Origin of the sequence: Marinobacter sp. CP1, assembly GCF_001266795.1 — a bacterium.
GTDB classification, from domain to species: domain Bacteria; phylum Pseudomonadota; class Gammaproteobacteria; order Pseudomonadales; family Oleiphilaceae; genus Marinobacter; species Marinobacter flavimaris.
The window spans coordinates 2740582-2798252 of record NZ_CP011929.1 but is presented as its reverse complement, the minus strand read 5'-3'; the positions used below and the strand labels follow the sequence as shown (position 1 = coordinate 2798252).

General features: G+C 58.6%; 52 protein-coding genes and 1 tRNA gene (2 of these 53 only partly in view). 33 read left to right on the top strand and 20 right to left on the bottom strand.

The annotated features are described in order from the left end of the window. On the bottom strand, positions 1-623 hold the 5' portion of the coding sequence (locus tag ACP86_RS12895; protein WP_014575940.1) for a DUF6776 family protein. 118 nt of this gene lie to the left of the window's left edge; the window shows 623 of its 741 coding nt (coding positions 1-623); the start codon lies at positions 621-623; its stop codon lies off the left edge, out of view. A 16-nt stretch (positions 624-639) separates the two neighbouring features. Continuing rightward, positions 640-1677 (bottom strand): N-acetyl-gamma-glutamyl-phosphate reductase, encoded by a 1038-nt coding sequence (argC, locus tag ACP86_RS12890; RefSeq protein WP_053115532.1) that lies wholly within the window; start codon positions 1675-1677, stop codon positions 640-642. A gap of 154 nt (positions 1678-1831) precedes the next feature. Here argC and ACP86_RS12885 point away from each other — a divergent pair, with 154 nt between their 5' ends. The 6 genes from ACP86_RS12885 (at position 1832) to ACP86_RS12860 (ending at position 8034) form a co-directional block, all read left to right on the top strand. After that, positions 1832-3607: a chloride channel protein gene (locus ACP86_RS12885; RefSeq protein WP_053114277.1), complete on the top strand. Its 1776-nt coding sequence runs from the start codon at positions 1832-1834 to the stop codon at positions 3605-3607. A 3-nt stretch (positions 3608-3610) separates the two neighbouring features. Next, positions 3611-4033 carry a protoporphyrinogen oxidase HemJ gene (hemJ, locus tag ACP86_RS12880; protein WP_008173152.1) on the top strand — a complete coding sequence of 141 codons (423 nt, stop codon included), beginning with the start codon at positions 3611-3613 and terminating at the stop codon, positions 4031-4033. Between the two features lie 41 nt (positions 4034-4074). Next, positions 4075-4833: a bifunctional hydroxymethylpyrimidine kinase/phosphomethylpyrimidine kinase gene (thiD, locus tag ACP86_RS12875; RefSeq protein ID WP_081449807.1), complete on the top strand. Its 759-nt coding sequence runs from the start codon at positions 4075-4077 to the stop codon at positions 4831-4833. After that, entirely contained in the window at positions 4830-5489 is a 660-nt protein-coding gene (thiE, locus tag ACP86_RS12870) for a thiamine phosphate synthase (protein WP_053114275.1), read from the top strand. The genes thiD and thiE overlap by 4 nt, the downstream gene beginning before the upstream one ends. 15 nt (positions 5490-5504) lie before the next feature. After that, a complete protein-coding gene (gene hemL / locus ACP86_RS12865; protein WP_053114272.1) occupies positions 5505-6785 on the top strand; it encodes a glutamate-1-semialdehyde 2,1-aminomutase in 1281 nt (426 codons plus the stop codon). Between the two features lie 328 nt (positions 6786-7113). After that, complete coding sequence (locus ACP86_RS12860) at positions 7114-8034, top strand: lipase family alpha/beta hydrolase (RefSeq protein WP_053114270.1); 921 nt, start codon at positions 7114-7116, stop codon at positions 8032-8034. 34 nt (positions 8035-8068) lie between these two features. Here ACP86_RS12860 and ACP86_RS12855 read toward each other — a convergent pair whose 3' ends face one another. The 4 genes from ACP86_RS12855 to ACP86_RS12840 are packed head-to-tail and all read right to left on the bottom strand — an operon-like array spanning position 8069 to position 11106. Further along, a complete protein-coding gene (locus ACP86_RS12855) occupies positions 8069-9391 on the bottom strand; it encodes a tetratricopeptide repeat protein (RefSeq protein ID WP_053114267.1) in 1323 nt (440 codons plus the stop codon). A gap of 53 nt (positions 9392-9444) precedes the next feature. After that, positions 9445-9819 carry a hypothetical protein gene (locus tag ACP86_RS12850; RefSeq protein WP_008173159.1) on the bottom strand — a complete coding sequence of 125 codons (375 nt, stop codon included), beginning with the start codon at positions 9817-9819 and terminating at the stop codon, positions 9445-9447. Next, positions 9816-10508 carry an anti-sigma factor family protein gene (locus ACP86_RS12845; protein WP_053114265.1) on the bottom strand — a complete coding sequence of 231 codons (693 nt, stop codon included), beginning with the start codon at positions 10506-10508 and terminating at the stop codon, positions 9816-9818. The genes ACP86_RS12850 and ACP86_RS12845 overlap by 4 nt, the downstream gene beginning before the upstream one ends. Before the next feature lie 10 nt (positions 10509-10518). Next, positions 10519-11106: an RNA polymerase sigma factor gene (locus ACP86_RS12840; RefSeq protein ID WP_075267649.1), complete on the bottom strand. Its 588-nt coding sequence runs from the start codon at positions 11104-11106 to the stop codon at positions 10519-10521. 223 nt (positions 11107-11329) lie between these two features. Here ACP86_RS12840 and ACP86_RS12835 point away from each other — a divergent pair, with 223 nt between their 5' ends. Then, positions 11330-12250 (top strand): DUF4382 domain-containing protein, encoded by a 921-nt coding sequence (locus ACP86_RS12835; RefSeq protein ID WP_053114262.1) that lies wholly within the window; start codon positions 11330-11332, stop codon positions 12248-12250. A gap of 45 nt (positions 12251-12295) precedes the next feature. On the opposite strand, the gene ACP86_RS12830 is transcribed toward ACP86_RS12835, so the two are convergent. After that, positions 12296-12877 carry a tetratricopeptide repeat protein gene (locus tag ACP86_RS12830; protein WP_053114260.1) on the bottom strand — a complete coding sequence of 194 codons (582 nt, stop codon included), beginning with the start codon at positions 12875-12877 and terminating at the stop codon, positions 12296-12298. Beyond that, complete coding sequence (mrcB, locus tag ACP86_RS12825; RefSeq protein ID WP_053115531.1) at positions 12874-15204, bottom strand: penicillin-binding protein 1B; 2331 nt, start codon at positions 15202-15204, stop codon at positions 12874-12876. The genes ACP86_RS12830 and mrcB overlap by 4 nt, the downstream gene beginning before the upstream one ends. A 157-nt stretch (positions 15205-15361) precedes the next feature. On the opposite strand from mrcB, the gene ACP86_RS12820 reads away from it, so the two are divergent. Genes ACP86_RS12820 through ACP86_RS12810 form a run of 3 tightly spaced genes read left to right on the top strand, consistent with a single transcriptional unit; the run spans position 15362 to position 17689 of the window. Beyond that, the gene (locus tag ACP86_RS12820) at positions 15362-16912 is read left to right on the top strand and encodes an AAA family ATPase (RefSeq protein ID WP_413771721.1); all 1551 of its coding nucleotides are present in this window, start codon (positions 15362-15364) and stop codon (positions 16910-16912) included. A gap of 40 nt (positions 16913-16952) precedes the next feature. After that, positions 16953-17321: a pentapeptide repeat-containing protein gene (locus ACP86_RS12815; RefSeq protein WP_014575923.1), complete on the top strand. Its 369-nt coding sequence runs from the start codon at positions 16953-16955 to the stop codon at positions 17319-17321. Beyond that, positions 17318-17689 (top strand): Rieske (2Fe-2S) protein, encoded by a 372-nt coding sequence (locus ACP86_RS12810; RefSeq protein WP_053114252.1) that lies wholly within the window; start codon positions 17318-17320, stop codon positions 17687-17689. The genes ACP86_RS12815 and ACP86_RS12810 overlap by 4 nt, the downstream gene beginning before the upstream one ends. Here the strand turns inward: ACP86_RS12810 and sfsA are convergent. Next, positions 17673-18404, bottom strand: a complete 732-nt coding sequence (gene sfsA, locus ACP86_RS12805; protein WP_053114250.1) for a DNA/RNA nuclease SfsA — start codon at positions 18402-18404, stop codon at positions 17673-17675. The two genes, ACP86_RS12810 and sfsA, sit on opposite strands and share 17 nt — an antisense overlap. A 179-nt stretch (positions 18405-18583) precedes the next feature. Here sfsA and dksA point away from each other — a divergent pair, with 179 nt between their 5' ends. The 11 genes from dksA (at position 18584) to pgi (ending at position 30465) form a co-directional block, all read left to right on the top strand. After that, entirely contained in the window at positions 18584-19024 is a 441-nt protein-coding gene (gene dksA, locus ACP86_RS12800; protein ID WP_008173182.1) for an RNA polymerase-binding protein DksA, read from the top strand. 61 nt (positions 19025-19085) lie between these two features. Beyond that, positions 19086-19958: a tRNA glutamyl-Q(34) synthetase GluQRS gene (gene gluQRS / locus ACP86_RS12795; protein WP_008173183.1), complete on the top strand. Its 873-nt coding sequence runs from the start codon at positions 19086-19088 to the stop codon at positions 19956-19958. Positions 19959-20008: 50 nt separating this feature from the next. After that, entirely contained in the window at positions 20009-20185 is a 177-nt protein-coding gene (locus tag ACP86_RS23000; protein ID WP_008173184.1) for a hypothetical protein, read from the top strand. After that, positions 20175-23138: an ATP-binding protein gene (locus ACP86_RS12785; protein ID WP_014575918.1), complete on the top strand. Its 2964-nt coding sequence runs from the start codon at positions 20175-20177 to the stop codon at positions 23136-23138. The genes ACP86_RS23000 and ACP86_RS12785 overlap by 11 nt, the downstream gene beginning before the upstream one ends. A 7-nt stretch (positions 23139-23145) precedes the next feature. Beyond that, positions 23146-24549, top strand: a complete 1404-nt coding sequence (locus tag ACP86_RS12780; protein WP_008169641.1) for a sigma-54-dependent transcriptional regulator — start codon at positions 23146-23148, stop codon at positions 24547-24549. A gap of 469 nt (positions 24550-25018) precedes the next feature. Then, positions 25019-25228, top strand: coding sequence for a hypothetical protein (locus ACP86_RS12775; protein WP_008169646.1), 210 nt, complete (start codon positions 25019-25021; stop codon positions 25226-25228). Then, the gene (gene pcnB / locus ACP86_RS12770; protein WP_053114249.1) at positions 25221-26585 is read left to right on the top strand and encodes a polynucleotide adenylyltransferase PcnB; all 1365 of its coding nucleotides are present in this window, start codon (positions 25221-25223) and stop codon (positions 26583-26585) included. The genes ACP86_RS12775 and pcnB overlap by 8 nt, the downstream gene beginning before the upstream one ends. After that, entirely contained in the window at positions 26585-27082 is a 498-nt protein-coding gene (gene folK / locus ACP86_RS12765; protein WP_053114247.1) for a 2-amino-4-hydroxy-6-hydroxymethyldihydropteridine diphosphokinase, read from the top strand. Before pcnB ends, folK (ACP86_RS12765) begins: the two co-directional genes overlap by 1 nt. A 59-nt stretch (positions 27083-27141) precedes the next feature. Further along, positions 27142-27936, top strand: a complete 795-nt coding sequence (gene panB / locus ACP86_RS12760) for a 3-methyl-2-oxobutanoate hydroxymethyltransferase (protein ID WP_008169652.1) — start codon at positions 27142-27144, stop codon at positions 27934-27936. Continuing rightward, positions 27933-28781: a pantoate--beta-alanine ligase gene (gene panC, locus ACP86_RS12755; RefSeq protein ID WP_053114245.1), complete on the top strand. Its 849-nt coding sequence runs from the start codon at positions 27933-27935 to the stop codon at positions 28779-28781. Before panB ends, panC begins: the two co-directional genes overlap by 4 nt. Positions 28782-28803: 22 nt before the next feature. Further along, positions 28804-30465, top strand: a complete 1662-nt coding sequence (pgi, locus tag ACP86_RS12750; protein ID WP_053114243.1) for a glucose-6-phosphate isomerase — start codon at positions 28804-28806, stop codon at positions 30463-30465. On the opposite strand, the gene folK (ACP86_RS12745) is transcribed toward pgi, so the two are convergent. Next, entirely contained in the window at positions 30448-30972 is a 525-nt protein-coding gene (gene folK / locus ACP86_RS12745) for a 2-amino-4-hydroxy-6-hydroxymethyldihydropteridine diphosphokinase (RefSeq protein WP_053114241.1), read from the bottom strand. The two genes, pgi and folK (ACP86_RS12745), sit on opposite strands and share 18 nt — an antisense overlap. Next, positions 30972-31346, bottom strand: coding sequence for a dihydroneopterin aldolase (gene folB / locus ACP86_RS12740; RefSeq protein ID WP_053114240.1), 375 nt, complete (start codon positions 31344-31346; stop codon positions 30972-30974). Before folB ends, folK (ACP86_RS12745) begins: the two co-directional genes overlap by 1 nt. A 140-nt stretch (positions 31347-31486) precedes the next feature. On the opposite strand from folB, the gene plsY reads away from it, so the two are divergent. After that, positions 31487-32077: a glycerol-3-phosphate 1-O-acyltransferase PlsY gene (gene plsY, locus ACP86_RS12735; protein WP_053115530.1), complete on the top strand. Its 591-nt coding sequence runs from the start codon at positions 31487-31489 to the stop codon at positions 32075-32077. Here the strand turns inward: plsY and tsaD are convergent, their stop codons facing one another. Continuing rightward, a complete protein-coding gene (tsaD, locus tag ACP86_RS12730) occupies positions 32078-33136 on the bottom strand; it encodes a tRNA (adenosine(37)-N6)-threonylcarbamoyltransferase complex transferase subunit TsaD (RefSeq protein ID WP_053115529.1) in 1059 nt (352 codons plus the stop codon). It lies immediately after the preceding gene. 238 nt (positions 33137-33374) lie between these two features. Between tsaD and rpsU the strand changes: the two genes are divergently transcribed. The 9 genes from rpsU to ACP86_RS12685 all read left to right on the top strand — a co-directional run bounded on the left by rpsU (position 33375) and on the right by ACP86_RS12685 (position 46391). Further along, positions 33375-33590, top strand: coding sequence for a 30S ribosomal protein S21 (rpsU, locus tag ACP86_RS12725; RefSeq protein ID WP_007153483.1), 216 nt, complete (start codon positions 33375-33377; stop codon positions 33588-33590). A gap of 149 nt (positions 33591-33739) precedes the next feature. Beyond that, positions 33740-35467, top strand: coding sequence for a DNA primase (gene dnaG, locus ACP86_RS12720; RefSeq protein ID WP_053114238.1), 1728 nt, complete (start codon positions 33740-33742; stop codon positions 35465-35467). 133 nt (positions 35468-35600) lie between these two features. Continuing rightward, entirely contained in the window at positions 35601-37448 is a 1848-nt protein-coding gene (rpoD, locus tag ACP86_RS12715) for an RNA polymerase sigma factor RpoD (protein ID WP_053114236.1), read from the top strand. A gap of 96 nt (positions 37449-37544) precedes the next feature. Continuing rightward, positions 37545-37621: transfer RNA gene (locus tag ACP86_RS12710), tRNA-Ile, on the top strand. Between the two features lie 306 nt (positions 37622-37927). After that, positions 37928-38584 carry a PEP-CTERM sorting domain-containing protein gene (locus ACP86_RS12705; RefSeq protein ID WP_053114234.1) on the top strand — a complete coding sequence of 219 codons (657 nt, stop codon included), beginning with the start codon at positions 37928-37930 and terminating at the stop codon, positions 38582-38584. A gap of 294 nt (positions 38585-38878) precedes the next feature. Then, on the top strand, positions 38879-40216 hold the full coding sequence (gene aupA, locus ACP86_RS12700; protein ID WP_053114232.1) for an alkane uptake protein AupA: 1338 nt from the start codon (positions 38879-38881) through the stop codon (positions 40214-40216). A 12-nt stretch (positions 40217-40228) separates the two neighbouring features. Next, positions 40229-43456, top strand: a complete 3228-nt coding sequence (locus ACP86_RS12695) for an Ig-like domain-containing protein (RefSeq protein ID WP_053114230.1) — start codon at positions 40229-40231, stop codon at positions 43454-43456. A 159-nt stretch (positions 43457-43615) separates the two neighbouring features. Continuing rightward, positions 43616-45910, top strand: a complete 2295-nt coding sequence (locus ACP86_RS12690; protein WP_053114228.1) for a molybdopterin-dependent oxidoreductase — start codon at positions 43616-43618, stop codon at positions 45908-45910. A 19-nt stretch (positions 45911-45929) separates the two neighbouring features. Next, positions 45930-46391 (top strand): DUF2489 domain-containing protein, encoded by a 462-nt coding sequence (locus ACP86_RS12685; protein WP_053114227.1) that lies wholly within the window; start codon positions 45930-45932, stop codon positions 46389-46391. A 336-nt stretch (positions 46392-46727) separates the two neighbouring features. Here ACP86_RS12685 and ACP86_RS12680 read toward each other — a convergent pair whose 3' ends face one another. From ACP86_RS12680 to ACP86_RS12670, 3 genes are all read right to left on the bottom strand, one after another. Further along, positions 46728-48092 carry an HDOD domain-containing protein gene (locus tag ACP86_RS12680; protein ID WP_008169582.1) on the bottom strand — a complete coding sequence of 455 codons (1365 nt, stop codon included), beginning with the start codon at positions 48090-48092 and terminating at the stop codon, positions 46728-46730. Positions 48093-48243: 151 nt separating this feature from the next. Further along, complete coding sequence (gene recG, locus ACP86_RS12675) at positions 48244-50319, bottom strand: ATP-dependent DNA helicase RecG (protein ID WP_053114225.1); 2076 nt, start codon at positions 50317-50319, stop codon at positions 48244-48246. A gap of 8 nt (positions 50320-50327) precedes the next feature. Continuing rightward, positions 50328-51287, bottom strand: coding sequence for a hydrogen peroxide-inducible genes activator (locus tag ACP86_RS12670; protein ID WP_053114223.1), 960 nt, complete (start codon positions 51285-51287; stop codon positions 50328-50330). 76 nt (positions 51288-51363) lie between these two features. Here ACP86_RS12670 and ACP86_RS12665 point away from each other — a divergent pair, with 76 nt between their 5' ends. Next, a complete protein-coding gene (locus ACP86_RS12665) occupies positions 51364-52230 on the top strand; it encodes an NAD-dependent epimerase/dehydratase family protein (RefSeq protein ID WP_014575901.1) in 867 nt (288 codons plus the stop codon). 61 nt (positions 52231-52291) lie between these two features. On the opposite strand, the gene ACP86_RS12660 is transcribed toward ACP86_RS12665, so the two are convergent. The 4 genes from ACP86_RS12660 to gmk all read right to left on the bottom strand — a co-directional run bounded on the left by ACP86_RS12660 (position 52292) and on the right by gmk (position 56003). After that, complete coding sequence (locus ACP86_RS12660; RefSeq protein WP_008169589.1) at positions 52292-52678, bottom strand: RidA family protein; 387 nt, start codon at positions 52676-52678, stop codon at positions 52292-52294. Between the two features lie 78 nt (positions 52679-52756). Further along, a complete protein-coding gene (locus tag ACP86_RS12655; RefSeq protein WP_053114221.1) occupies positions 52757-54898 on the bottom strand; it encodes a RelA/SpoT family protein in 2142 nt (713 codons plus the stop codon). 173 nt (positions 54899-55071) lie between these two features. Continuing rightward, positions 55072-55284, bottom strand: a complete 213-nt coding sequence (gene rpoZ / locus ACP86_RS12650) for a DNA-directed RNA polymerase subunit omega (protein WP_008169593.1) — start codon at positions 55282-55284, stop codon at positions 55072-55074. Between the two features lie 86 nt (positions 55285-55370). After that, positions 55371-56003 carry a guanylate kinase gene (gene gmk, locus ACP86_RS12645; RefSeq protein WP_008169596.1) on the bottom strand — a complete coding sequence of 211 codons (633 nt, stop codon included), beginning with the start codon at positions 56001-56003 and terminating at the stop codon, positions 55371-55373. Positions 56004-56151: 148 nt separating this feature from the next. On the opposite strand from gmk, the gene ACP86_RS12640 reads away from it, so the two are divergent. Continuing rightward, complete coding sequence (locus tag ACP86_RS12640) at positions 56152-56973, top strand: RluA family pseudouridine synthase (RefSeq protein ID WP_053114219.1); 822 nt, start codon at positions 56152-56154, stop codon at positions 56971-56973. Positions 56974-56994: 21 nt separating this feature from the next. Here the strand turns inward: ACP86_RS12640 and ACP86_RS12635 are convergent, their stop codons facing one another. Further along, positions 56995-57671: the 3' portion of a YicC/YloC family endoribonuclease gene (locus ACP86_RS12635; protein ID WP_053114218.1), read on the bottom strand. It continues 190 nt past the right edge of the window; only the last 677 of its 867 coding nucleotides appear in the window; its start codon lies beyond the right edge, outside the window; it ends in the stop codon at positions 56995-56997.

Here is a 57671-nt window from a genome sequence, read left to right as displayed (position 1 = left end):
GAGCCTTCGACATCCTGAAAGTACCGGAAACGGAATTTCACACCGAGATCGGCTATGTCCTCCGAGAGATCACGCAAGGCGATGACCTCTTTTTCCTCATCCCGCAAACCAATGACATTGACTGCCACCACACCGGAAATGTAGCTCTTGTTGTTGCCGACCTGGGTCAGCACCAACTTGAAGTCATAACTGTCCTGATTGCGAGCCCGAACCAGTGAAAAGCTGTCTACCTGAAGCCCCTTGCTGGTTTCCGACGGAGCCATGATGTTTTTATAGAAAGTCAGGTCCGATTGCAGTGACACAATGCGGGTTTCCAGATCCACAATGGTTTTTCGCGCCTGGTTCAGGGCCTGCTCGTCAATCGCCTGCCCACGCTCAAGATTGATCAGCTGCTGCCGGGCCTTGCGATAATCATCCCTGAGCTTCTCGACCTCGTTTTCCAGCACCTGGTTCGACTCCTCGGCACTGGAAAAACGGAACCCGCCCTGGGCGAGCCCGGCGGCATACCCCACGACCGCAGCTACCACGGTAAAAACCAGAAGGATGGCGGTTCTGCGCAGGCGATAACCCGGTCGATGCCGGATGACCACATACTCTTCAGCCGGCTTTCGCTGTTCGCTCACAATCTTCCCTTGGGTATCAAGGCAAAAGCGCCGGGGCCTCAAGCCCCATGGTTTCTTTCAGGCCAAACATGATGTTCATATTCTGGACCGCCTGCCCGGCTGCACCTTTCACCAGGTTATCAATGACGGAAGAAACAATAACAATGTTGCTCTGTTCCTGCCTGTGCAGTGCCATGCGACACTGGTTCGCCCCACGCACGCTCCGGGTTTCCGGATGGCTGCCGAAAGGCATCACATCGACAAAAGGCTCGTCATCGAAACGCTGCTCGAACAGGGCCTGGAGCCGATCAAAGTCCGCCGGATTCCTCAGCTCGGCGTAGAGCGTCGCCTCGATGCCGCGGATCATCGGAATCAGGTGGGGCACGAACGTCACACCCACATCCCCGCCAGCAGCACCGCACAAACCCTGGCGGATTTCCGGCAGATGACGGTGCCCCGAGGCGCCGTAGGCCTTGAAGCTTTCACCGATCTCCCCGTGGAGCATGCCGATCTTGCCCTGCCTGCCCGCGCCGCTGGCGCCGGATTTGGCATCGGCGATCAGGCGCTTTGGATCCACCAGTCCCTGCTCCAGCAACGGGAGGAATCCCAGCTGAACTGCAGTCGGATAGCAACCCGGATTGGCCACCAGTTGAGCAGTGCGGATTTCATCACGCACCACTTCCGGCAAACCGTAAACCGCCTTCTCCGCCCACTCCGGGCTCTCATGGGCCATGCCATACCAGTTGGCCCAGACATCCAGATCTTTAAGACGGAAATCGGCGGACAGATCCACTACACGCACGCCGGCGGACATCAGTTCCGGCACCATCCTCATGGCCACGCCATGGGGCGTGGCGAAGAACACCAGATCGCAGGCCCCAAGCACATTGACGTCCGGCTCTGAGAACGCGAGGTCATAATGGCCTCGCAAATTGGGGTACATCTCCGCAACCGGCATACCCGCCTCGGAACGGGAGGTAATGCAACTGACCGAAACTTCAGGGTGAACCGCAAGAATTCTCAGCAGTTCCACACCGGTGTAGCCGGTGCCACCAACGATGCCTACTTTAATCACCATTTTCTCCAGCGACGTCGTATCAGAATTAAGAGCTTTAACGTCGTAGTCTACCATGATAAACCAATGACTTATTGCAGCCCTCAGGGCGACCGTTACAATGTTGTCAGAATCCTTCTGGCAGTCCATTCAAATCCACCGGAACTCTGGCCTCATGCAGAAAATCTGGCACCAGATTACCGAGCATCTGATTCCTGTTTTCCGGCGCCGACTCTCCGGTGTTGATGCTTTGCCGCAACTGGCCGTGCTTGGCCTGCTGTCCGGTTTGATAACCGGGGGCGTGATCCTGCTTTTTCGGCTGGCTATCGAATGGCCGCTTGAGCATTTCCTGCCCGGGGATGGCTCCGAATCCTTCGAACAACTGGACCTGATTACCCGCGGGCTCCTGCCCCTGGCTGGCGCCCTCAGTCTGGGGCTTTTGATGCATCGTCTGGCCACCCATGACCGCAAGGTCGGGATTGTGCATGTGATGGAGCGCCTGAACTACCACCAGGGCTACATTTCCATGCGCAGCGCGATCGTGCAGTTCATCTCGGGCGTTGCCACCGTGGTCAGTGGTCAGTCGGCGGGTCGTGAGGGGCCTGCCGTGCACCTGGGAGCGGCTTTTTCCAGCCTGATGGGCCAGTGGATGCGGCTTCCGAACAACAGCATCCGGACACTGGTGGCCTGCGGTTGTGCGGCCGCCATTTCAGCCTCTTTCAACACGCCGATCTCCGGCGTCATCTTCGCCATGGAAGTGGTGATGATGGAATACACCATTGCCGGTTTTACACCGATCATCCTGGCCTCTGTCAGTGCTGCCATCGTTACCCAGGCGGTCTATGGCACAGAGCCGGCCTTTAACGTGCCGGCGCTGACCATGAACTCGCTAACGGAAATCCCCTGGATACTCGCCATAGCGGTGATTATCGGCATTTCGGCCGCGCTGTTTATCCAGCTGGTTGACACTATGGGCAAGCATCACCATCGCCCCGTTCTGTTGCGCATCACGTTTGCGGGTCTTCTGATGGTGCCATTCGCCATTTTTATTCCGGAAACCATGGGTATCGGTTACGACACCGTCAACGAAACCATCAACGGCGAACTCGGGTTCTGGCTCCTGCTCGGAGCCGGCGCCGCCAAACTGGTGATTACATCGCTCTCCATCGGGCTGGGCATGCCAAGTGGCGTGATCGGCCCCACCCTGTTTATGGGGGCAACCCTGGGCGGCGCCATGGGGCTGATTGGCGCCCAGATCATGCCGGAGCAGGCTTCCTCTGTTGGCTTCTACGCCATGCTCGGCATGGGAGCCATGATGGGCGCCGTACTGCAGGCGCCACTCGCCGCCCTGATGGCATTGATGGAGCTCACGCGTAACCCCAACATCATCCTCCCGGGCATGCTGATCATCACCACCTCGAGCCTGGTGACCAGCGAGGCGTTCGGGAAGAGGTCACTGTTCCTGACCATTCTCAAGAACCAGGGGCTTAGCTATCAGAATTCCCCGGTGATTCAGGCGCTGCGGCGGGTATCGGTTGGCGCAATCATGGATCGCAGTATATTGCGCACCGAACGGCACCTGACAGTGGAAGAAGCGCGGAAAGTACTGAAATCCGAGCCGAAGTGGCTGGTGGTTGAGGGCAGCAGCGGGCCGACCGCCCTGTTGCCGGCCGTGGATCTCGCCCGATATCTGGAGGACACCGAAAAGCTGGTGTCCGAGGAAGAGATCGAACCGCCGGAGTCCATTGACCTGATGGACATACCTGCGAACCGTCGCGACGTGGCCCCCGTGCAATACCAGGCCACCCTGGAGGAGGCATTAAACGAGTTCGATGCAACCAATGCCGAGGCCCTCTACGTACAACGTCACGTCGCGCCAATGATCCAGCGGGTATACGGCGTGGTGCTGAAAGCCGATATCGAGAGTTACTACCAATACCGACGGAGCTGACGAATGCTGTGGGTGAAAGCCTTCCATATTATTTCACTGGTGTGCTGGTTCGCCGGCATTTTCTATCTGCCCAGACTGTTCGTCTACCACGCTGCCTGCGAGGACGAGCCCGGTCGTGAGCGCTTCAAGATCATGGAACGCAAGCTTTACCGGGGGATTACCACCCCTTCAATGGTCGCCACCGTCGTCTTCGGTGTCTGGCTGATCAGTTACAATGCCTCCGGCTATTTCAGCCAGGGCTGGATGCATGCCAAGCTGTTTCTGGTGGCCATTCTGATCGTTTACCATTTCTATTGCGGGCACCTTGTAAAGGTCTTCCGGGACGACCGGAACACCAGAAGCCACGTATTCTACCGGTGGTTCAACGAACTGCCGGTGCTGATTCTTCTGGCCGTTGTAATTCTGGCTGTTGTCAAACCGTTTTGAGGAGCTGAGTCATCAAACGCTATACCCGACCACAGGTTCTGATTCTTTCCGGGCTTGATCCGTCCGGCGGCGCCGGCATTCAGGCCGACATCCAGGCCGTCACCTCCCTTGGCTGCCATCCCTTGCCGGTTCTTACCTGCCTCACCGTGCAGGACACCCGTAACGTGTATGGCGCCGAGCCCGTATCGGCAGACCTGATCCGAAAACAACTCCAGTGTCTCGCCGATGATTCCCCGATTCATGCCATCAAAACCGGTGCTCTGGGCAATGCTGCGGTGGTGGATGTGCTCGTGGATTTCATCCGTGAACATCCGGGCATTCCCGTGATTACCGACCCGGTGATCAAGGCCGCAGGCGGCGGTGATCTGGCCGACGACGAACTGGTCAGTGCCATGAAGGAGAAGCTCTTTCCCGTGGCCGAAATGATCACACCCAATGGCGTCGAACTGGCCATGCTCGGCAACAGTGAAGACGCCGATCAGGCCGCCGACAATCTGCTGAAGGGCGGCTGCGAATCCGTGCTGGCCACTGGTGGACACGGCACCGGCATTCACATTATTAACACGCTCTATAACCACGCCCCGGAGCCCATGCGCTGGGAAATTGAACGAATCGGTGGTGAGTACCATGGCACCGGCTGCACCCTGGCAGCGGCCATTTCTGCCGGCAGAGCCTCCGGGCTGTCGCCCCGAGCCGCCATTTCCCAGGCCCAGAACTACGTTCATCGCGCCATACTCCACGCCCTGGAAGTCGGTAAAGGCCAGCCGGTGCCGGATCGAGGTATTCTGTGGGAGCGATGAGTAAAGGGCTGCGCCCGGGGCTCTACGCCATTACCGACAGCGTACTGACACCACCCGAAACACTGTTCGAATCGGTTGAGGCTGCGCTTCGGGGCGGCGCGGTCATGGTACAATACCGCGAAAAGAGCGCGCCGATGGCTGAACGGATTTCCCAGGCGGTCAGTTTGCAGGCTGTATGCCGAAATGCGGGCGTTCCGTTGCTGATCAATGACGATCCCGATCTCGCAAAACGGGTCGGGGCTGCCGGCGTACACATGGGTCAGACGGACGGCTCAGTGGCAGCGGCCCGCCGCCTTCTCGGTGATGAGGCCATAATCGGCATAACCTGTCACGCCGATCTCGCACTTGCACAATCTGCTCTGGGGGCGGGCGCGGACTATCTGGCGTTCGGGCGATTTTATACGTCGTCGACCAAACCCGGCGCCCCCGCAGCGCCTCCCGGTGTTCTGACCGACGCAAAGCGTTTCGGCCTCCCGATCACCGCCATCGGCGGGGTAACCACAGACAACAGCGAACCTCTTATCCGTGCCGGGGCCGACATGCTCGCCGTGGTAGGCGGCCTTTTTGGCGGCGACACACATGACATTGAGATGCGAGCCAAAGCGTTTAAGCGCCTGTTCGCAAGCCATCACCCACTTTTTTCACTTCCGGAATAACAGGAGCCCAGATCCATGACGCACTCCGAAACCCTGTTCGAGCAGGCCCAGAAATACATCCCCGGTGGCGTGAATTCTCCGGTCCGGGCCTTTCGAGGCGTTGGCGGCACGCCGATCTTCTTCAAGCACGCCCAGGGCGCCTATCTTTACGACGAAGACGATCAGCGCTACATCGATTACATCGGTTCCTGGGGCCCCATGATTCTTGGCCACGGTGACCAACGCATCAAAGACGCCCTGCATGCGCAGGTTGATCTGGGCGTTGGCTATGGTGCGCCGACCGCCCTCGAAACCGAGATGGCCAAGAAGGTGTGCGAACTCGTGCCATCCATCGAACTGGTCCGCATGGTGAATTCAGGTACCGAGGCCACCATGAGCACTGTCCGCCTGGCGAGGGGCTACACCGGTCGCGACAAGATCGTGAAGTTCGAGGGCTGCTACCACGGCCACGTGGATTCACTGTTGGTCAAAGCAGGCTCCGGCGCCCTCACCCTGGGCGTGCCGAATTCCCCGGGCATCCCCGCCAGCCTGGCTGAGCACACCATCACGCTGACCTACAACGACATGGACAGCGTTCGCGAATGCTTCCGGGAGATGGGCGACCAGATCGCCGCGATTATCGTAGAGCCGGTCGCTGGCAATATGAACTGCATTCCACCGGTCCCCGGCTTCCTCGAGGGGTTGCGGGAAGTGTGCGACGAGCACGGCACCGTGCTGATCTTCGACGAAGTAATGACCGGGTTCCGGGTTTCCCTCGGCGGTGCTCAGGGGCTGTATGGCGTAACCCCGGACCTCACCGCACTGGGCAAGGTGATTGGTGGCGGGCTTCCGGTCGGCGCCTTTGGCGGCAAACGGGAAATCATGGAACACATCTCACCATTGGGACCGGTTTACCAGGCAGGCACCCTGAGCGGTAACCCCCTGGCCATGTGCGCCGGCCTGACGACACTGAACGCAATCTCCGAGCCCGGTTTCCACGACCGGCTGACCGAGAAAACCAATGCCGTTCGCGACGGCCTGAAAGAAGCCGCTGATGCCACTGGCATCCCGTTGACGGTCCAGAGTGCCGGGGCCATGTTCGGATTCTTCTTTACCGAGGAAAGCTCTGTTACCCGCTTTGAACAGGTGATGGGCTGTGATGTCGAACGCTTCAAGAAGTTCTTCCAGGGCATGCTTAAAGAAGGCGTATATCTGGCACCATCCGCCTTTGAGGCTGGCTTTACGACAGCGGCACTGTCCGAACAGGACATCGCCGATACGGTAGCGGCGGCCAAAAAGGTCATGGCCACGCTCTGATATTTCCGCTGTCCCCATCGCTGCCCCGCAGGTCGGAACATGTCCTGCGGGGCCACCGATGTGATGGGCATCACAGTTCCACGGCGAACACACCTGCCTGGCCTCTTGTGCCGTTGACTTACCATCCAACCTGATCAAATGTTGATCTAATCTCTACCGAGATGCTCTGACGGCACCAAATCTAACAAACACAAAAATCAAGTCAGCGCACGGAAGCACTCGGTCTGCTTACAGGCAGATGCAGTACGAGCAGGAAGTCTCTGGAGCAACCCGTTAGGTTGAGCCGCAGTTTGAATAACAAACACAACATCAAACTGTAGGAACGACAATGAAACTCTGGATCCAAGCAATGGCCCTGGCCCTGACTGTGGCCTGGTCGGCCCCCTCCGCCGCCTGGTGGTGGGACTCTACCCCTTCAAACTATACGGATACTCGCTACCCGGTTGTGCTGGTGCATGGCATGTTCGGCTTTGATTCCATTGCCGGCGTGGACTACTGGTACGGCGTCGCCGAGGATCTCCGCAAATACGGCGCTGATGTCTACACCACTCAGGTGCCCGCCCTGGATAGCACCATTGCTCGCGGTGAAGCGCTTCTGCCGCAGGTACAGGCGATCGCCGCGGTGCATGGCAAGGTCAATCTGATTGGCCACAGCCACGGGGGCCCCACGGCCCGTTACATCGCCAGGGTGCGGCCGGATCTGGTCGCCTCAGTGACGTCCGTCGGCTCGCCCCATAAAGGCTCGCCGGTCGCCGACCTTATCTACGGCTCCCCTGCCGAAAGCCTGGCGGCCAGTCTGGGGAATGCATTGGGTGGGCTTATCGATCTGCTGTCCGGTGGCGGTTATAACCAGGACCTGCGGTCAAGCCTGGAATCCCTCACCACCCAAGGCAGCGCCGAATTCAACAACTTCGCCCCTGCCGGGATTCCAACCACTTCTTGCGGTGAAGGTGCCTACTCGGCAAATGGCGTCCGCTTCTACTCCTGGGGTGGCACCGGTGTTCTGACCAACGTACTGGATCCGTCCGACGCGTTGTTGGGCACAACCAGCCTCGCCTTCGGCTTCAGCCAGAACGACGGTCTGGTAGGCCGCTGCAGCAGCCGGTTTGGCAAGGTTATCCGGGATAATTACTTCATGAACCATCTGGATGAAGTGAATCAGGCGTTGGGCCTGCACAGCCTCTTCGAAACTGATCCAAAAGCGGTTTTCAAGCAACACGCCAACCGCCTGAGAAACGCAGGACTGTAACGGGTAGCCGGCCTTCTGGCTTTGACTTGCAGAGCTAGAAGGCCCCTTCCAGGGTGAACATCAGCGTCTGGCGCTGATAGTCATACTGCGACAGACTGCTTCTGTTATCCCGAACCAGCCACTCCCCCCGGACCAGCCAACGGCTGTCCAGGGACTTCTCCACCAGCAACCCGATCTCGAGGCGGTTATCTGTTCTGCGACCGCTCTCGCCTTCCCCGGACACCAACTGATGGACGTCCCGGTATCGACTGTGGCGAACAGAGCCCGTTGTTCCGAACACGATATCTGGCCGCCACCGGTAGCGACCGGCAAACTCCAGTGTGTGGTGGGTAGGTGAGACACTGATAAACTCACTGGTTGTTTGCAGATCCCGCCGGTCATTGATTTCCAGTGAGTAGTCGCCGTCCAATCGCCAGGGTCCCAGGTACTTCCGCGCATGAACGCGTGCCCGATACCACTGTCCGTCATAGGCCTCGAAGCCTGAACCACCATTCACGGTAGCCGCCGCCAGGGCGATTCCACACTGATCCGGGGCTACGGGTAGCGAACACGCACGCCAACGATAAAACCCCTCGATGCCGTATCGCGTTTCAAGGGATTCGCTGCCAAACCAGGACTTCACCAACGACACCAGAGCGCCGCGTTCACCTGCAGCGAGGGTCTCAGACCAGGCCAGTCGTCCCTGCAACACCTGAGTGTCGTATTCGTCATCGGACGGATGTTCCCGGGAATAGGCGGCAGCATCGAGGGCAAGCCGTGAGCGGGTACCGACTGGCCGCTCGTAGGTTCCGGCAGCCAGCGCTTCGAGGAACACCCCACCTTCACTCGACGCCGTATCCTCGGGCAGGCCGGCAATATTGGAATCGTAACCGCCAGAGATACCCAGATAGCCGCGAATAGAGGGCTGGCGGGCCAACCGGGGCGATCCACCATCCAGTTTATTCAGTTGCGCCCGGGCCAGTGTCCGGATTTTATCCGGAGCGCTCTCGGCCGAGGCCTGCTCGAACCAGCGACGGGCTTCGGCAGACTCCTCCGTGGCAAGCGCGACCAGACCGAGGTTATAACGCGCCAGGGCACTATTGGAGCCGTCGAGCAAGGAACGGAAGGCAGATTCAGCGGCGCCGTAATCGCCCAGCTGGTAGCAAACAACACCGAGGTTATAGAAAAGCGAAGGAGATCTCAGGCCAGCATCAACGGCTCTCTGAAAGCGCTGTTTCGCGGCGTTCAGGTCTCCTGCTTCAAAGGCTTCAACGCCGGCACGGAAATCCCCCATGCCGGCTTCCGTTTCAGCCGCCTGAAGAATCACCATAGGCATTAACAACAGGATCAGGGACAGGGCGCGCCAAAATACCAGCAAACAGGTTTCTCCGGATTAATCCACGCGGGGCAGGACCGGTTATGTATCCGGTTTCAGCGATCCAGCCCTGGTGCATCCGGCAGCTCTGGGCGTTCCGGCCGCTCCGGCAACTCAGGCTTACCCTTGATCAGCTCCCGGGATTGCCTGGCTTTTTCGGACATGGACTCACCAAACTCGCGCCCCCTTTCTCGGGCTTCACTCGCCGCATCCAGCCCGCGAGAGCCAGACTCACCCGGATTCCCGGGTTTTCCGATAGCGCGGGGCAACTCGATTTCCCGCACTACCGAATCGGTGAGTTCTGCGTCGTCAGTCACCATGCGCATGGTAACATCCAGATCATCATTAGCCAGTGTTGTCGCCGGGACCCAAAACCCCAACATCAGCAATCCGACCAACCTGGCGCTCAATACGAACCTGCAACCTGTCATGATTCGGGATCCTCGACCGGGCGTTGTGGGTATTCGGGAATCGGGGCCCGAAAGGTTTTCTGGCGCTCTCCGGTGTCCAGTCGGGCCACCAGTTCTCCAGAACCAGGGAATAGTAACTTCAATGGCAACGACAGTACGTTCTCACCCGCATCAAGGCTAACCTGCCAGCTAAGCTCTCGCTGACCCGGCCAGGAGGCCACCTCCACATTGGGCGGCAGCTCCAGAGTCAGCGTGACATCTTCCAGAGCTTCACCGGAGTGGAAGGCAAGACGCACGAGTTTTTCAACCGGTTCGGCAATTCCGATTGCCGGTTCTTCACTCGCACTTTCCGATAGCGCAACGGCAGGGTCTGCAATGTCAGCAACACCACCCGGCTGCAAAAAGACACCCAGACCAATGCCCAGCGCGAGTGCTGCCGCAATGGCGCCACCCAGCGCCCCGTGGCTCCATCCGGCCGTCGGATTGACTGCACCTCGGGCCGAAGACAAGACACGATTGTGGAAATCAGGGGAAGGTGCCGGAACGCTGAACTGTTCCTGCAACGCCCGGTTCAGAGCACGCTCAGAAGCAAGCCAATCACTGCACGTCGGGCAGGCAGCAATATGCTCCTGCACTCGATCCAGGGCGGGGGCGGAAAGCTCATTGTTGATGTAGGCGGGTAGATCCACCCGGATTTCATTGCAGGACATTGTCTTCACCTCACTCCCCCACACGTCCGGCCGGCTCGGTTGGTTCCAGCTCCCGCTGCAATTTCTTTCGCAGGGCGGCCCGACACCTGTGCAATCGCGATTTCACGGTTCCCAACGGGATGTCCAGCACCTCCGCGATGTCTTCCTGGCGCCAGCCGTCCACATCATGAAGCAACAAAAGAGTTCGCTGATCGGGCGTCAGAGTCATCATGACCCGATCCAACGCCGGCCCAAGGCGCGACTGCTCCAGCTGCAGGTCCGGGCCAACACTGTCGGATTCGAGGCTGTCCAGCCAATCGGCCTGGCTTTCACTGCCGACCAGCTCCGTCAACGGGCGGTCACTCTGTCGGTTCTTACGCCGCACCTGATCAATAAACTGCCTGTAGAGCACCCGATTCAGCCAGGGCCTCAGCTGGTCAACGCTTTCCAGCTCATCAAGCTTTGGGAACAGCTTGACCACGACATCCTGAACCAGATCCTCAGCATCCTGTTGCTGCCCCGCCAGACGGTAAGCAAACCGGTACATCGCATCCAGATGGGGCCGCACCAGAGCGTCAAAACGCCGGGACTTGGAAGGCTTGAAAAAAGAGAGTGCCAAAGCCGTTGTTTACCTGAGTGGGTTTGTGCCAGCGGCGCAGTCTATATCAAATGGCCGGACTGATGCATTTGCCAGTGTCTCAGAATGTTCTGCCAGTTGGCCCGACCTCATTAAGACACGTTAACAAAAAGTCGGGAACTATGCTGCCCGGGTACTCGTGATAGTGGTGTTACGTGGCGTTTCAACTCGCTACAAATCTACCGAATAAACCTTGGAGGTTTATATGAAACGTTCGATCCGCCTTTTCACCGTATCCGCTCTGGCTGCCGGCATTGCTGCGTGTGGCGGGGGTAGTGACGGCACAGGTGCGACTGATTCTACAGGCACGGTTAACGTAGGCTTAACCGATGCGCCCGTCGATAGCGCGCAAGAAGTGAACATAGAGGTCGAGGCATTGGTACTGCAACACTCCAATGGTGAACGAAGCCGGTTCGAGTTCGACATGGCAGAGCCTGTGAACTTGTTGACCCTTACCGGTGGAACAGTAATGTCTCTGTTGGCCGATGAAGAGGTAGCTGCGGGCGATTATTCCTGGATGCGCCTGGAGCTCGGCGATGGAAATACCATTGTTATCGACGGCGGAGAATACGTCCTGACAACTCCCTCAGCGCGAGGCGTCCAAACTAGCGGATTTATCGTGCCTGCAGGCGGTGAGATAAACCTGACCATCGACTTCGACGTCAGGAAATCTATTGTAAATCCCCAGAACAATCCTGACGTCTACCGACTGAAACCGGTGATTCGTCTGGTCGACAACTCTGAAGTAGGCACCATCGCAGGCACAGTCTCTGGAGAAGTTATCGCAAATCAATGCAGTGAAGAGAACGCGGGCTCAGTCGAGACTTTCAATGGCAGCGTCTACATTCACGAGGGCTTCGATGTTACGCCTGATGACATCGGCAGCGACCAAGAGCCCCTAGTTGCCGTGCCGGTCAACTACGAGAACGACCAGTATGTTTACACTGCGGCATTCATACCTGAGGGTGAATACACTGTCTCATATACTTGTGACAATGATGAGATCGAAACTGCAGAAGGCGAACCATCCGATGACGAGCTCACGTTCATCATTGGCGACAGTCAGGTTGAGGTAGTCAGCGGCGAGACTTCTACAGTCAAGTTCGAAGCATCAACTCCGGAATGACAAGCCGAAAAAGAGGGGCTGATGCCCCTCTTTTTATAACCAAATTTATAACGCCGCAGCCCTCGCTTCCGCCTGATCCGCACCCGCCACATTACCTCGAGCCCGGCGAATATCCGCCAGCAACAGCCAGCCGGCTCTCTGCAGCCGAATATCACTTCCCGCCAGGGACAACCCCTTCAGGGTGAACTGCTCCGCTGAGCCCAACTTATTACCCGCCACATAGGCCTCGGACAACTTGAAATACACCTCCGCAGATCGGGGGGCGATCCGCTGTGCGCGCTCGAGGCGTGCGATAGCGCCAGAGATGTTACCTTGGGCCAACAGCTGATCGGCCTCACGTACCAGGCTGAGCGCCGCCGGTGAGAGCCCATCCCCGGTTTCCCGATAGCTAGGGGAGCTGGACCGGGCCGGTTCCCGGGTTTCCGGAGCCACCTCTGGCTGTTCGCTCTTGCGCCACACGGGGGCTTCGCTTTCTTCGCTATCAGTACTGGTTCTGGGTGGTTCCGGCGCCTTGGCCGGCTCACTGCCGATCGGCACGTAGATTCCGCCTCCTGGCCCGGAAGCACAACCGGCCACGGACAGCAGCGTGGCGATCAGGGCAGTCCTTAACGAAAGTCGGTCAATCATTGAAACAGTCCTTCAAACCAACCCCGGATTCGACGTTCCAGAGTTCCGGAGCATGAAATTGTCTGCGTGGGTTCACTACCAGCAATGTAGGGCAGCAGACGGGCATTGTCGCAGTATTCGTCTGTGAGTGCCTGCTGCTCCGAATTCACCCAGTGATAACTGACCCCGTCGGGTACCACCGGCGAGAAGCCGTGCTGGGGAACCTGCGCCATAAACCTCGACCACACCGGCAGAGCGCCACTGGCCCCGGTCAGTGAAGTTGGCCCGTTATCATCCCGCCCAACCCAGGCCACCGCAAGCAGGTCGCCACTGAACCCGGCAAACCAGGAGTCCCGACCATCATCGGTGGTGCCGGTCTTGCCGGCAAGACTGAGCTCTTCAGGCACCGTGTAATAGGCAGAGCGTCCTGTCCCCTCCTGCATGGTTTCCTGCATGGCGTATTGCACCAGGTGCACGGCGGCGGGATCGGCCACTTGCTCAACTTCAAGACTGTAACGGGATAGCGCCTCACCGCCGGCGTCCGTGACTTCACGGATCGTGCGCAGCGGCGTATTGAAGCCGGATGTCGCCAGCCCCTGGTAGATCTGCGCCACGGTCACCGGGCTCATGGAAACCGAGCCCAGAAGCATCGACGGGTAACGGGAAATCGGGGTATCGACGCCGAACGCTGTCAGCGTCTCCTGCACCCGATCCACTCCGATATCCAGCCCGACACGCACGGCAGGCAGGTTGTAAGAGCGGGACAGGGCCTTGTGCAGGGGTACTTCGCCCCGCTCCTCGCCATCGTAGTTCTTGGGCTGCCAGCGTTTGCCATCGTCGAATTCCAGGGTAAAGCTCTTATCCAGCACCGGTGTGGTCAGGGTATACCTCTCCGGCTCCTGCAACGCCGACAGATAGATAAACGGCTTGATCAACGACCCGATGGGACGGTTGGCATCCAGTGCCCGGTTGAACCCGGCAAATTGCGGATCGCGGCCACCCACAAGTGCCAGCACTTCCCCGGAATCCTTCGCCGTTACCACCAGAGTCGCTTCCAGCGCCTCGGCATTCTGCCCGCCGCCCAGCCTCGGGAGGGTATAGGTTACCGCATACTCTGCCGCGTACTGGATCGCCGGGTTCAGGGTCGTGAAAATCCGCAAACCTTCACTGCGCAGATCCTCTTCCTTGTAATCGCGGGCCAGGTGCCTTCTGACCAGATCAATGTAGGCGGGGTAGCGATTCTCGGAATACGAGGGGCGCTCACTGACGCCCAGCTGCAACCCCCGGGCCCTGGCCGCGCGGCCGGGTTCAATCAGGCCGGCCTGTTCCATTTCAGAAATCACCAGATTTCGCCGCTCTGTTGCACGCTCCGGATGACGGCGCGGATTGTAGTAGCTGGGGCCTTTTACCATGCCCACCAGCAACGCAATCTGATGCACATCCAGATCCTTCAGGGATTCGCCAAAATAGAACTGGCTGGCCAGGCCGAAACCATGAATGCTACGAGTGCCGGCCTGCCCGAGGTAAACCTCGTTCAGGTAGGTTTCCAGGATGTCGTCTTTTTCATAGTGCAACTCCAGCAGCACCGACATCAGGGCTTCGTTGGCCTTTCTCACCAGTGTCTGCTCGCGCGTGAGGAAGAAGTTCTTCACCAACTGCTGGGTCAGCGTGCTGCCACCCTGAACGATTCGCCCGGCCTGGATGTTGGCCAGCATGGCCCGGCCAATAGAAAGTGGCGCGATGCCGAAATGGTCGTAGAAGTTACGATCCTCCACCGCCATCAGAGTGGTGGGCAACAGGGCCGGCACTTCATCCAGCTGAACCAGCACCCGGTCCTCCTTGTGCGCCGGGTAGATGCCGCCAATCTGCGCCGGCTCAAGCCGCACAATCGGGGCATTATCGCCTTCAATCACCGAAAAGCCCTGAACCCGATCGCCAGATATCATCAGTGAGATCCTGCGCCTGGGTTCATCGCCGTCCGGGAAGGAAAAGCCCCGGGTACTGATCACAAAGCGATTGCCCGTGCGCTGGTAACTGCCGGATTTCCTGCCGTCACCCTTACGGAAACCGGAGAGGCTCAGTTCCCTCTCCAGGGCACCGGCACTGACGCTGGCGCCATCGAAAAGCTCCAGAGGGCGCGCGTAAACCCGGGACGGAACCTCGAAACGCCGGCCCTCGAAACGGGAGGTCACCACGGCATCGAGGTAAACCATCCAGCCAGCCAGCAAAACGAGACCGATGGCACATAACCGGAACATAAAACGCCAGAACCACGGCCGGCGACCGTTGTTGGAGGAACGTCTGGAGGGCTTTCGCCTCGGGCTGGAAGATGCTTTGGATTTTTTCATGCCGCGATTATAACGAAGGGAGCGGTGAGGAAGGCAGGCCATCCGTGTGTTATTTCTGTAATCTGCCCGTTATGATAGAGCAAGAAAAATCAATGGGTTCAGGGAACGCGAGGAGAGCACGGTGAGTGAGACATCCCCAGGCAATCTGATTCTGGCCATGCAGAATCCATACCTGTACGACCATCCTGTCGATGGTTTGCAGGTTATCGAAACTCACATCTCACAGGTGATCCTGACCGGTGACTACGCCTACAAGATCAAGAAGCCCATGGATTTCGGCTTCCTGAACTTCTCCACCCTCGATCGCCGAAAGCATTTCTGCGAGGAGGAGCTCAGGCTCAATCGGCGACTGGCCAACAAACTGTATCTGGAGGTGGTACCCATCACCGGCACGCCCGACAACCCCATCCTCGGTGGGGAGGGAGAAGCCTTCGAATACGCCATCAAGATGCGTCAGTTCGGCCAGGAGCATCTCTTCGATCGCCTGCAGGAACAGGGAAAGCTGACGCCCGAACCACTCACGGACCTGGCCCGTCAGGTCGCGGCCTTCCATGAGCAGCTACCGCCTGTGCCGGACGACAAGCCGCTTGGCACTCCGGAAGCCGTATTCGCCGCCATGCAGGAGAACTTCGACCAGATCCGTCCGATGATTGACGATTCGGATCTGCTTATGCAGCTGGACAACCTCCAGGCCTGGACCGAATCCACCTTCGAGCGCCACCGGGAGCTGATTGCCCTTCGCCGCGCCAGCGGTATGGTCCGGGAGTGCCACGGCGACCTGCATCTGGCGAACATCACCCGCTTCGAGGGCGAGGTCACCGTTTTCGACTGCATCGAATTCAACGAGCCCTTCCGATGGATCGACGTGATCAACGATCTCGCGTTCCTGTTGATGGATCTGGAGTCCCGTGGGGAAAGCGCCCTTGCCAATCAGGTGCTCAATACGTACCTGGAATACCGCGACGACTTCGAAGCCCTGCCCTTGTTGCCGCTTTATAAGGCATACCGGGCTATGGTGCGCGCCAAGATAGCCCTGTTTACCATGGGGAACCCGGGGCTCACCGATGCTGAAAAAGCCGACCTGATGCAGCGCTATCGAGCCTACGCCCAGCTGGCCGAGGATTACGGCACTATTCCGAATCACTATCTGCTGGCAACCACCGGGCTGTCCGCCAGCGGCAAGACCTGCGTCAGCGCCGCCATGGCCAATGAACTGGGGCTGATACGCCTGCGCTCCGATGTCGAGCGCAAGCGCCTGCACGGACTGGCCCCACTCGACAGCTCCCGCTCACCGACCGGCGGCAATCTTTACACCGAGGAAGCGACAGAGAAAACCTATCAGCGGCTGGCGGAGCTTGCCAGTCACGTTCTGGCAGCCGGTTTCCCGGTGATTGTGGACGCCGCCAGCCTGAAACAGAAAGAGCGGGCCCTGCTGGCATCGATAGCCGAAGATCAGGGTGTGCCCTTTGCCCTGATCCATTGCGAGGCGCCGGAAGATCTGCGCCGGGAGTGGATCCGCAATCGCAAGGGCGATGCCTCCGAGGCAACCGAGGAATTGCTGGACGCCCAGCAAACCTGGTTTGAACCGTTAACCGCGGAGGAGAAGAGCCACACCATCCACCTTCACACTGACCAGGAGCATGTGGCAGAGGCGGTGGCCGACCGGATCCGCCAACATCTGGGTATCCCCGGCGGCAAGGCCGACTAAGAACAACAACTGGCTCCCACTGGCGAGCGCGAGGTTCGATATGGACGATAAAAGCGAACACGAAGTACATCAGATCAGCCACCCGCTCTACGATATTCTTCGTAGCGAGGACATGCAGGCGTTCAATGCTGAAAAGGCAAAGCTTGCAGAGTTACCCAGTTTCGCCCATGGCGATTTCCGGGGTCTGGATCTCAGGGGAATGGATGCCAAGGGGCTGGATTTCCGCCACGCCTACTTCCGGGGCGCCGACCTGCGAGGTGTCGACTTCTCGAAATCCCGAATGGAAGGCTCCAGTATTGCCAGCGCCAAGATTTCCGGCTGCTATTTTCCGCATCGCCTGGACGCCGATGAGATCGTCATGTCCCTGAATCACGGGACCCGCATGCGATACACGATCTTGCCGAAATGAGCAGCGTCCCGCATACCTGGCAGCCCGTCTGTCCGGCCTCCGAGCTGACACCGGGCCAATTCGTGGAATTCCGGCTCCGGGAAAAGGCCCGGGAGCCGGCAGGCATGCCGCTGACCGGGTTCCTGTTTCTGGACGGTGGCACGCCCCGCGCCTACCTGAACATCTGCCCGCATCTGGGCGTTGAACTGAACTGGATGCCCGGCCGGTTCATGGATTCCGACAACCTGTTTATCCAGTGTTCCACCCACGGCGCCCTGTTCAAGCCCTCAGACGGCGAATGCATTGCCGGGCCCTGCCAGGGCGATGCGCTCACCCAGCTGGACCTGCGGGAGCGGGACGGCCAGATTGAGGTCAGACTTCCAGAATAACGGGCACCGATTCGGTCAGGGTCAACACACCTGTTGGCGTGCCGTCGCTCTCGCTCAGATCGGCACGATAGGCGATCACTTCCACGCCAGAATCGCAGGCCTCCCGCAGTAACTCACCGTATTTTCGATCAATATGGTCCGCCGGGCGAACGGTTTGAATACCGGTGTGATTCACCACGAAAAACAGCACCGCGCGATCGCCCTGCTCAACCTGGGCAATCAGCTCCCGCAGATGCTTCTGGCCGCGCTCGGTCACCGCATCGGGGAAAAAACCCTGAGCATCTTCCGCCAGCGTGACATTCTTGACCTCCACCCAGGCATCGGCCGCGGTGTCATGGCCGGAAAGCAGCAGGTCGATCCGGCTCTTCTCCGAACCGTACTTAACCTCGGCGCGGCACTCGGAATAGCCGGCCAGCTCCACCACGGTGCCGGCCTGCACGGCCGCCCGGGCCTGGCTGTTCGGCCGGGCGGTGTTCACGCAGGCCAGTTGCCCGGGCGAGGTTTCCACCAACTCCCAGGTGTACTGGAGTTTGCGCTTGGGGTTATCGCTATGGCTAAGCCAGACTCGCGCGTCCTCCGGCTGACAGCCCAGCATGGAGCCGGTGTTCGGACAATGGGCCGTAATTTCTGAACCATCCGGCAGACGCACGTCTGCCAGAAAGCGTTTGTAGCGGCGGATAAGCCGGCCTTCAACCAGCGGTTCTGGAAACTTCATGTGATCTCCGTACAAAAGTCGATGTCACAAGGCTGGCACCCCCGTGACTAATCTGCTATTTTCCGCAAATTCCCGTTTCAGGACGAATGCTTCATCCAGGGTACAACCGCGCAGCCACGGGGGCTCACGCGGAGGGAAGCAAACCGTTCTTGTGAAGTACAAACAAGAGGCCGGGTTCAATGGCAACTACTGCAGAACAACCACGCGAACGTTTTACCAACTTCACCCCCTATGAAATGAAGAAGGGTGAAGAGTACATGAGTGCGGAAATGCTCCAGCACTTCAAAGATCTGCTGCTGCAATGGAAGCAGGAGCTGATGGAAGAAGTCGACCGCACCATGCACCACATGCAGGAAGACGCCGCAAATTACGCGGATCCCAGCGATCGCGCAACCCAGGAGGAAGAATTCAGCCTGGAGCTGCGTACCCGCGACCGCGAGCGGAAGCTGATCAAGAAGATTGACCAGACCATCGACCGCATCGACAAAGACGACTATGGCTTCTGCGATCAGTGTGGCGTGGAAATCGGTATCCGCCGTCTGGAAGCTCGACCAACAGCCACCCTGTGCATCGACTGCAAGACACTGGCCGAGATTCGCGAACGCCAGACCGGCATCTGAGCCTACTACGCAACAGCTGCCGGTTGGGGCTCTTCCCAGCCCCGCCGGCTGACTGACCGCCATGAACAACCCTCACTACCGGGGCCGGTTTGCGCCCTCTCCGACAGGCCCGCTGCACTTTGGCTCCCTCGTTACCGCACTTGCCAGCTTTCTGGAAGCCCGCAGCCAGGGCGGCCAGTGGTTTATCCGCATTGAAGACCTGGATCCTCTGAGAGAGCCGCCGGAGGCGACCGGCCAGATCATTGCCAGCCTTGACGCCCACGGGCTGTTTCCCGACGAGCCGGTACGCTTTCAATCCAGACGTCACGACGCCTATCAGCACGCCGTTAACCGGCTGCTTGAAAGCGGCTACGCGTATCGTTGCCAGTGCTCGCGCAAGGAATTGCAGGCCAATGAGGGGCGCCACCCGAACCAGTGCCGCACTCGCACAGAAATCGACGGTGACCGGCCATTCGCAATCCGCTTTGCCCTCGAAGACGAAGACTGCCACTGGCAGGACCAGCTGCTGGGACCCCAGCACCAGACGGTGCAAGCAGAGCTTGACGATCCGGTCATCCTCCGCAAGGAGGGGTTCTACGCCTATCAAATGGCGGTGGTGGTCGATGACATTGATCAGGGCATCACGGACGTGGTGCGTGGTTCGGATCTGCTGGACATGACGGCGCAGCAGCAACAGATTTATCGTGCCCTGGGTGCTCTTCCTCCACGCTGGCTTCACATCCCGGTCATACTCAACGCGCAGGGTCAGAAGCTGAGCAAGCAGACCCATGCGCCAGCTCTTGATGATGACAAGCCTGTCGACAACCTGTTCATGGCGCTCGTTGCTCTTGGTCAGAACCCGCCTGCCAACCTTGCCAGCGGTTCGCTGGATTCGCTGCTGGAGTGGGGCCGGAGTAACTGGCGACGGGGCGCCATCCACCTGACATCCCGGTGAGGGACATGGTATAAAGCCCTTCTCACACCTCAGCGCGGATAGCATGCCTGATGTATATCTACCGTCTGGTCTTCCTGTTGGTACTGGCCATCTATATCTTTTCTCCCAACATCCTTGACTGGTGGACTTCGCCGGGAAACGTCTGGTATAGCCCCTACCTTATCTGGGCCGGGCTGATCGCCATCGGTTTCTGGCTTGAATGGCGGCGGGACCCCAATGAGTTTTAGTCCCTCCGGCCTGCTGCTCGCCAGCCTCCTGTATCTGATTCTGCTGTTCGGCATCGCCTGGTTTACCGAAAAAGGCATGGTCCCCCGGCGCTGGGTTCGCCACCCCCTGGTTTATGTGCTCAGTCTGGGTGTCTATGCCGGCATATGGGCGGTCTACGGCGCGGTTGGTATGGCCGCCGAATCCGGCTACGGCTTTCTGGCTTACTATCTCGGCATCAGCGGCGCTTTCCTGCTGGCGCCTGTGCTTCTGAACCCGGTCATGAGGATCGGACGCGCCTATCAGCTCACGTCCCTCGCCGATCTGTTTGCCTACCGCTACCGAAGCCAGTGGGCTGGCACCCTGGTCACCCTCTGCTCCGGCGGGGCCATTCTGGCCTTGCTGAGCATGCAGATACAGGCCGTCGCCACCTCTGCCAGCATTCTTGCGCCGGACACATCGCCTGCGGTAATCAGCGTGATGTTCAGCTTGATCGTGGTGCTTTTCGCCATGCTATTCGGGGCAAGGCGCGACCAGAACTCGGAAAACCATCAGGGACTGGTGCTGGCCATTGCTTTTGATTCGCTGGTGAAACTTGTGGCATTGCTGGTGCTCGGGGGCGTCATTCTCTTCGGGGTCTTTGACGGCATGAGCGGACTGGAAAGCTGGCTGGACAACCGGACGTCGCCAGCCACAACCATGACCCTGAGCATTGACGACGGCAGTTGGCGGGCACTGATGCTGATGTCCTTTGCTGCTGCTCTGGTACTGCCACACATGTACCACATGACCTTCAGCGAAAACCCCTCGCCCAAGGCCCTGGCAAAAGCCAGCTGGGGCCTGCCACTCTATCTGTTGCTGCTCGGCCTGCCGGTGCCCCTGATTCTCTGGGGAGGCCAGGAGCTGGCGGTGACCACAGGGCCCGGATTCTTTGCCATCGGGGCAGCCCAGGCCATGGAAAGCCCGGCACTGACACTGCTGATGTACATTGCCGGCCTGTCAGCGGCCAGCGGCCTGATGATCGTCAGCACCCTGGCACTGGCGGGCATGGCGTTGAACCACGTGGTGTTGCCCCTGAAAACCCCGAAAGACCAGGGCGATATCTACCGGTGGCTGCAGTGGATCAAGCGCCTGCTCATCGCCGTGATCATTTTCCTGGCGCTGCTGTTTCATGAAGTTGTCGGCAAAAACCTCGACCTGTCCATTCTCGGCGCCATTTCCCTCTCCGGCACTTTGCAACTGCTGCCCGGCGCCCTGGGCGTGATTTACTGGCCCGAGGGCAATCGCCGCGGCCTGATCGCCGGCCTTGTTGTCGGGCTGGCCATCTGGGTGGTGACGCTCGTGCTGCCATTCTCGCACACGGCCAATCTGCTGGCCTGGCTGGATGCGCCACTGATACCGGACTACAGCAACTGGCATATCTTCACGTTCGTAAGCCTGACTGCCAACATTACCGTGTTTGCGCTGATTTCCATCCTCAGCACCAGCACCAGTGAGGAGAACAGCGCAGCCCAAGCCTGCTCACTGGGCGCACTGTCCCGTCCGCAACGCCGTGAATTGCTGGCCACGTCCTCCAGTGACTTTGTGAGACAGTTAGCGGAGCCGCTGGGCTACGGTGTGGCGCGGCGAGAAGTGGAGCGGGCACTGGGCCAGTTGAAACTGCCCAATGTGGAGTATCGGCCGTACCAGCTCAGGCGACTGCGCGACCAGGTGGAAATAAACCTGTCTGGCCTGCTCGGCCCCTCCGTGGCCCGGGACATGGTCAAGCGCCATCTCGGCTTCAAGCCCATGGCCCAGGGCGGCACTGCCCAGGACATCCGCTATGTAGAACGCGCCCTCGGCGACTACCAGAACCGATTGACCGGCCTGGCCGGCGAGCTGGACAACCTGCGCCGGCATTACCGCCAGACCCTTCAGAACCTGCCGATTCCTGCCTGCTCCGTGGGCGAGGACGGTGAAATCCTGATGTGGAACCACGCCATGGAGGCGCTCACCGGCATCACCGCCGATGACGTGGTCGGTGCCAGGCTGATGGCACTGCCCGAGCACTGGCACCTGCTGCTTGATGACTTCAACCGTGGCCCGGACCTGCATCGCTACAAGCATCGCCTGGACCTGCGTGGCAAACCCCACTGGCTGAACCTCCACAAAGCGGCCCTGAGCGGACCGGACCACACCGAAGGTGGCAGCATTATCCTGGTCGAGGACCAGACCGAAACGCGGCTGCTTGAGGACGAACTGATGCACAGCGAACGGCTGGCATCGGTGGGAAGACTCGCCGCCGGTGTCGCCCACGAGATCGGGAACCCGGTCACCGGTATCTCATCCCTGGCCCAGAACCTGAAACTGGAAACCGACAACCCGGACATCCTGGACACCGCTGACCAGATCCAGCAGCAGACCCGGCGCATCTCTACCATTTTGCAGTCGCTGATGAACTTTGCCCGCACCGGCAATCATGCCCAGGCCAACCGGTACGAGCCGGTAGCGATTCATCGCTGTGTGGAAGAATCAATCAACCTGCTGTCGCTCAGCGACAAGGGCCTGGGCATTCACTATGTCAACGACTGCCCGCCCTCTTTGCAGGTGCTGGGAGATGAGCAGCGTCTGGTCCAGGTATTCGTCAACCTGCTGGCGAACGCCCGCGATGCCTCACCGGAAGGCGGTACCATCCGGGTCAGTGGAAAGGGCGATGGCTACTCCGCTATCATCGAGGTGGTTGATGAGGGCTCCGGTATTCCCGGGGATCAACTCGATCATATCTTCGAGCCGTTTTACACCACCAAGGCCCCCAACAAGGGAACCGGTCTTGGCCTGTCGCTGGTGTACAGCATTATTGAAGAGCACTATGGCAACGTTCAGGTGGAAAGCCCGGCTAATGCCGACACCGGCCGCGGAACCTGCGTGAGGCTGAGATTGCCAGCCTACGAACCGGAAACCGGCACTATTGCCATCAGCCAGAACCAAAGGTCTTGAGACTGTTATGCCTCGCATTCTGATCGTGGAAGACGAAGACATTATTCGCTCGGCAGTGCGCAAACTGTTGTTGCATGCCGGCTATGAGGTCGCCGATGCGGCCTCCGTTGAGGAAGCCGAACAGAACCACGAACCCGATCAGTTCGATCTGATCATTTCCGACCTGCGTCTGCCAGGCGCTGCGGGCACCGAACTGATCAATCGCGCACCCAACACGCCGGTGCTGATCATGACCAGCTATGCCAGCCTGAGATCAGCGGTGGACTCCATGAAAATGGGCGCCGTTGAGTACATCGCCAAACCGTTTGATCACGATGAAATGCTGGCCGCGGTCGAAAACATTCTGGCCCGGAAACCCGCCGGCCGGAACTCGGGTGACGACTCGGCACCAGCCCTGGAAACGCCGGAAAGCAGCGATCCTGCCAACATCATGTTCGGCCAGTGTGAGCCAATGCAGCGGGTGTTCACGCTGATCCGTAAAGTAGCACCGACAGAAACCACTGTCCTGATCCAGGGCGAATCAGGAACCGGCAAGGAGTTGGCGGCCCGCGCCCTGCACCTGCTCAGCCCGCGCGCTGCCAAGCCGCTGATCTCGGTCAACTGCGCGGCCATCCCCGAAAGCCTGATTGAATCGGAACTGTTCGGCCATGAAAAGGGCGCTTTCACCGGCGCGGTATCGGCCAGGACCGGCCTGATCGAGGCCGCCGATGGCGGCAGCCTGTTTCTGGACGAAATCGGCGAACTGCCGGCCGAAGCCCAGGCACGCCTGCTACGGGTTCTGCAAGAGAGCGAGATCCGGAAAGTCGGCTCCACCCAGAGCCGTACCGTCAACGTGCGGATGATTGCCGCCACCCACCGAAACCTCAAGGCCATGACGCGTACCGGGGAATTCCGGGAAGACCTCTACTACCGGTTGAACGTCATGCAGATCCGTATCCCGCCGCTGCGTGAGCGCCAGAGCGATATTCTGGGACTGGCCCGCCGCTTCCTGAAACGCCAGGGCGAGAGAATGGGCAAGCCCGATCTCAATCTAAGCCCCGAGGCGATGCGCGCCCTCGAACGCCATCGCTGGCCGGGAAACGTACGGGAACTGGAGAACGCCATTGAGCGCGCAACCATCCTGTGTGACGGCGACGTGATCACGCCCTCATTGCTGGACCTGGACAGCGAAGGCAGCGACGAATACATCCCCGAGACTCTCGTGGACGGCAACAACGAGCAGACACATACCCGGGAGGTGGACGCGTCCAACGATCTCTCCCTCGAAGATTACTTCCAGCATTTTGTTCTCGAGAACCAGGACCGCATGAGCGAGACAGAATTGGCCCAGAAACTGGGCATCAGCCGAAAATCGCTCTGGGAACGTCGCCAGCGTCTCGGCATACCCCGGAAAAAATCCTCTGGCAACTGAGTCCGGCATAGTATGAACCCGGGCTCAGTTGTTACCTCATGTTCCTGTCGGTAACACTCCTCACGAAAGTAACGTGACCTCAGTAACACTTAGGTTGAATACGGGGTAACACTTATGACCTACAAAATCGTAAGGCCCTGTTAATAAAAGAAATTCAAAAACTGGCACATGGACTGCAACCTATTTGGCGCACAACAACAAAAACAAGAGTGACAAAGCAGCGCCAACAACAAGAACAAAAAGCTGCAGGATGCGTTCGGTAACAAAAACAACAACAGAACGTAAGCGAACTGAGTGTTTTGGGTACTTTGCTTTTTAGTGGTCCCACGGCACGTGCGAGTTGTAGATGTAGAGAAGAATCACCTTCCAGGTGACGCTGCAGCTACCCAAGGCCCGCTCGATGTCTCTGACCGCTCTGTGTATTCAAAGCTTTCCGTTTGCACTGCTGAGATGCCCCTGAAGTGGGGATATGCAGTGGGGTACAAAAACCAAGAAAAATCCCGGCAAAAACAAAAACAATGCAGATCGTCAACGCTTTGAGGGCGGATTCGTGAAAACGGATCCGCCTTTTGATTATCTGGGCTCCGAAACGGTAATCCACGGCAAACGTGTGCAAATCCTGCTCAAACCGTTAAACTCTCGGTTTTTGCTCATCGCAACCACGGATTTCAATGCCTAAACGACTTGTCGACAAACTCCGTTCCTTCATGCCCGGCAACGGAAAAAAGAAAGCCCGCACCTACCAGCGACGGGAAATCCCCAGGGACCAGCACAACGTCTCCCGCTCGGTTATCAGCGAACCCGCCAAGAAAGTTCTGCATCGCCTGAACAAATCAGGCTATGAAGCATACCTCGTGGGCGGCGGCGTAAGAGACATCCTGCTGGGCGGCAAGCCCAAGGATTTCGACATCGCGACCAATGCCACCCCCGAGGAAGTGCACGACCTGTTCCGGAACTCCCGGTTGATCGGACGGCGATTCCGGATTGTCCACGTGGTGTTTGGCCGCGAGGTCATCGAGGTGACCACGTTCAGGGGCAACGCTGCCGAAGCAGACACCGACACCGATGATGACGATCGCCGGACCAGTGAACACGGCCTGCTTCTGCGTGACAACGTATACGGCAACCAGGAAGAAGACGCCCTGCGTCGCGACTTCACCGTCAATGCGCTTTACTACTGCATCCGCGACTTTACCGTAATCGACTTTGCCAACGGGATCGAGGATCTGCGCAACCGCCAGCTGCGACTGATTGGCGATCCCGAGACGCGGTACCGGGAAGACCCCGTGCGCATGCTTCGCGCTATCCGTTTTGCCGCCAAACTCGGCTTTGACATCGAACCGGAGACCGAGGCCCCGATCGGGGAACTGGCCCCACTGTTAACCCATATTCCGCCGGCCCGCCTGTTTGATGAAGTGCTCAAACTGTTTTCCGCAGGCCATGGCGAAGCCACTTACGACCTGCTGACCCGTTACAATCTGCTGGAGCCTCTGTTCCCGGAGACGGTCAGGGCCATTGAGTCGGGTGAGCCGGACGAGCTGATCCGCCAGGCCCTGAGAAACACGGATGCCCGGATTGCCCAGGGCAAATCGGTCACGCCCTATTTCCTGTTTGCCGCCATGCTTTGGCCGGCACTTCAGGCAGAGTGGCATCGCAGGCAGGACAACGGTGACCCGGTCCAGCCCGCATTGCACGGCGCCATTGGAAAGGTGATTGGCCGTCAGGTGCAGGCAACCTCGATTCCGAAACGATTCTCTGGCCCGATGAAGGAGATCTGGGAACTTCAGATGCGACTGCCCCGACGCCAGGGCAAGCGGGCCTTTGCCACCATGACTCATCCACGGTTCCGGGCCGCTTACGATTTCCTGCTGGTTCGCGAGGCGTCTGGTGAGATTGAGCCCGGGCTTGGCCAATGGTGGACCGAGTTCCAGCAGGAAGATGAACGGGGCCAGGAGCGAATGCTCTCACAACTGAGCACCGACGCCCCCAAGAAGCGGCGGCGCCGCCGCAAACCGGTCAAACGCCCAGCCCAGTAATGATGACAGACGTCTTTATCGGTCTTGGCAGCAACCTGAAAGACCCTGCAGCCCAGTTGGCCCGGGCGGTCTCCGCCCTGGCCAACCTGCCGGAGACGGTACTGGTGGCCCAATCGCCCTTTTATGCCAGCCGCCCGGTCGGCCCCCAGGACCAGCCCGACTTCGTCAACGGCGCGGTATGGCTCAGAACCTCCCTGCTACCACACCAACTGCTTGATGAACTGCAGAACGTCGAACAACAGCACGGCCGGGAGAGACTTCGCCACTGGGGACCCCGAACGCTTGATCTGGACATACTGATCTTCGGCGATCAGATGTTGGACGACGAGCGCCTCACCGTACCTCATCGGGAACTGCGGAACCGGGACTTTGCGCTCCAGCCTCTGCTGGACCTGAAGGCCGGCCTGACTCTGCCCGACGGCACACCGATTGCCAAACTGCGTAGCCAATGCCCCGACAACGGCTTGCGCAAGCTTCCACCGGCGGATTACCCTTAACACTTCAATGCCGATACCCCGGCACGCCCAGGCCCATCCACCCAAAAGGCAAGGATTCTATGGCTGTTACCATCAATACCCTGCGTGAGTTCAAGCAGAAGGGCGAAGCCTTCGCTGCCCTTACCTCCTATGACGCCACCTTTTCCCAGGTGGTCAGTGAAGCGGGCGTTCACGTAATCCTTATCGGCGACTCCCTCGGGATGGTGCTTCAGGGGCATGACAGCACCCTGCCGGTGACCATGGACCAGATGGTGTATCACGTCAGCTGCGTGGCCAAAGGAAACCGTGGGTCCCTGATCATGGCCGACATGCCCTTCATGAGCTACGGCACGGTCGAGTCTGCCCTGGAGAACGCAGCGGAACTGATGCGCGCGGGCGCGCACATGGTAAAACTCGAGGGTACGGACTGGATGAAAGAAACCATTACCGCTCTGACCGAGCGCGCCGTGCCCGTGTGCGCACATCTGGGCCTCACGCCGCAGTTCGTCAATAAATTTGGCGGCTACAAGGTCCAGGGCCGTGACGAGAAAGCGGCGGAGATGATGATTGAGCACGCCTGCGAGCTGGAAGCCGCCGGCGCCGATGCCATACTGCTGGAGTGCGTTCCCGCGCCGCTGGCGGCACGCATCTCCCAGGCCGTCAAAGCACCGGTCATCGGGATAGGTGCCGGGCCAGACACCGACGGACAGATTCTGGTATTGCACGATATGCTGGGCATTACCACTGGCCGTAAGCCACGATTCGTCAAGAACTTCCTGGCAGAAACAGATTCGGTACAGGAAGCCCTCCAGGCCTACGTGAAAGCCGTAGGCGAGCGCTCATTCCCCGCTGAGGAGCATACGTTCAAGGCATGAGAACCGTACATTCTTTGAAAGAATTGAGAACCATCCTCCGCGGCTACCGGCAGCAGGGCAAAACCATCGGCCTGGTACCCACCATGGGCAACCTGCACGAGGGCCATATCTCCCTCGTGCGCAAAGCAGCGGAGATGGCGGATGTGGTGGTTACCAGCATCTTCGTGAACCCGATGCAGTTCGGAGCCGGCGAAGATCTCGAGACCTACCCGAGAACCCTGGCTGAAGACCAGGACAAGCTCGCCTCGGCCGGTAACACACTGGTATTCGCGCCCTCCGCAGAGGAAATCTATCCGGAAGGGCTGGCAAGTCAGACCCAGGTGGTCGTGCCGGATGTCAGCGACGGCCACTGTGGCGCCAGTCGCCCGGGTCACTTTGAGGGCGTAGCCACGGTGGTCACCATGCTGTTTAATATGGTGCAGCCGGACTTCGCTGTATTCGGCGAGAAGGATTTTCAGCAACTGGCCGTGATCCGGAAAATGGTCCGGGATCTGATGATCCCTGTGGATGTGGTGGGCGGCCCCACGGTGAGAGAGGACGACGGCCTGGCGAAAAGCTCGCGCAATGGTTACCTGACGCCCGAGGAACGGCAGATTGCGCCGGCGGTCTACCAGACGCTGCAGGCCACTGCCGCCAAGATCACCGATGGTCGTACAGACTTCCAGGCCCTGGAAAGCGAAGCTGAGCAAAGTCTCGGGGACGCAGGGCTCAGGCCGGACTACTTCAATATCGTCAACAGTCAGACACTCAAACCGGCCACGGCCGAGGATCGGGAGATTACCATCCTGACGGCAGCTTTCCTGGGCACCACCCGCTTGATCGATAACTTGTCCCTGACCCGATAAGCCAACAGAAAAGGAACCTCTGATGCCCGCACATCCTGAAGTACTGACCTCGAAACCCGAATGGCAGACACTGAAGGAACATCGGCAACGCCTGGACGGCGTTCTCATGAAGGACCTGTTCAACCAGGATCCCGGGCGGGCAAAGCGTTATTTCATTGAAGGCGCAGGGCTGTCACTGGATTTTTCCAAGAATCGGATCACTGACGACGTGCTCGACGCGCTTCTGGCACTGGCCAGCAGCTGTAACCTGGAAGCACGGCGGGAGGCCTTGCTCAGCGGAAAGAGAGTCAACGTTACCGAAGATCGCCCTGCCCTGCACACGGCATTGCGCAACCCGGGAACCGACGCCATCACCGTTGACGGCGAAAACGTGGTCGCCGAGGTGCAGCGCACCCTGCAACGCATGGAAACCCTGGTGGAGGAGGTGTTGGGCCAACACCGCACCGGGTACACCGGCAAACCTTTCACCGATGTGGTAAGCATCGGTATCGGCGGCTCCTACCTGGGCCCGAAGCTGGTTGGCGAAGCCCTTCAACCTTACGCCCAGGCCGGCATTCGCTGCCATTACGTGGCCAACATTGATGGCACCGAGATTTGCGAGGCTCTGCGCCAGGTCAATCCGGAAACCACTCTGTTCCTGATCCAGTCCAAGTCATTCCGCACGCAGGAAACCCTCGAGAACAGTAAAGTCGCAAAACAGTGGTTTCTGGATCATTGCGGGGATGAACAGGCCGTCTCGCAGCATTTCATGGCCGTGACGGCCAATGTGCCGGCGGCGCAGGACTTCGGTATCGATCCGGAGAACGTCTTCCCGATGTGGGACTGGGTCGGCGGCCGTTATTCACTGTGGTCAGCCATCGGCCTGCCCATTGCCTTTAGCGTTGGCATGACCAACTTCCGGGCCCTGCTGGCCGGCGCCCATGCCATGGACCAGCACTTTCGTGAAGCGCCGCTGGCAAAGAATCTGCCGGTGGTTATGGCCATGCTGGGCATCTGGTACACCAATTTCTGGGCAGCCGAGACCCACGCGATACTGCCCTACGATCATTACCTGCGCAGCCTGCCAGACCACCTCCAGCAGCTGGATATGGAAAGCAACGGCAAGAGCGTTACGCAAGCGGGCACCCCACTCGCCTGGCAGTCCGGCCCGGTGATCTGGGGCGGCGTCGGTGCCAATGGCCAGCACGCCTATCACCAACTGATCCACCAGGGCACCCGCCTGATTCCGGCCGATTTCATCATCCCCCTGAAAACCCACAATCCGGTGGCCACCCATCACGCAGATCTGTTCGCCAACTGTCTGAGCCAGTCCCGGGCCATGATGGCCGGGAAATCACTGGACGAAGCCAGGGCAGAACTGGCCGCGGAAGGTCTGACCGAAGCCGAGATTGAACAGCTTGCCCCCCACAAGGTCATCCCGGGCAACAAACCGAGCAACACCCTGACCATGGAAAAGGTTACGCCGGAGACCGTGGGCGCACTCATTGCCCTCTACGAGCATCGCACCTTCGTACAGGGGGTGATCTGGGATGTGGATTCGTTTGATCAGTGGGGTGTGGAGCTCGGGAAACAGTTGGGCAAGGGCATCCTGCCGCGTTTGCTTGGCCAGGAAGACGGCAATCAGGCCAGCGACAGCTCGACCGATCACCTTATTGAACGGTTCCGCTCAGCCGGCGGCACTTGAGATCTGCCGCCCCTGCCAGCTGAAATCCACCGGCCAAAGCTTCTGGCCAGTGCTGTATTCCCGCCACAACTGGCCATAGGATTTTCCGCACACCGGATGCACGGCCTCCGGCGCGATGTCGGCGAGCGGCCGTAGCACGAAGGCGTTTTTCAGAATCTCCCCCCGAGGCAGCTCGACGCCTTCTATCCGGCCGACCGCATCGCCGTAGGTGAGAATATCCAGATCAAGGGTACGCGCGCTGAATTTCGGCACGTCCCGACGGCGACCGTTCTCGGCTTCCAGTTGCTTGAAACGCTGTGACAGCTCGGCAACCGGCAGGGTCGTATCCACACCCACCACCAGGTTCAGAAACGGAGACCCGTCAAATCCGACTGCCTCGCTGTCATAAACCGGGGAGATAATCAGTTCGCCAAACCATGCAGACAGGGCATCAAGCGCGGCTGTTACGTAACGTTCCCTGTCCACGTTGCTGCCGATGCTGATGTAAACCCGGACGGCCGCTGCCATTACCGCACTCCTGTCTCAGTGTTCTCTCCCCGCTCGATCCGAACGCCCACCGCCTGTGCCGCGGGTACGGCGCCCGGCTTACGTATCGCCAGTCGTAACCACTTGATGCCGAATTCCTCCCGCAAGGTTCTGGCGAGGACCTCCGCCCCATGCTCAAGCAGTTTTGGCCTGAGCGTCTGCAGGCAGGACTCGACCCGGGCACTGACGGCCGCGTAATCCAGGGCATCGGCGACGTCGTCCGAGCGGCCCGGTACCGTGTTATCCCAGGCCATTTCCAGATCAACCACCAGGCTCTGGGTGACTTCCCGCTCCCAGTCATAAACACCAACCACAGTTTCCACAGCCAGGCCTTCGATCAATACATTGTCTGCCAAGGGTGCTCCCGGGATCTTCCACTCTTTGGTGATTGAATAACGCACAACCAGGGGATACTGTGAACAGGCTGGCCCGTGCTTTCAGGGCGGGCATTTTCGCACACATTAACCAGATACGTCTTCGCTTCCGGGCCCATAGCATGCTTCCCAGTGATCCGGTGTTAACGGTCTTGCTCTGCGCCGCCGCTTATGTGGCAGGTTCGGTGCTGTTTGCCCTGCCGGTCTGCCAGCTATGGAAGCTACCCGATCCCCGGGCCCAGGGGTCTGGCAACCCCGGCGCTACGAACGTCTACCGCACCGGCGGTTGGCCGCCAGCCCTGCTGACTCTTGCACTGGATGCGGCCAAGGGCTGGTTGCCCGTGTGGCTGGCCCATGCCGCCGGCCTTTCGGTGATGGTTCAGGCTGTCGTAGCCCTGTTCGCCGTTACCGGCCACATGATCCCGATCTTCTACCGATTCAAGGGCGGGAAAGGTGTGGCAACAGCGCTTGGCGCCGGGCTTGCACTGGCCCCCATGACAACACTGATGATGGCGGTGATCTGGATGCTGGTGATCTGGCGCTGGCGCATTTCAGCGCTGGCCTCCCTGATTGCCATCATCAGTGGCCCGCTGATCAGCGCCTTCCTTGAACCAGACACTCTGCCCCTGTTCGGCCTGCTGGCGCTGCTGATCGTGGTTCGCCACCGCAACAACCTGATCCGACTGGCCCAGGGTCGCGAAGCAGGGCTTTAACTATCCGTCCACCAATCCGGTGGATCGAGGTTCGTTGATCGGTGGCAGTGTGTTCATGGGCCATCGGGGCACCGCCACGATACGCTCACCATCCTGCTGGCCGGCCTTCATGCGCTGGGCACCGGCGTAGGCAATCATCGCGCCGTTATCCGTGCAGAATTCGGGGCGGGCATAAAACACCTTGGCTTTGAGTTTGCCGGTCATTTTCTCAAGGCCCGCCCGCAGCCGCTTATTGGCACTGACACCCCCGGCGATCACCAGACGCTTGCAGCCTGTCTGCTCCAGGGCCCGGCGACACTTGATGGTGAGTGTATCCACCACGGCGGCTTCGAACGCCAGGGCGATATCCGCTCGGGTCTGATCATCCAGGCCACCGGCCTCCCGGGCTGCATTCACGGTGTTGAGGGTGAAGGTTTTCAGGCCGCTGAAACTGAAATCCAGCCCGGGCCGGTCGGTCATTGGCCTCGGGAACCGGTAGCGGCCTTCCGCGCCTTTTTCCGCAAGTGCCGCCACCCGGGGGCCGCCCGGATAGTCCAGACCGAGCATTTTGGCGGTCTTGTCAAAGGCCTCACCGGCAGCATCGTCCACCGATTCTCCAAGCATTTGGTATTCGCCAATGCCATCTACCCTTACCAGCTGGGTATGACCACCGGAAACAAGCAGTGCCACAAACGGAAACGCAGGCGGATTGTCCTCCAGCATGGGCGCCAGCAGATGCCCTTCCATGTGGTGCACGCCCAGCACAGGAACACCGAGAGCAAAACCGAGCGCATGGGCCACCGAGCCTCCGACCATCAGGGCGCCCACCAGGCCCGGCCCGGCGGTGTAGGCAATGCCGTCTATATCGGCCCGACGTTTGCCCGCATCTGACAGTACCTGATCGCACAGGGGCAGAAGCTTGCGGACGTGATCCCGGGACGCCAGCTCAGGCACGACACCGCCGTAATCGGCGTGCATGTCGATCTGACTGAACAGGGCGTGCCCCAGCAGCCCTGTTTCGGTGTCATACAGCGCTACGCCGGTTTCATCGCAGGAGGTTTCAATACCTAGAATCAGCATAATGTCGGGCCACATTGGTTGGCAGAAATGAAAACGACGCGCATTTTAGCAGAAACCCGAAACCCACTGGCAGATTCATCGAACAAACATTGACCTCACCATAAGGCAAGCGCTATCATTGCCGCCCTAAAATATGCACTGGTCGAGTTTTAGCCAATCTGACCAGGGATCGAGAACCGGTCTGGCCCAGCCAGACGGACAAAATTGAAACCGAATCTATCAGGTAGGTGATTTTCGAATGCCAGCTGTTAAAGTGAAAGAGAATGAACCGTTTGACGTAGCACTGCGTCGCTTCAAGCGTTCCTGCGAAAAAGCAGGGGTACTTTCCGAAGTACGTCGTCGTGAGCACTATGAGAAGCCGACCGCTGTTCGTAAGCGCAAAGCAGCCGCTGCCGTTAAGCGTCACCTCAAGAAGCTTCAGCGGGAACAGCGCAAGTTCGAGCGTCTGTACTGAGTTTTACCTGACGCCGCTTGACTGCAAAGCACTGATTGCCTGTCCAGCCGCAGGCTGCACAGAGCGACTCAAAAATGCCGCCGAGGCCTGGCTTCGGCGGCATTTTTGGCTATTGGCCAACTCCGATGACGGCCTGATGTGGAGCCCCCATGAGCGGACTGATCCCTCAACAGTTTGTTGAAAACCTGCTGGATCGTATCGACCTGGCAGAACTGATCGGTTCGCGCATCACGCTCAAGAAAGCCGGGGCCAACTACAAGGCCTGCTGCCCGTTCCACGACGAGAAAACACCCTCGTTCAATGTCCGGCCGGACAAGGGTTTCTATCACTGTTTCGGCTGCGGCGCCCATGGTGATGCCATCAGCTTTGTCAGAGAGTTTGAAGGGCTGGGCTTTATCGAGGCGGTCGAGGAACTGGCCAAACGGGTGGGATTGGAAGTGCCCTACGACCGGGCAGCAAAACAGGAAATCCAGCAGGCGCGAACATTAACTGACGCCCTGGATTTTGCGAGCCGCTTCTACCAGACATCACTGAAGGGCCAGCAAGGCGCCTATGCCAGGGATTACCTGCAACAACGGGGCCTGGACAATGCCATTATCGAGCAGTATCAGGTAGGCTACGCGCCCTCAACAGGGACCGCCCTGTTTGATGCCGCCAGCAAGGACCTGCAGGGCCCGCTGATCGAAACCGGCACGGTTTCCGACAAGTACGGCAGGCCCAGGGACCTGTTCCGCAACCGGGTAATGTTCCCGATTCGTAACACCCGGGGCAGAACCGTGGCGTTTGGCGGCCGCACCCTGGGCGATGACAAGGCGAAATACATCAACTCCCCGGAGTCGGATGTATTCCATAAGAGCCGAGAGATCTACGGTCTGTTTGAAGCCAAGCAGGCCATCCGGCAGCTGGACAAGCTGCTGGTGGTTGAGGGCTACATGGATGTGATCGCCCTCGCCCAGCACGGCATTCACTATGCGGTTGCGACACTGGGCACGGCGACGAACCAGGACAGCCTGACAGCCCTGTTGAAGCAGGTAAGGCACATTGTGTTCTGCTTTGATGGCGACCAGGCCGGTTTCCGGGCCGCCGACCGGGCCATGGAGAACGCACTGGAACTGATGGCCGACGGCCTGCACCTTCAGTTCCTGATGCTGCCCCAGGGCGAGGACCCGGACACCCTGGTGCGCAAGGAGGGGCCCGAGGCGTTCCAGAAGCGCATTGAAGGGGCAACGCCTCTGTCACGGTATTTGTTTGACCGGCAGAGCGAAGGTTTGGACCTGCAACTGCCGGAGCACCGGGGCGAACTGCGAGCCAGGGTTGAACCGCTGCTCAACAAGATGCCCAGAAGCACCCTCCGGGATGCCATGTGGCACGAAATGCTCCGTCTTTGCGGTGGCCGGAACCAGTGGCAAAACCGCCAGCAGGGCCAGAAAGGATGGCGGAACAGCGAGCGACGGGACCGGGTTTCCGAAGATCGCATTGATGTAAAGCTCAGCAAGGACAGCATTCTGTGCCTTGCCCTGCTGGAAGCACCGGACCTGGCCACCGAGGTTACCGAACTGGCCCGCAGTTCCCGGCAGTTCAATCAGGCCCGGAATTTTGCCGAGTGGATTCTGGCGAACGAGATCCTGAACCGGAAAACACTGGTGCGCACGCTGGCACTGGATACGACCGCTCGGGAGCGGTTTTACCACCTGTTTGACGGGATTGAACATATTCCGGCGCGTGAGAGCACACTGGCCGCCGCCCGGGAGCTTCTGAGCCCGAACGAAGAGGCATCCCGCCAGCAGCGGCTTGCCACACTGTTACGAAACCTGTCCAACCTCTCGAGTGAGGAACGACAGGAGCTGAGGGCCCTGAGCAGCGGCACCGGGGACTAGCAGCACTTGAAACTTGAGGCACTGATCACCATCTAACCTTTGAGCCTAGGCTCCTTGGTGGCAGAGCAACTAAGCGACAGCTATAATGGCTGTTTAACTTTTTTCCTTCTAAAAGCGAGTTTACAGGGTGTCTATGTCAGGCAATTCGCAAAAATCACGTTTGAAAGACCTCATTGCACGAGGCAAGGAACAAGGTTACCTGACTTACGCCGAGGTAAACGACCACCTCCCGGAAGACATCGCCGATCCGGATCAGGTCGAAGACATCATTCGCATGATTAACGACATGGGTATCCAGGTGTGCGAAGAAACACCGGACGCCGATACCCTGCTGATGACCGAGGGTGACTCCACCGCTGACGAAGCCGCCGCCGCTGAAGCCGCTGCCGCTCTGGCCGCTGTTGAGACCGACGCCGGCCGCACTACGGATCCTGTTCGCATGTACATGCGCGAAATGGGCACCGTCGAGCTGCTGACTCGCGAGGGCGAAATCGTCATTGCCAAGCGCATCGAGGAAGGCATTCGCGATGTGATGGCCGCCGTTGCCCACTTCCCGGGCACCGCTGGCACCGTTATCCAGGCCTACGACCGCATTCTCGAAAACGAAGGCCGTATCAGCGACATCGTAACCGGCTTCCTGGATCCGGACGATGCCGAGCCGTTCATGGGTGAGGACACCACACCCGAAAGCTCTGATGATTCCGACTCGGATTCAGACGATGACGACGATTCCTCGGAAGAAGAAACCGATAACGGCCCGGATCCGGAAGAGACACGTCTCCGGTTCGAACTGCTCAACGAAAAGCTGGAGGCCGCCAACAAGGCCCTGGCCAAGCACGGTCGGTCCGACAAGAAGACCCAGGAAGCCCTGAACGAGCTGGGACAGGTTTTCGCACCGTTCAAACTCGCCAATAAAGCCTTTGACGAGCTGGTGAACGTGGTTCGCTCCACCAACGACCTGGTTCGTGAGAACGAGCGCGCGATCATGCAGATCTGTGTTCGCGAGTGCAAAATGCCCCGCAAGGACTTCATCAAGTCGTTCCCGGGCAACGAGACCAACCTGGATTGGGCCGACAAAATTGCCAAGAGCAAGAAGCCTTACGCAGCGCCCTTGGCCGAGCGTATCGACGAAGTCGTTCGTCTGCAGAAGCGCATCCAGAACCTGCAGACTGAAGTGGATCTGGACGTTGCCGACATCAAGGAAATCAACCGTCGGGTTTCCATCGGTGAAGCCAAGGCCCGCCGCGCCAAGAAAGAGATGGTTGAGGCCAACCTGCGTCTGGTTATTTCCATTGCCAAGAAATACACCAATCGCGGCCTGCAGTTCCTGGACCTGATCCAGGAGGGCAATATCGGCCTGATGAAGGCCGTCGACAAGTTCGAGTATCGCCGGGGCTACAAGTTCTCTACATACGCCACCTGGTGGATTCGTCAGGCCATCACCCGCTCTATCGCGGACCAGGCCCGCACCATCCGTATTCCGGTGCACATGATCGAGACCATCAACAAGCTCAACCGCATCTCCCGCCAGATGTTGCAGGAGATGGGTCGCGAACCCACGCCGGAAGAACTGGGCGAGCGCATGGAAATGCCTGAGGACAAGATCCGCAAGGTATTGAAGATCGCCAAAGAGCCGATCTCCATGGAGACTCCGATTGGTGACGACGAAGACAGCCATCTGGGCGACTTCATCGAAGATATCCAGGCCCTCTCCCCGGTGGATTCCGCCACCGCCGAAGGTCTGCGCGAAGCCACCCGCTCGGTACTGGCCGGCCTCACCGCCCGCGAGTCCAAGGTTCTCCGGATGCGTTTCGGTATCGAGATGAACACCGACCACACCCTGGAAGAAGTCGGCAAACAGTTTGACGTTACCCGTGAGCGGATCCGTCAGATCGAAGCCAAGGCCCTGCGCAAACTGCGCCATCCTTCACGCTCCGATCACCTGCGTGGCTTCATCGACGATCAGGGCAATCAGGGATAATTTCCCAAACAGTAGCGGGCGCCACACCTCACCGGTATAATGGCGCCCGCTTTGTTTCCCCCCAGGAAACACCTTTCAAAACAGCATTCGCTGAACGGGCCTATAGCTCAGTTGGTTAGAGCAGGGGACTCATAATCCCTTGGTCGCTGGTTCGAGTCCAGCTGGGCCCACCACTCTATCGCAGCTTGTAACAACCTCTATTTATTAATTCCCCACCCCCTGCCAAACGGCTAGACCTCTCATTGCTCACGCCACCACAGAGAAGCCATCCTAGCCGAATCATAGGGGCTGAATTGATCTGTCAACCTTTTTTACTCTTTCAACTCGCCTGAAAGAAGAATTTATCTGAAGGCCTGTATACTTAATTGTTTTCACGAATGTTTCGACAGGTGGCTCAATTTATGCTTCAGGAGTAGCATGAGCGCCGGTATTTGTTGGCAAGCGTATCAGCGGCAAAAGTTTCACTTGGAGTCATAAAAATGGACATTTTAAAAAGGGTTGGCTTGTCTCTCGCTGCCATAGTTTTCGCGCCAGCGATTAGTGCATTTCCTCTCACCTTCAGCAATACCTCTAACAATGGCGACACAGACGTGGCGGGGAACTTTGGCGTTGACGTTACCGAAGATGGTGGTGATGCCAAGTTTGAGTTTTTTAATGTGAACAAGGTCGATGAGGCCAGCATTACTGCGATTTACTTCGGCAAAAAAGGCGAGTTTGATTCACTTCTTTCGTTCTCCAACCTCGTTCAAAGTTTCGATACGTCAGAAAAGTCTGGCGTAAAATTCTCTGAAGGAGCGAAGCCCAATGAGCCCGGCGGCGGCATTAAGTGGGACGCAGCGTTCGCATCCGATGCTGACAACCCTGGTTACAACAAATACGGCATTGACGTTGGCGAGTCCCTCGCCTTCTATTTCGACTATTTGGGTTCAGCGGTCTTTGATGACGTTGAAAGTGGGTTTTACAGTGGAGACTTGGTTATTGCACTCCATGTCCAGAGCATTACGGGTGACGATGGCTATAGCGATTGGTTCGTGACAAAGCAACCGCCCGTTACAGTGCCGGAGCCGAGCACCATTGCCCTTCTGGGATTGGGTTTGATTGGTCTAGGCATCAGCCGGAAACGAAAGTTGGCGTAAAGCTCTGATCCACAGGGCCCCGCCATGTGGCGGGGCTTTCCTGTTATCGTTTTATCAACTGTCCTGGTTTCTCGCACATAAATCGCCATCGAGAGTTTTGTCGATAATTTTTACACATCTTTGGGAACATCCTCGCAACAGCATCAGCTTTTAAGGTGGTCACACAGACACATTAAACTGTCAAAAAAGCCAACGTCCCCCAAAGACAAGCCGAATACACTACCTCCTGAACAAAAATACCAGCCGTCCTTTCGCGGCCCGAGTATAAAAACAACGAAGTAATGGAGTGTATCAATGGCTTTTTCCTCCCGTTCCCGGTCAAGGGCACTTTCCCTTGCAATCGCCACCGCCTCTGTCGGTTTCTCTGTTTCGGTTAACGCCAGTATGGGCAACCTCGGCACCACCTATGGCGTCATGCCGGTGGATGTCGCTACGGCCCAATCCTTATCAATGTTCAATGACCAGGTGTCGGCCACCTATTACAACCCAGCCTATCTGACCAAAGATGAGCGTGGGGAGCTGACGGCTGGCATTCTGCATGCCGAACAGGAACTGCGTTCTGCCAATCCGAATGCCAATGGCGACATCCTGGCCAACTCACCAAGCCAGCAGGTGCTGATTGGCATGAAAACCAATCTGGGTTCGCTGACTCGCTTCAAGCACCCGATCTATCTGGGCTTCATTGCAGGCGTCGAGAAATACGGCAAGGAAATGCTGGCGTTCGATTCGCAGACCACGGAGAACGGCCAGTTCCTTCAGTACGGTAAAGAGCCCCTGTTCCTGAACATCGGTGGCGCTACGCCGATCTGGCGCGGCATCTCCGCCGGTGCTTCGGTGCGCGTCACCCTGGATGCCCAGGCAAACCTCGATGCGGTCTCTACTCTGGGTGGCGAGACCAGCCGGGAACGCCTTGCGGTCAATGCCGAGCCCTCACTGAAAACCATTCTGGGCACCACCATTGATCTGGGCAGCACGTTCTGCCCGGACAGCGACTGCTTCCTGAACGGTTGGGAAACCGCACTCACTTATCGAACCAAGTCAGCGGCCTCCACATCCGTGGACTCCAACATCATTGTCACCCAGACCATTCCCGATCCCGGCCTGAGTCTGGCGGTCTCTACCATTGATTCCTTCCAGCCGGAAACCTTCGGATTTGGCGCTCAATACATGGGCGAAAACTGGCGGATTGGTGGCAGCGTAGAGCAGCAGAACTGGTCAGAGCTGGAGAAGGAATTTTCTTCCGATACGATCAAGGATCAGCAGTCTGCGCCAGCGGGCAGCCGGATTCAGTTCGACGACGTGCTGATTCCACGGATCGGCGCCGAGTACGCACTCAACAAGAACTTTTCTGTGCGCGGCGGCGTTGCCTATGAGGAGTCGCCGCTCAAGTCCACTCGCAATCCGGAGATCAATTATCTCGATACCGACAAGATTGTCGTCGGCCTCGGACTGAGTGCCACCTACGACCGCACCCGTCTGCTGGCCTATCCCGTCCGTCTGGACATCGGTTACCAGTACCAGCAACTGCAGGAGCGCGATTTCACACTGGTGGATTTTGACGGCAACGAAACGCCGGTTACTGCAGACGGCGACGTTCACGTTGTCAGCGGCTCCATCACCCTGAAGTTTTAAGGAGGGCACGCCATGAAGTACAACAACACACTGGCACTTATACCCGCCCTGTTACTGGCCGCCTGTGGTGGCGACGAACAGACCATGAATGAGAAAGTCTCCTCCGGCTCGGTGGTGTATTCCTACCCTGCTGATGGCCAGGCAGATGTCAGCCCGAAAGCCGACATTGTTCTGCGCTTCAGCCATGCGTTGACCGATGAGGATGCAGATCTCCAAAACAAGATTCTGCTGCAATCTCAGGAACAGTCACTGCCCTTTTCTATCAGCCGGATTGACGGCGGTAAAAGCCTCATGCTGTCGCCCTCGTCGGAACTCGACACGCTCGGCGACTACACGGTGACGTTCAGCGAACCGCTGGCTGCGGAGGGCGGTCGCCAGATCGACACCCCCAACGCGGTCGGCGATGCCGGCATCCAGTTCGAGACTCGGGGAAGTTTCTCCGGACCCGCAAGCATAACCAACTCGGCCGCGGATTTTGATATCGCCTGGCAGGTTCCGGCAAACAACAGCCCGTTCGAGGCCATGAACTTTTCCACATTCCGCCTGGCCATGACCCACCCGATCCATCCGGACTGGAAGGCTCTCGGCGGTTCCATCCAGCTGCTGGATGGCAGCGGAGAGGTTGTTCCAGCGATGGTTCTGGTGAAAGGCAATCGGATAACGGTGGACCCTTGTGTGGTCGAGGATCCCAGGGACTGTGGCAGCAAGGACGATGTCCTGGACACCGGCCAGACCTATACCCTGCGCCTGGAAAACCTGGCCAGCCTGACTTCGCCCGAAGCAGACCGGTTCAGTGAGGAAATCGCATTCACGCCCCGCGAGACAGGCCCAACGGTCGTACTTCAGCAGTCTGCTGTTGATTCCGGGCTGGCCGCAGGTATTGCGGAGCAAGACGTCACCCGATCAGTCCTGAACGGCCAGGCCATTAACGGCGTCACGCTCAACTCGGTGCTCCAGGGAGAAGCAGGCCCCTCCCAACAGACCGGCGATCTGTTTGCAGAGCTGGCTTATGCGCCGGCCTTCGAGGCTGATGAAGCGCTTCCGTTGCGTATCGCCCGGGGCAGCGTGCTGAACAGTACCAGTCTGGATGTTCTGGTGGGCGGCGAGGTTCCTGTGCTGGATGCCGCCAACGGTCAGCTCCAGACTACTGGCAACATCAAGGTCACCATGTTGTCAGACGCATCCGGCTACCTGAGCCCCAACCCCTACACCAATGACATTAACGCGCCCAGACATATCACGCTGTTTATGGATGTCTCCATGAACACCGAAAACGCCCAGCCCAACGCAGCACTCTCCCAGGATCTGATGGGGGTCGAGTTGCGCGGCATCGCACTGGTGCAGGATGGCGTATTGACCATCGATGCCATCGGAATGGTGGAGCCAAACCTTCTCGGCCAGGAGTACACTGACTCGACCATCGCGTTCCATCTTCAGGCGGCCACCGATGCCGATTCGGTTCTGGATGCCGAGCTACTCCGCGAGCTGGACAGCACTTCGCCCAGCCTGATCAGCTGGATGCCCGGACCGGACAACGCCATTCCGGATACGCGCCAGTCCATGCAGCGCCCCGGGGATCCGGTCATTCTGTTCTTTGATGAGCCGCTTGCCGCGGACTCCATTGATACCGGAATTTCACTGTTCGCGGATGGTGTTCCTGTTGAGACACTTGAGACACAACTGGACGGAACTGCCGTTATCGTGAATCCGGGCGATGGCCTGCGCCATGGCGTTGACTACGAAATCGTCATCGATGGTTTGACCGATCTGGCCGGCAACCCAGCCACCGTGGCACCGTTACAGTTTTCACTGGATGATATTGGCGGCTCCGCTGTAACCCGACGCCCTGCCCTGGCCCTGACCACCTATCCGGGCTACCCCTGCGAAACCGATCATAGTCTGCTGGATCTCTCCGCCGGCGTACTGGGACAGTGCTATTCCGATGGAGGTGTGGGTGACACTCTACCAGTCAGCACCATGCCGTCAGATCGTCCCATTACCGTTGTCTTCTCCAAGTCCATGGACCTGAATTCCATTATTCAGGGAGACACCTTCATCGTCGAGAAAGTGAGGCAGGAACCCAGTGGTTCGGTCACGGTTGTGGAAAGCAACGTACCTGGCCGGCTTGAAAAGAATCTCCAGCGGATCCGGTTCTACCCGGACCAGCCCTGGGAAGCCGACGCACACTATCGGTACACCCTGAAGTCATCGGAGGATGCAGGAAGCTGCTCGACTGGAAGCTACACCTCAGTTTGCGATTCCGATGGCCTGGCACTGAAAACCGACCTGCTTGAAGGGCTTGATGACGGAGGTGGCAACAACGGACCGGACGACATGGTGATCTATTTCACCGGAACCGAGCCTCTGGACAGCGTTTTCACGCCTCTGCGAAACCTGCCAGTTCGCGACACCAATGCCAACTTCATTGTGGACTGTGACTCCAACACCAACCCGGACTGTCTTGAGCCGTTTGACCATCAGGGCAGCGACGCTGAGGGCTGGGCCGCTTCAGCCAATTCAACGAAACTAAGGGTTCGCAATAACGAAGCATCAGCCTCTCCGCCCGTGATTGTGGCCAGTACCGCCGATGCGCGGGTTGGCTGCGAGACCGGCGAGCGTTGCCCCAAAGATAAGTTCATCTACCAGACCTACGCCCTCAACACGGAAGTTATTGGCCCTGGCGTTTATGAGCCAACCGGCGATGAGGGGATTCTGGTGAACCTGTATCCCACGCAGTTGGCGACCACATCGATCAGTGTGTTCACAGAGCTTAGGGTTTTTGGATTTATCCCACTCCAGGAGGAGTCCATTACCAATACCCAGGTCCTCCGCATGCGCTATGCCAAGGACGACCCGGCGTGTTCCGGCCCGGGCTGCAGCCGCTCTGGCCTGATACCCGGGGTTATAACAGAGGGTGAAAATGGCCAGCCGGTCTTCAAGACCCGGGCCGAATTGATGCTCGATGCGCCCGATATGGAAATCCCGCTGGGGGGCCGCCACGACCTGTACGGTCGGGAGTTTGTGCTTGAACTGGAGGGCAATATTACCTTCTTCGATGACGGCCGGATGCAGATTGAGCAACGCAATTCAAACCTGGTCGACATTAATGTCCGGGCGCGGGCGCTTGGGGTGCCTGGCGGCGAAATCGTGACGATTGATCTGCCGCTACAAATCCCCGAACAGGGCGTTTACCTCAACTTCATATCCAACCCGGTCAAAGAGATCCCGACAGAGCATTAAAAATGCTCTGAAACCATTGCAAGGGGCCAGCCTTCGGGTTGGCCCTTTTTGCACAGGGTACAAGCGGTGGTTATTTCCCCATCCAAGCCATTTGCTGCTAATCTGGTTGCAGATTGAAACTGCTATAGCAAAACAACAACCCTTCAGGAGAGCCCCTTCATGGAAAACGGCACCCACTATCGTACCTGTCACCTTTGCGAGGCCATGTGCGGTGTCGCGATCGAAATGAAGGACGGCCGGATTGCTTCCATCAAGGGCGATGAGAATGATCCGCTCAGCCGGGGGCATATCTGTCCGAAGGCGGTTGCGCTTCAGGATCTGCACGAAGATCCGGACCGCCTGAAAAAGCCCATACGCAAAACCGGGACCGGCTGGCAGGAAATGGAGTGGGCAGAGGCGTTTGACCTGGTCGCCGAAAAGCTCCACCAGACCCGCCAGGACCACGGCCGCAACAGCATCGGCGTTTACCTCGGCAACCCGAACGTACACAACCATGGCTCTCTGGTTGCCACCATGCCATTGCTGCGGGCCATCGGAACCCAGAACCGGTTTTCAGCAACGTCCAACGATCAGCTGCCTCACATGCTCGCCAGTCTCGAGATGTTCGGGCATCAGGTTCTGTTTCCCATTCCCGATATCGATCACACGGATCTGTTTATCTGCATTGGCGCTAATCCCATGGCGTCCAATGGCAGCCTGATGACGGTTCCGGACTTCCGCGGGCGACTCAAGGCCCTGAAGCAGCGCGGCGGCAAGATGGTTGTGGTGGACCCCCGCCGCACCGAGACCGCAAAGCTTGCCGACGAATTCCACTTCGTCCGGCCCGGAAGCGATGCCCTTCTGATGATGGCCATGGTGCATACATTGTTTGAAGAAGAGCTTGTGGATCCCGGCCCGGCGGAAAGACTGGTGAAAGACGCAGACCTTCTGCGCCTGGCCGCTCTCAGCTTCACCCCGGAAGCGGTCAGCGCCCACACTGGCATTTCCGCGGAGGACATTCGCGCCCTCACCCGACAGCTCGCCACCACGCGAAAGGCGGCTCTTTACACGCGCATGGGGACAAGCACCCAGACCTTTGGCGGTGTGGCAACCTGGCTGGCCTATTGCCTCAACATCCTGACCGGGAAACTGGACCTGCCCGGCGGCGTTCTGTTCTCGCAGCCGGCGATTGATCTGGTAGAGCTTGGTGCCATGGCCGGTCAGAAAGGTCACTTCGGCAAGCGCCACAGCCGCGTGAAGGGGCTGCCTGAATTCGGCGGAGAATACCCGGCCAGCACCATGGCCGATGAGATGTTAACTCCCGGCGATGGGCAGATCAGGGCCTTTGTCACTGTTGCCGGCAACCCGGTGCTCTCCAGCCCCAACGGGCGGCGTCTTGAGGAGGCTCTGGGCGGGCTCGATTTCATGGTCTCGGTGGATTACTACCTCAACGAAACAACCCGGCATGCGGATATCATCCTGCCCCCGACCGCGGCGCTGGAACGGAGCCACTACGATCTGATTTTCAGCATGTTTGCGGTGCGCAATTTCGCCAAATACAGCGAAGCACTGTTCGATGCCGGCCCGGGTGCCCGCCATGACTGGCAGATTCTACTGGAACTGGCCCACCGGCTGGAAAAGCTCCGGAAAGGTGGGCAACTGGCCCTGCGGGCGGAGCTCGGCTGGCGCGCCTTCAAGCAGATTGGGCCAGACCCGATTCTTGATCTGCTCTTGCGATCCGGCCCCTATGGCGCTGATGCCGGGCGTGCGCGGGGCTTGCTGCAGCCTGCGGTCGATCTGGTGATGGATATCCTGCCGAAACGACACCCGCTTCGTGGAATGGCCAAGCTCAGCCCCCTGAACCGCCACTGGCAGGAGCTACCGAAAGGGCTTTCCCTGAGTGCCCTGAAGGACAACCCGAACGGCGTCGATCTGGGCCCTCTCCAGCCGTCCCTGCCTGAACGCCTGTTTACCCGCGATGGCAAGATCAACCTTGCACCAAGGCGCTACCTGGACGACCTTGGCAGGCTGCATGAGGCCCTGGCTGCACCGGCCGGCGAGTCTCTGCAACTGATTGGCCGGCGCCACGTCCGGAGCAACAACTCGTGGATGCACAACAGTCAGCGGCTGGTTAAGGGCAAGGACCGGTGCACCCTGATGATTCATCCCAAAGATGCCAGCCGCCTGGGTTTGCAGGCCGCTGACTCGGCAGAAATATCTTCGGAATCCAGGCAGATTGTCTTGCCGGTGGAGATTACCGAGGATGTCATGCCCGGCGTGGTATCCATTCCCCATGGCTGGGGCCATGACCGCGAGGGCACTGGTCAGTCAGTGGCAGCTGCCCATGCCGGTGCCAGCATCAACGACTTGCTCAGCGACGGTCGAATTGATCCGCTCTCTGGCACTTCCGTATTGAATGGACAGCCCGTTGCTGTCAAAGTCTGGCGCCCGGAGCGTCAACGCAAACGGGCCTGATTCATAAAAGGAGCCGAAAATGCCCCAGTGGCTGCAGTGGAGTCTGATTATTGCTGGTCTCATCGCCATCGTTCTGCTGGCGGTCTTCATCCGGCGTCAGATGGGGTTGCTTTCGGAAAATCGCAAACGACAGGCCAAAGCCGAGGCGTTCCAGACCAACCGCAGACAAGACATGATCCGCAGTGTTCATGTTATTGCGATGGCGGTTGAAGAGGATCAGATCGAATACTCGGAAGCCTGCCTGAGACTCAAGGGCCTGCTCGATCACATTGCTCCGGAGTTGCTGGAGCAATCACCTTTCAGTGTATTCCAGGAAGTGCATGACCAGTTGCAGCACATGCCCACGCACCGGGCACGGCAAGCAACGGAGACAAAGTTCGTGGACAAGATGGACAAGGAACGTTTCGAAGTGGAACAGAAGCATGCCGATGCGATTCGCCGGGCCGCAACCGCTATCCGACACCACTCCTTTTCAGGTTAGAGTCAGCTATACAAGCATCCAGGAACTGGTCAGACCTTATTTTTGTAACATTTTGTAACTATTCGGTCGACAAAAAGAATAATTTAGCTCATCAAATCAAAAGGTTCTGACGCGGTGAAAAACTGACACGACGATCATTCCTTCCAGGTTACAACTGTTGACTTTTCTTTTTTCCATCAGGGTCTAAATTATAAGCAAGGGGGCACCGACCATCTGCGGCAGGTGCCACCTAACGTTGTTTTCTCCTGATAAGTTTGGACGACTCTGCAATAAAGCGGGTGAGCTTGCCGGCCTCTGAGCCGGCTTTTTTTGAATCAAAATATGGGGATGTAGACCTTACTGGCTCATCATACCGGCCATTGCCATAACGCTATCTTTATTGTGAACCAGTTCATCGAACTGTTCCTCAACCTGCCCTCGATCAAGACCCAACTCATCGAAGACTGCCTGATCAACCTCTTCACCGGCGCCGAGAGCTACACCTCGTGCCGTTAGCAACTGCCGGCCGAGCCAGAGCAAACGGGCGTAAACGCTGTTCGATCCACTGTAGAAGCGATTCTTTTGATAACGGATTGCCAGTGTGACCTCGTCGGGCATGCCCCAGTTTTCCATGAGCTGGGCTGCAATCTGCTCTCGGGTAATGCCAAGTAAATAGTGTTCAGTAACGGAGGAATCAATATCAGGATTCACTTCCAGCGAACGGCATACCAGCTTGAAATGTGGCGGAAACACTTGCGCCAGAACCAGGTGGCCAAAGTTGTGGAGAAGGCCTCCCAGATAGGCAAGACCAAAGACAGGACGCTCTCCGCGGGGCATCATGCTGGCCAAAATACCGGCGGACTGGGCTTGCCAGATAGCCTGCTGCCAGTAATCCACATAACCTTCGGGATGATCCTGAGGCTGCTTTAATGCCCGCCCCAACGAAAGGCCCATGGCCAGGTTCATGACAAGGTCGAATCCGAGAACTCGGGACACCGCATCATGGACTGATTTTACCCGGCCGGCGGCGGCATAGAACGAAGACGACGCCCAACTGACCACCTGCGCTGCCAAGCTTGGATCGCTCTCGACGATATCAACGAGGTCCCCCATCACAGCATTGGGATTTACTCGTAAATGGATGATTCTCTGCGCGGTTTCAGGCAGTGGTGGTAACTCAAGCGTATCTTCAAGTCTCTGCTGTATTCTTAAACCGGTGAATTTTTTGATGGCCGAATGGAATTGATCCCGATCTCTGTCGTGGTCATCATAATTAACCGAAATGGATTCCAGGGCGACTGCAAGAGAGTGTCGATCGGCGTTGGCTGTCAGAGCCTGAAAGTCCTCTGCAGGCATGACCATCGCGAGATTCTGTTCGCCAAGCTCCAACGCAACCGCAGAAAGTTGATCCACACGCTCATCAACAAGCGTCGGCCAGCCGGTCAATGAAGGCAGTGCTGGAAGCGCTTTAAGGCCAGCCCGCTCTCTCACCCGCACTTGCTCGCGGCGCTTCATCAGACGCAGATCACGCCCGAGTTCCTTGTTCATCTGTTCTAAATCAATCAGATCGTCCTTGCGACAAATCACCTGAAGGTTACCTTGCTCATCAGTCAGCAAGACCATGCGTAACAGTTCTTTTCGGCTGGCGGTGCTGACATCCCTCAAGGATACACCCGCTGCGGTCTCACCCAGAGCCTGCTGAACTGCGACAGGTAATTCCATAAATTTCTCCCGAATATTGCTGTTTCCCGCCGGATAACCCGAACCCGAAAATCATACTAAACCCAGTATAGGGCAAAGAAATGACTCTGACGTTGACTGAACTCTATTTCCAGAGCGTTTTCATACGCTTTCAGTGAATAAACGGACGCCTTTACACATCGCCGTAACGCGTTCTCTCACCGAGCCATCGTCGCACCAGAGCGCGGACAGTCTCCGGATGAACCATCAATCCCGGCGCCATTTTCCGAACTGGCTCAATCCAGCCCTTGTCGCGTTCGAAGTCCGCCAGACGAAACTGCATCATACCGGTCTGCCGGGTACCCAATACTTCGCCCGGCCCCCGAATCTCCAGGTCTTTCTCGGCAATAAAGAAGCCATCCTGGCTGTCCCTGAGCGCCTGCAGCCGGGCCTTGCCATTGGCGGACAAAGGCGGGTGGTACATCAGGACACAGAAACTTGCCTGCTCGCCCCGGCCAACACGACCACGGAGTTGATGCAACTGGGCCAGCCCCAGGCGTTCCGGGTTTTCAATGATGATCAGCGACGCGTTGGGGACGTCCACCCCAACCTCAATCACCGTGGTCGCGACCAGCAGGTCCAGCTCGCCAACTTTGAACTGCTCCATCACCGCCGCCTTTTCCTGAGCCTTTAGCCGGCCATGCACCAGCCCCACTTTCAGGTCCGGCAATCGCTCGGCAAGCTCCTGGGCAGTCACCTCCGCGGCTTGACACTGCAGAGCCTCGGACTCCTCGATCAGAGTGCACACCCAATAGGCCTGTCGACCTTCCCTGCAGGCGCCCCGAACCCGTTCAATCACATCTTCCCTGCGGCTGTCGGGAATCACGATGGTTTCGATCGGCTTCCGTCCTGGAGGCAGTTCATCAATCACCGAGGTATCGAGATCGGCATAGGCGCTCATGGCAAGCGTACGGGGAATGGGTGTTGCGGTCATGATCAACTGGTGAGGTGCCAGTGAGCCACCGACACCCTTTTCCCGCAAGGCCAGCCTCTGGTGTACGCCGAAACGATGCTGTTCATCGACGATGACCAGGGCAAGACGATGGAACCTGACGTCGTCCTGAAACAGGGCATGGGTGCCGATCACCACGGCGGCATCCCCTGACTGGACCGCTTCCAGCGTTTCCGTCCGGGTCTTTCCTTTTACCTTCCCGGATAGCCACGCGAGACGGATGCCCAGAGGCTCCAGCCATGCCCGGAAATTCTGAAAATGCTGTTCGGCAAGGATTTCGGTGGGCGCCATCAGGGCTACTTGTGCACCGGCGCCAATAGCCTGCAACGCCGCCAATGCCGCGACGACGGTCTTGCCCGAGCCAACATCGCCCTGAACAAGCCGGAGCATCGGCAGTGGCTGGCTCAGGTCCTGACGGATGTCGGCCAGCACATGGCGCTGGGCACCGGTGAGTGCAAAGGGCAGGGAACCGAGGAAACGCTCGGGCAAATCCCCCGTGGGCAGGAGCGGGAGCGCTTCACGGGCCTGAATCTGTTCACGCACCTGGAGCAAGCTCAGCTGATGGGCCAGCAGTTCTTCCATCACCAGGCGCTGTTGCGCCGGATGGCGCCCTTCCATAAGCAGGTTGACCGGCGCGCTGGCTGGCGGGGAATGCACCAGCTGGACAGCTTCGGTGATTCCGGGCAGCTGATACTCGGCCAGCAGGTTTCCGGGCAACCAGTCACGGATCGGGAACCGGTCAAGATAGCCCAGAGCCTGCTGGCAGAGCGAGCGAACGCGTGGCTGCTGGATGCCCTCTGTCAGCGGGTAAACCGGGGTCAGGGTCGCATCACCTTCCGCCGGCATGGGCGGCGGATTGGTCTGGTACTCCGGGTGGTAGAACTCATAACCTGCGCGCCCGGGCCGGACTTCGCCAAAGCAGCGAACCCTGGCGCCCTCGCTAAACTGGTTTTTCTGGGCCGCGTTGAAATGAAAAAAGCGCATCACCAGAAACCCGCTGTTATCCCGGAGGGTTACTTGCAAACTGCGTCTGCGACCCATGATCAGGTCCGCTTTCATAACCTCCCCTTCCACCACGGCCACGTCACCGATGCGAAGACTTCCCATGGGTATTACCCGGGTTCTGTCTTCGTATCGGTGAGGCAGGTGAAACAGCAGGTCCTGCAGGGAGATAATACCCAGCTTGGCGAGCTTTTCTGCCAGGGCGTTTCCTACGCCCTTGAGCTGGGTGACCGGTATGTCATCCAGTGACGTCATAGTCAGGCTCAGGCGCTTTCGGCCACAACTGGTGTGTCTGTTTTCGCCTTTTCGATTACCCGGCACTGGCTGGCAGCCAGGGAAAGCACATCAATAGCCTTGGGCCGCGGGAACGTGACCCGCCAGGCCAGAGCCACCGTGCGGAACGGCACCGGGGGCGCAAACGGTCGAACGGCCAGAATGTCCTCGTGGTACTGCATGGCGGTGGCGGCCGAGAGCGGTAACACCGTAATACCCAGGCCGGAAGCGACCATATGGCGAATGGTTTCCAGAGAACTGCCTTCGGTCACCAGCGCCGGTGAGCCGTTGTTTGCCCGGTGGGTTACGGCTTCTACCAGGGGTGGGCAGGATTCCAGAACCTGATCCCGGAAACAGTGTCCGGGCCCGAGTAATAGCAATTGCTCCTTGGCCAGCTCGTCGGCAGTCAACTGCTCCTTGCTGGCCAGCGGATGTCCCGCGGGCAGCAACACTACGAACGGTTCGTCGTAGAGCGGCAGGGTAACTACTTCCGGCTCCTCGAACGGCAGGGCAATAATAATGGCATCCAGCTCAGACTGCCGGAGTTTCTGCCTCAGGTTGGCGGTATAGTTCTCTTCGATATAAAGCGGCATTTCCGGGGCCGCACGCCTCAATTCGGGGAGCAGGTGTGGGAACAGATAGGGACCGATGGTGTAGATCGCACCGACCTTCAGAGGCGAATTGAGCTGGTTCTTGCCATCCTGAGCCATGTCTTTGATCAGGCCGACCTGATCGAGCACCCGCTGGGCCTGCTCGATAATGCGCAGACCGGTTTCGGTCACGCGGATGCTGCTTTTGCTTCGCTCGAATAGAGGGATACCGAGCTCGTCTTCCAGCTTTTTCACAGCAACACTGAGCGTTGGCTGGCTGACATGGCAACGCTCTGCAGCCCGGCCAAAATGCCTTTCGCGGGCCAGCGTAACGACGTATCGTAACTCGGTGAGAGTCATGGTGAGCTCCGGTCAGATAGATGCGGGTCGAAGTTTCACGAATTTATGAGGTAAAGCATAAGGATTGAAATTGTCTATGGCAATCACTGAAAGTCGTAAGACGCCCCGAATTCTCGTTGCCGGTTGCGGCAAACTCGGTGGCGCCATTGCCAGCCGGCTGACAACCTCGGCCACCGTGTTTGGCCTGCGGCGAAATCCCGGGCTTGTTCCCGAGGGCGTTCACGGCATTGGCGCCGATCTGACCAGGCCTGAGACCCTGGCCCGCAAACTTCCTGCTGATCTCGATATCATCCTCTATTGCCTGACGCCCTCCAGCTACGACCAGCAGGGCTATCGCGATGCCTATGTGACTGGCCTGGAAAATTTGTTGGCGGCCGTCGGCAGTCAGTCTCTGAAGCACCTTTTCTTTGTGAGCAGCAGCAGTGTCTATTCACAGGATGACGACAGCTGGGTAGATGAATCCAGCCCCACAGAACCGGCCCGGTTCAGCGGCGAGCAGGTCCTGGCCGGTGAACAGACCGCATTGGAAAGCGGCCATCCGGCGACAATCATTCGATACAGCGGCATTTACGGGCCTTCACGGCGGCGTTTTCTCGAGGAGGTCCAGGAGGGGCGCATGAATCCGGCGAAGCCAGCACCGTTCAGTAACCGGATTCATGAGGAGGATGCAGCGGAGGCCGCTGCCCACCTTGTGAAGCTGGCACTTTCGGGAGCGTCACTGGAGACCTGCTACCTTGCCAGCGATTGCGAGCCGGTAAGACTTGATGAGGTAGTAGATTGGGTGCGGCAGCAAACGCCCTGCGCCGATCCGCAGCCTGATGCCCGGAAAGGTGGCCGGGCCGGGAGCAAACGCTGCAGCAACAAGCGACTGCTGGGCACCGGCTTCCAGTTCCGCTACCCGGATTTCCGTGCCGGCTACCGCGCCATGATTGACCAGGGATGAGCCTTCGGCATTAAAAAAGGCGGCCAAGGCCGCCTTTTCTCAATTCAGGTGTTCTCAGGTCTTAGCTGAGCACCATCACCGCTTCCATTTCAATGGGCACTCCCTTGGGTAGCGCCGCGACACCTACCGCCGCTCGGGCCGGATACGGTTCCTGGAAATAGGTGGCCATGATCTCGTTGACCGTGGCGAAATTGGCCAGGTCTGTCATGTAGATGTTCAGTTTCACAATGTCCTTCAGCTCGCCACCGGCGGCCTCGCAAACGGCCTTGAGGTTATCGAATACCTGCCGGGTCTTGGCAGAGAAATCGCCGGCGACCACTTCCATGGTTTCCGGCACCAGCGGAATCTGGCCAGACAGGTACACGGTATCCCCTGCCTTTACCGCCTGGGAGTATGTGCCGATCGCCTGGGGCGCATTCTCGGTCTGAATTACGGATTTGTTGGTCATGACCCTTGGTTTCCTCTCTTCCAAAACGCCAATCCTCGCCCTTGCGTGGCGCGCCTGTCAACCGGGCTTTGGTCGGGGTCAGTGCCGCACACGGCTGATGTGGGTAATCGCACGAATGTTGCGGATCCGGCGCATCACCCGGGCCAGGTGCCGGCGACCATTAACGTGTACCACTAGACTGACAACGCCAAAGCGGGCGTTCTGCTCTTCCACGTTAATGCGCTCGATGTTGCCGTCCGCCATGGCAACCGCATTGGCCATCTCGGCAATCACACCGCGCTGGCGCTCCAGCTCTACCCGGAGCTCCACGGAAAATTCGTCGGTAATGTCCTTGGCCCATTTAAGATGCGTGAGGCGAGCCCGCCCCTCATCGTCCTCGGGCAACCGGGAGCAGGTATCGGAATGAATCACCATACCTTTGCCGGAATCCATCACCCCAACCACCGGGTCTCCCGGAATCGGTTTGCAACAGCTGGCGAACCGGACCAGAAGGCCTTCCGTGCCACGAATGGTCACCGGGCTATGATTGCCACCCTCGATATCCCTGGGAGCCTCAATGGCTTCGGCAACCTCTGAGCCGCTCGCGAGCTGACGAGCCACCAGATAGGCCATCCGGTTGCCGAGCCCGATGTCACTGATCAGATCATCAAAACTGTTCACCTGATTGTGGTTCACCACGGCTTGCTTCTGGGCGTCGCTGATCTCGGACAGTTTCGCACCAAACCCCTTCAGGGATTTCTTCAGCAGGGTGCGACCGAGCTCCAGCGATTCCGCGCGCTTCTGGCTCTTGAGCACGTGCCGGATACTGCTCCGGGCCTTGCCGGTCACCACGAAACTGAGCCAGGCCGGGTTGGGGCGGGCGCCGGGCGCAGTGATGATTTCCACGGTCTGGCCACTCTGCAGAGGCTGGCTGAGGGAACCCAGGTTGCGGTTGATTCGACAGGCTACGGTGGCGTTGCCGATGTCCGTGTGGATGGCATAGGCAAAGTCTACTGGCGTTGCCCCGCTTGGCAACTCCATGATGCGGCCTTTCGGGGTGAAAACGTATATCTCGTCCGGGAACAGGTCTACCTTTACATGCTCGATAAACTCCATAGAGTCATCGGCCCGTTCCCGCATTTCCATCAGCCCCTTCACCCAGCGGTCGACCCGGGCCTGGTTGGCGCTGGTCACGCTGCTGGGTTCATTCTTATACATCCAGTGCGCCGCAATCCCGTTATTGGCGATATGCTCCATCTCCTCGGTACGGATCTGGATCTCGATGTTCACGTGCATCCCGAACAGAGTGGTGTGGATGGACTGGTAGCCATTGGCCTTGGGCATGGCTATGTAGTCCTTGAAGCGGCCCGGGAGGGGTTTGTAGAGGCTGTGTACGGCACCAAGGATCCGGTAGCAGTCGTCTTCGGTATCGGTGATGATCCGGAACGCGTAAACGTCCATGATTTCATGGAAGGATTTCTGCTTGAACTTCATCTTGTTGTAGATGCTGTTCAAGTGCTTTTCCCGGCCCAGAATCCGCCCCGGCAGGCCGCGCTCTTCAAGCTTCTCCTGCAATTTGCCACGAATATCCTCGATGATTTCGCGGTGGCTGCCCCTGAGCTTGTCCACCGCTTTTGAAATGTATCTCGAACGCATCGGATACAGCGAGGTAAACCCCAGATCCTCGAGCTCGGTGCAGATCGAGTGCATACCCAGGCGGTTCGCGATGGGGGCGTAGATATCGAGGGTCTCGGTGGCAATGCGCTGGCGCTTCTCATAGGGCATGGGGCCCAGGGTGCGCATATTGTGAAGGCGGTCCGCCAGCTTCACCAGAATGACCCGAATATCTCTGGCCATGGCCAGAGTCATCTTCTGGAAGTTTTCAGCCTGGGCTTCCGCCCGGGACCGGAATTCGATCTGGGTAAGCTTGCTGACGCCATCCACCAGTTCCGCAACATCGTCGCCGAACTGCTCCGCCAGGGCATCCTTGGGAATGCCGGTGTCTTCGATCACATCGTGAAGCATCGCCGCCATCAGGCTCTGATGATCCAGACGGAGATCGGCGAGAATATGGGCGACAGCCAGGGGGTGAGTAATGTACCGGTCGCCGCTCTTACGCATCTGGCCCTCATGGGCCTGCTCGGCATAATAATAGGCGCGTCGCACCTGATTGATGCGAGTGGTATCCAGATAGGAACTTAGCTCTCGAGCCAGTCCTTCAACCGTAGCCTCTGCCGACACCGCGCCTCCACGACTTCATGAAATTCAGGGACAAAAAAACCCGAATGCACGCATCCGGGTCCTTCCAGAGTCCTTCCAGCAACGCTCTATAGCTACACTATAAAACCGCGGGGACAGATTTCAATGCTTCTCGCTTGCGGACAGATACTTATATACCCGGGTCCGCAGCTGGGTCACTCGTCGTCTTCTTCCTTGAGGAGATCACGAGTAATCTTGCCTTCGGCAATTTCGCGCAGAGCGATAACCGTGGGCTTATCATTTTCTTCAGCCACCATCGGCTCGGCACCCTTGGTAGCGAGCTGACGGGCACGCTTGGTTGCCAGCATTACCAGCTGGAAGCGGTTATCAACGTTTTCCAGACAATCTTCAACGGTAACTCGTGCCATAACTTCCCCGACTCATAAAATGACTGTTTCAGCAGACCGCACAGTTTACTGTGGCCGGTTCAATTTGTATACAGGAAAACCCCGTATCACGCCGGGCCGGACAATCCCGCCAGCAACGCTCGATGCCTTGGCTGCTGCACTTCCATGCGAAGGCGCTGGGCCCGGACAATCGCGAGCAGATCTCCGAGGGCCGCTTCGAAGTCGTCATTGACCACCAGAAAGTCGAACTCCACTGCGTGACGGCACTCTTCCTCAGCCTCGGCCAGGCGCCGCTCCACTATCTCCGGCGCATCGGTGCCACGCCCGACCAGTCGGTCGCGCAGCACTTCCGGAGAGGGTGGCACGATGAAAATACTGACACACTCGGGAATAAGCCGTCGCACCTGAGCGGCACCCTGCCAGTCGATCTCCAGGATCACATCCTGGCCTGTTGCCAGAGTTTCCCGAACCCATGCCTGGGAAGTGCCGTAGTAATTGCCGAAGACATCGGCGTGCTCCAGAAAGTCGCCCTCGCCAATCATCGCCTCGAACACGGTCCGGCTGACAAAGTGATAGTTCACCCCGTTCTGTTCGCCCTCCCGCATCGAGCGGGTCGTGTGCGAGACGGAAACACCGAGCTTCTCGTCATTGCGGAGCATTTCCGCCACAAGGCTGGTCTTGCCGGCACCGGATGGCGCGGAGATAACGTACAGAGTACCCTGCTCAACTGCCTGACTCATAACCCGAGAACTCCAAACCTGGACACGGCGGCCGCGTATTCCGGCCAGTAAAGCACGGAATTATACGGACTTTGGCAAAACACCGCACCCCACAAGGGCGTCAGCTGATACCATTTGCCTATCCACTGTTCAGCGACTGCAAGAACCCATGCGAACCACCATCGACATCACCGTGAGGCAGCCCGGCAAAGCCATCGACGCCCTGAGCGAGGCGGCCCCCGGGCTTTCGCGTCAGAAAATCAAGGACGCCATGACCAAAGGCGCCTGCTGGTGGACTCACAAAGGCAAACGCCTTCGGCTACGCCGTGCCACAAAGGAGCTGAAACCGGGTATCCGACTACAGCTTTACTACGACGAGAAGGTGCTTGAGAGGAAACCGGAAAAGCCGATTCTCCTTGAGAATGCGGGGCGCTACACCGTCTGGTTCAAACCTCATGGGCTACTTGCCCAGGGCTCGCAGTGGGGCGACCACTGCAGTTTGCTTCGCCTGGCCGAAATCCAGCTTGAGCAACCATGCCATCTGATCCACAGGCTTGACGCCGACGCTGCCGGGCTGATGCTGATCGCCCATGACTCGAAAGCGGCCGGCGCCCTTTCCCAGTGTTTTTCGGGGCGGACCATGACCAAACATTACAAGGCGCGAGTGGCCGGCCTTATGGACGCTCGGGAGCAGCTCGTTGATGCGCCCGTCGAGGGCAAGGCGGCCGTCAGCCGTGTATCAACGCTCGAGCTGGACGAAACCGGGGAAACTTCACTGTTGGAAATCAGTATCGAAACCGGACGAAAACACCAGATTCGCCGGCATCTGGCGGGCCTCGGCCATCCGATCATCGGTGATCGCCTTTACGGGCGACCGGCCGGCGTACCCTTGCAGCTCCTCGCCTTTTACCTGGAATTCGACTGCCCCCTGAACAAGCGCAAGATGACGTTCGAACTGCCGGCGGAACTGAGCGACCTCACACTGAATTGACCACCGGCGTAGAGATCCGGCTTATTCCAGATTCTGCACCTGCTCTCGCATCTGTTCGATCAGAACCTTGAGATCCACTGCAGTACGGGTAACGCCGGCATCAATGCTCTTGCTGCTCAGGGTGTTGGCCTCTCGATTGAGCTCCTGCATGAGAAAATCCAGCCGCCGGCCAATGGCATCTTCGCTTTTCAGAGTATCGGACACCTCACCGATATGGGCATCCAGCCGGTCCAGCTCCTCGGCCACATCGCTTTTCTGAGCCAGCATCACCATCTCCTGGGCAACCCGCTCGGCATCCAGTTCCACTTTGGCTTTTTCGAACCGATCTCGCAGCGCTTTCTCCTGCGCCTCGAGCAATTCCGGCATACGCCTACGGACGTCGGCAACGAGATCACCCATGGTTTTCAGGCGATCTTCGAACAGTGGCCGCAGGCGCTCCCCCTCCCGCTCGCGCACCGATGCAAGTTCGGCCACGGTTTGCTCGAACAGTCCGACGGCAGCCTCTTTTGCAGGGCTATAATCCTGTTCCGGCACTGACAGCACGCCCGGCCACCTGAGTATGTCCAGGGCATTGATGTGGGCCGGATTATCCAGAATCCGGTTGATGTGGTTGGCCGCCTCATTCACCGCCTGGGCCATGTCTTCGCTGATCTCGAAACTTTGCGAGCCTTTCTCTGCCGACTGCAAGCGCATGGAGA

What these genes read in the sequence shown, in the direction of transcription:
- ACP86_RS12885 (WP_053114277.1), top strand. Translation starts at nt 1,832, where the DNA reads ATGCAGAAAATCTGGCACCAGATTACCGAGCATCTGATTCCTGTTTTC.
- hemJ (WP_008173152.1), top strand. Translation starts at nt 3,611, where the DNA reads ATGCTGTGGGTGAAAGCCTTCCATATTATTTCACTGGTGTGCTGGTTC.
- thiE (WP_053114275.1), top strand. Translation starts at nt 4,830, where the DNA reads ATGAGTAAAGGGCTGCGCCCGGGGCTCTACGCCATTACCGACAGCGTA.
- hemL (WP_053114272.1), top strand. Translation starts at nt 5,505, where the DNA reads ATGACGCACTCCGAAACCCTGTTCGAGCAGGCCCAGAAATACATCCCC.
- ACP86_RS12860 (WP_053114270.1), top strand. Translation starts at nt 7,114, where the DNA reads ATGAAACTCTGGATCCAAGCAATGGCCCTGGCCCTGACTGTGGCCTGG.
- ACP86_RS12850 (WP_008173159.1), bottom strand. Translation starts at nt 9,819, where the DNA reads ATGACAGGTTGCAGGTTCGTATTGAGCGCCAGGTTGGTCGGATTGCTG.
- ACP86_RS12845 (WP_053114265.1), bottom strand. Translation starts at nt 10,508, where the DNA reads ATGTCCTGCAATGAAATCCGGGTGGATCTACCCGCCTACATCAACAAT.
- ACP86_RS12835 (WP_053114262.1), top strand. Translation starts at nt 11,330, where the DNA reads ATGAAACGTTCGATCCGCCTTTTCACCGTATCCGCTCTGGCTGCCGGC.
- ACP86_RS12830 (WP_053114260.1), bottom strand. Translation starts at nt 12,877, where the DNA reads ATGATTGACCGACTTTCGTTAAGGACTGCCCTGATCGCCACGCTGCTG.
- mrcB (WP_053115531.1), bottom strand. Translation starts at nt 15,204, where the DNA reads ATGAAAAAATCCAAAGCATCTTCCAGCCCGAGGCGAAAGCCCTCCAGA.
- ACP86_RS12820 (WP_413771721.1), top strand. Translation starts at nt 15,362, where the DNA reads ATGCAGAATCCATACCTGTACGACCATCCTGTCGATGGTTTGCAGGTT.
- ACP86_RS12815 (WP_014575923.1), top strand. Translation starts at nt 16,953, where the DNA reads ATGGACGATAAAAGCGAACACGAAGTACATCAGATCAGCCACCCGCTC.
- ACP86_RS12810 (WP_053114252.1), top strand. Translation starts at nt 17,318, where the DNA reads ATGAGCAGCGTCCCGCATACCTGGCAGCCCGTCTGTCCGGCCTCCGAG.
- sfsA (WP_053114250.1), bottom strand. Translation starts at nt 18,404, where the DNA reads ATGAAGTTTCCAGAACCGCTGGTTGAAGGCCGGCTTATCCGCCGCTAC.
- dksA (WP_008173182.1), top strand. Translation starts at nt 18,584, where the DNA reads ATGGCAACTACTGCAGAACAACCACGCGAACGTTTTACCAACTTCACC.
- gluQRS (WP_008173183.1), top strand. Translation starts at nt 19,086, where the DNA reads ATGAACAACCCTCACTACCGGGGCCGGTTTGCGCCCTCTCCGACAGGC.
- ACP86_RS23000 (WP_008173184.1), top strand. Translation starts at nt 20,009, where the DNA reads ATGTATATCTACCGTCTGGTCTTCCTGTTGGTACTGGCCATCTATATC.
- ACP86_RS12785 (WP_014575918.1), top strand. Translation starts at nt 20,175, where the DNA reads ATGAGTTTTAGTCCCTCCGGCCTGCTGCTCGCCAGCCTCCTGTATCTG.
- ACP86_RS12780 (WP_008169641.1), top strand. Translation starts at nt 23,146, where the DNA reads ATGCCTCGCATTCTGATCGTGGAAGACGAAGACATTATTCGCTCGGCA.
- ACP86_RS12775 (WP_008169646.1), top strand. Translation starts at nt 25,019, where the DNA reads ATGCAGTGGGGTACAAAAACCAAGAAAAATCCCGGCAAAAACAAAAAC.
- pcnB (WP_053114249.1), top strand. Translation starts at nt 25,221, where the DNA reads ATGCCTAAACGACTTGTCGACAAACTCCGTTCCTTCATGCCCGGCAAC.
- folK (WP_053114247.1), top strand. Translation starts at nt 26,585, where the DNA reads ATGATGACAGACGTCTTTATCGGTCTTGGCAGCAACCTGAAAGACCCT.
- panB (WP_008169652.1), top strand. Translation starts at nt 27,142, where the DNA reads ATGGCTGTTACCATCAATACCCTGCGTGAGTTCAAGCAGAAGGGCGAA.
- panC (WP_053114245.1), top strand. Translation starts at nt 27,933, where the DNA reads ATGAGAACCGTACATTCTTTGAAAGAATTGAGAACCATCCTCCGCGGC.
- pgi (WP_053114243.1), top strand. Translation starts at nt 28,804, where the DNA reads ATGCCCGCACATCCTGAAGTACTGACCTCGAAACCCGAATGGCAGACA.
- folK (WP_053114241.1), bottom strand. Translation starts at nt 30,972, where the DNA reads ATGGCAGCGGCCGTCCGGGTTTACATCAGCATCGGCAGCAACGTGGAC.
- plsY (WP_053115530.1), top strand. Translation starts at nt 31,487, where the DNA reads ATGCTTCCCAGTGATCCGGTGTTAACGGTCTTGCTCTGCGCCGCCGCT.
- tsaD (WP_053115529.1), bottom strand. Translation starts at nt 33,136, where the DNA reads ATGCTGATTCTAGGTATTGAAACCTCCTGCGATGAAACCGGCGTAGCG.
- rpsU (WP_007153483.1), top strand. Translation starts at nt 33,375, where the DNA reads ATGCCAGCTGTTAAAGTGAAAGAGAATGAACCGTTTGACGTAGCACTG.
- dnaG (WP_053114238.1), top strand. Translation starts at nt 33,740, where the DNA reads ATGAGCGGACTGATCCCTCAACAGTTTGTTGAAAACCTGCTGGATCGT.
- rpoD (WP_053114236.1), top strand. Translation starts at nt 35,601, where the DNA reads ATGTCAGGCAATTCGCAAAAATCACGTTTGAAAGACCTCATTGCACGA.
- ACP86_RS12705 (WP_053114234.1), top strand. Translation starts at nt 37,928, where the DNA reads ATGGACATTTTAAAAAGGGTTGGCTTGTCTCTCGCTGCCATAGTTTTC.
- aupA (WP_053114232.1), top strand. Translation starts at nt 38,879, where the DNA reads ATGGCTTTTTCCTCCCGTTCCCGGTCAAGGGCACTTTCCCTTGCAATC.
- ACP86_RS12695 (WP_053114230.1), top strand. Translation starts at nt 40,229, where the DNA reads ATGAAGTACAACAACACACTGGCACTTATACCCGCCCTGTTACTGGCC.
- ACP86_RS12690 (WP_053114228.1), top strand. Translation starts at nt 43,616, where the DNA reads ATGGAAAACGGCACCCACTATCGTACCTGTCACCTTTGCGAGGCCATG.
- ACP86_RS12685 (WP_053114227.1), top strand. Translation starts at nt 45,930, where the DNA reads ATGCCCCAGTGGCTGCAGTGGAGTCTGATTATTGCTGGTCTCATCGCC.
- ACP86_RS12680 (WP_008169582.1), bottom strand. Translation starts at nt 48,092, where the DNA reads ATGGAATTACCTGTCGCAGTTCAGCAGGCTCTGGGTGAGACCGCAGCG.
- recG (WP_053114225.1), bottom strand. Translation starts at nt 50,319, where the DNA reads ATGACGTCACTGGATGACATACCGGTCACCCAGCTCAAGGGCGTAGGA.
- ACP86_RS12670 (WP_053114223.1), bottom strand. Translation starts at nt 51,287, where the DNA reads ATGACTCTCACCGAGTTACGATACGTCGTTACGCTGGCCCGCGAAAGG.
- ACP86_RS12665 (WP_014575901.1), top strand. Translation starts at nt 51,364, where the DNA reads ATGGCAATCACTGAAAGTCGTAAGACGCCCCGAATTCTCGTTGCCGGT.
- ACP86_RS12660 (WP_008169589.1), bottom strand. Translation starts at nt 52,678, where the DNA reads ATGACCAACAAATCCGTAATTCAGACCGAGAATGCGCCCCAGGCGATC.
- rpoZ (WP_008169593.1), bottom strand. Translation starts at nt 55,284, where the DNA reads ATGGCACGAGTTACCGTTGAAGATTGTCTGGAAAACGTTGATAACCGC.
- gmk (WP_008169596.1), bottom strand. Translation starts at nt 56,003, where the DNA reads ATGAGTCAGGCAGTTGAGCAGGGTACTCTGTACGTTATCTCCGCGCCA.
- ACP86_RS12640 (WP_053114219.1), top strand. Translation starts at nt 56,152, where the DNA reads ATGCGAACCACCATCGACATCACCGTGAGGCAGCCCGGCAAAGCCATC.